Here is a 56,205-nt window from a genome sequence, read left to right as displayed (position 1 = left end):
ACTTTCATCAGCTTTGGCCTGATAGAAACCGATGCCACCCGCGCCCAGTGGCCCCACCCTTCGAGCGCGAAGCTACGGGTGACTGTTGGCGCCGAGCTGAAAGTCGAGCTGGCAACGCGCAACACCGGTAGCGCGCCATTCCAGATCGGCGAGGCGCTCCACACCTATTTTCACATCAGCGACGTGGCCGACATGAAAATCAAGGGGCTGGAAGGCTGCACCTACCTGGATAAAGTGGGCGGCACCACCAGCAAGACCCAGCAGGGGCCCATCGTGATCGAGAGCGAGGTTGACCGGGTCTATCTCAACACCGAATCCGATTGTCTGATCGAAGACCTCGGCCTCAAGCGGCAGATACGCATCGCCACGCGCAGCAGCCGTTCCACCGTAGTGTGGAATCCCTGGATCGAGAAGGCGGAAAAAATGGGCGATTTCGGCCCGGAAGGCTATCGCGGCATGGTCTGCGTGGAATCCGCCAATGCCGTTGACAACGTGGTGACGGTGCTGCCCGGCGCGGAGCATATTCTGCAGGCCATGATCAGCGTCGAAGCGCTGGCTTGATGAAAAAAGGCTGAACCAGGGGCGGCGACGATGATAACCAGACAGTTGAACTTGAACGCATGGGTAAGCTATCTCGACCAGGTACAGTTGCCGGTATTACGCCGCACGGTAACGGAGCTTGCGCGGCTCCAGGAAAAGGAGGACGACCTCAATGGCCGCGAATTAACGGCCGTGATCCTGCACGATCCGATCATGACGGTGAAAGTGCTGCGCTACCTGGAATCGCATCGCGGCAGAAGCCAGGTAACCGATATCACGACGATCGATCGGGCCATCATGATGATAGGCACGACGCCATTTTTCAAACAGTTCTCTGATCAGCCCATTATTGAGGAAAGCCTGGCCGACTATCCCCTGGCTCTCGAAGGCATGATGCAGGTGATGAGCCGGGCACGCCATGCCGCCATGTACGCGCTGGACTGGTCGGCGCTGCGCCATGACGTCGCCACCGACGAGGTGGTGGTTGCTGCGCTGCTGCGCGACCTGGCGGAAATGCTGCTGTGGTGCTTTGCACCCGGGCAAATGCTGGAAATCCGTGACAAGATGCGGCGCGACCCGACATTGCGCAGCATTGCGGCGCAACAGGAAATACTGAGTTTCCGCATCATTGAACTGCAGATTGCCCTGGCGTCGACCTGGCATTTGCCCAAGCTGCTGTTGTCGCTGATGGATGAATCTCATGCCGAGCTGCCACGAACAAAATGCGTCACGCTTGCGGTGGCGCTGGCCCGGCATTCCGCCAATGGCTGGAAGGATGCCGCCTTGCCGGATGATTTTGCAGCGATACGGGATTTCCTCAACATTTCTCCGGATGAAGTCTGGGAGCGAGTCCGCCATACGGCCTTGCAGGTGGCTCAGGGCTGGGACTGGTATGGCGTCCCCCCCGCAGCGGCCCTGCTGCCGATGCAATCCGCCGATCAAAACAAGCGCCCTTTACCATTGCCTCCTCTCCCGCTTGCGGGAGAGGATTGAGGTGAGGGAAACGCTCATGGTGATTCATCATGAGCGTTTTAGCTTGTAGTCAAAAAGCTTTATAATGGGCGGTTAATCAATCACCCGTTGCTATTCATGCATATTCACATTCTCGGCATCTGCGGTACTTTCATGGGGGGCATCGCGGTGCTGGCCAAGCAGGCCGGGCACAAGGTCACCGGCTGCGACGCCGGCGTCTATCCACCGATGAGCACGCAGCTCGAAGCCCAGGGTATCGCCCTGACCGAAGGTTTTGATCCGGCGCAAATCGGGTTGGAGCCGGACATGTTTGTGATCGGCAACGTGGTGACGCGCGGCAATCCGCTGATGGAGGAAATCCTCAACCGCGGCCTGCCCTACGTGTCCGGCCCGCAGTGGCTGGCCGAGCATGTACTGAAGGACAAGTGGACGCTGGCAGTGGCCGGCACCCACGGCAAGACCACCACCTCGGCGATGCTGGCATGGATACTCGAATATGCGGGCTTGCAGCCAGGCTTCCTGATCGGTGGTGTGCCGCAGAATTTCGGCGTCTCCGCCCGGCTCACCGACTCGCCGTTTTTCGTGGTTGAAGCGGACGAGTACGACACCGCCTTCTTCGACAAACGTTCCAAGTTTGTCCACTATCACCCGCGCACCGCCGTACTCAACAATCTCGAATTCGACCATGCCGACATCTTCCCCGACCTGGCCGCGATCGAAACCCAGTTTCACCATCTGGTTCGTACCGTGCCCGGCAATGGACTGGTCGTCGCCAACGGGCGCGAATCCAGCCTGGACCGGGTGCTGGCACGGGGCTGCTGGACCCCGGTGGAACGTTTCGGCACGGCGCAGGGCTGGACCATAGGTGCTGCCGGTGCGGTCGCCTTCAAGGAAGAGTTCCAGGGTATGCTGAACTGGCCGCTGCTCGGAGAACACAACCGCATGAACGCCCTGGCGGCAATTGCCGCCGCGCGCCACGCCGGTGTGCCCGCCGGTTTCGGTATCGAAGCGCTGGCCAGATTCGAAAACGTGAAGCGCCGCATGGAAGTACGCGGCGTAGTAAGCGGCATCACGGTTTACGATGACTTCGCCCACCATCCCACCGCAATTGCAACCACCGTCGCCGGCTTGCGCCACAAGGTCGGCAACGCGCGCATTCTGGCGGTGCTGGAGCCGCGCTCCAACACCATGAAGCTGGGCGTGATGAAGGATGCATTGCCCGGCAGCCTGGAAGAAGCCGATCAGGTGTTCTGTTACGGCGCCAATCTGGGCTGGGATGCCGCCGCCGCGTTGACCCCGCTGGGAGACAAGGCGCAGACTTTCGATGACCTCGATGGCCTGGTGGCCGCTGTGACTGCCGTCGCCCGTCCCGGCGACCATGTGCTGGTGATGAGCAATGGCGGCTTTGGAGGCGTGCACGAAAAGTTGCTGGCGGCGCTCGCCCGGTGATCCTCTACATCCACGGTTTCAACAGTTCTTCAACTTCCTTCAAGGCAGGCATCCTGCGGCAGAAGCTTGAGGGAATCAACCAGAAGTTTGCCGCGACCGACCTGCCGTACTCGCCGAAAGAAGCGGTTGGCAAGCTGGAAGCGCTGATCGAGACAGCGGGTGATGCTCCGGTTACCCTGGTGGGCAGTTCCCTTGGTGGCTACTATGCCACCTGGCTGGCTGAGAAGTATGGTCTCAAGGCGGTACTGGTCAACCCGGCGGTCCGGCCTTATGAACTTTTGCCGGCCTTTCTGGGACTAAACCGCAACCTGTATACAGGCGAGGAATATGAGCTGACGCAGACGCATATCGAGCAGCTGCGACAGCTGGAAGTGCCGGCGATCACTCGACCGGAGCGCTATCTTCTGATTGTGGGAACGCAGGACGAGGTGCTGGATTATCGCGATGCCCTGGCGAGATATGCCGGGGCGCAGAAAATCATCATCGAGGGTGGCGATCACGGTTTAACAAATTTTGCCGAACATGTCGGCAGCATTATGGATTTTGCATCTTTATGAATGTTTTGTACGAAGAAGACGGCGCCATCAAGGTAGCCAGCGTCATGGCCGACAACACCTCCTCCTTGCAGGTGGAAACACCGCATGGCAAACGCTCCAAGATCAAGGCCGGCAACGTGCTGTTGCGCTTTGAAACGCCTGGTATTGCCGGGTTCATGGAAGCGGCAGAAGCAGCGGCGGCGGAACTCGATCCGATTTTTCTGTGGGAGGTCAGCGGCACCGAGGAATTCGCTTTCGTTGACCTGGGCCGCGAATACTACGGCCATGCGCCTTCCCCGGTCGAGGCGGCGGCGACAGCGCTGAAACTGCATACCGCGCCGATGTATTTCTACAAGAAAGGCAAAGGTCGCTACAAGGCCGCGCCGGAGGAAAACCTCAAGGCAGCGCTGGCTTCCGAGGAGAAGAAACGCAAGCAGGCAGAAACCATCGCAGCGCATGTGGCTGAAATGGTAGCGGGACGCCTGCCAGAAATGTTCACGCCGCAAATCGTGGAAGCCTTGCTTTACTCGCCGGACAAGAACACGCTCGAATTCAAGGCGCTCGACAAGGCCTGCGCTGAAACCAATCTCAATCCGGTGAAGTTGCTGGACACGTGTGGCGCGATCCCTTCTGCTCATGCTTACCACCTGAACCGCTTTCTGCGCGAGCATTTTCCCGAAGGCACGGACTTCCCCGAAGTCGAAATTCTTCACCCTCAGGGCGACCCCGCGCATTCGGATGCGCAGGCCTTCAGCATCGACGATGCTGCCACTACCGAAATTGATGACGCCTTCTCGATCAAGCGCCTGGATAACGGCAACTGGCGTATCGGCGTCCATATCGCCGCGCCAGGCCTGGGCTTCGCGCCGGGCGACCGTCTCGATGAAATCGCCTCGCAGCGGTTGTCCACGGTGTACATGCCGGGTCAGAAGATCACCATGCTGCCGGAGAAACTGGTGGAGCGCTACACCCTGGCCGCAGGTCGTCGTTGCCCCGCGCTGTCGCTGTACCTCGAAGTAACACCAGAATATGCCGTGGTCGGCCAGGAAAGCGCGCTGGATCACGTCGAAATCGCCGCCAACCTGCGCCACGAGGCCCTGGAGCCGGTATTCAACGGCGCGTCCGTGCTCAGCCGGGAGGGCGATTACGCCTGGAAAGACGAGCTCCTGCTGTTATGGGATTTCACCACCAAGCTCAAGGAAGGCCGGGGCAAGGGGGAAAGCAGCCGGAATTTCCCGGATTACAATTTCGCGGTGGTGGACGATCGCGTTTCGATTACCGAGCGCCACCGCGATACCCCTATCGACCGGGTGGTGTCGGAGCTGATGATTCATACCAATGCCACCTGGGGCAAGGAGCTGGCGGAAGCCGACTATGCCGGCATCTACCGCAACCAAGAAGGCGGCAAGGTGCGCATGAGCGTGTCGCCGGGCGCGCACCAGGGCTTGGGCGTAACGCACTACATGTGGTCGAGTTCGCCGTTGCGCCGCTATGTCGATCTGGTCAACCAGCGCCAGCTGATCGCCCGACTGGAAGGCAAGCCGGCACCCTATGGCAACCGCGATGAGCGCCTGCTGATCGCGATGCGCGATTTCGATCTGGCCTACGAAGCTTACGGCAACATCCAGGACCAGATGGAGCGCTACTGGTGCCTGCGCTGGCTGCAGCAGGAACAGGTCAGCGAAACCGGCGCGGTGGTGGTAAAGGAAAACCTGGTCAAGCTCGACCACCTGCCGCTGTTCATCCGGGTGCCGCTACTGCCCGAAGTGCCGCCAGGCAGCCGGGTTTCGCTCGAGGTGTCGAAAGTGGACCTGCTCGAGGTGACATGCCAGTGCCGCTATGTAGGCCCCCTGGAGCAATGATCAGGCAGATTATTTCTGCTAAACTGGCTGCGCCTTGAACAATCATCGTGCTCCCATTTCTCTGGGCCGCTACGCGCGGCTGAACCAGTCCGATCGCCTCGGACTGGTGCTGCTGATCTCCATCACCCTGCATTTGCTGGTGTTGTTCGGCTTGAACTTCAAGGCGCCTGAGACGAAAAAATCGGGCATCGCCACCTCACTCGAGGTCGTGCTGGTCAACAGTAAATCCTCCTCCCGGCCGGTCAAGGCCGATGCCCTGGCGCAGGCCAATCTCGACGGCGGCGGCAACACCGATGCCGAACGCCGGGCCAAAAGCCCGCTGCCAGTGCTGGATCGGCCCCAGCAGGAGTCGGAAGCCGCGCAGAAGCAGCAGCAAGTCAGCCAATTGGAACAGCAGGCCCGACTCCTGATGACCCAGGTCAAATCGACGCAAACCGTCGAGCCGATTCCGGCCAAGAGCAAGCCATCCGAAGAGCCTACAGAAAAGCCGGGCTCCGATCTGATGATGCGCAGTCTTGAGGCCGCTCGCCTGGAAGCGCAGATTTCGCGGGATTGGGACGCCTACCAGAAAAAACCCAAGCGCAACTTCGTCGGTGCGCGCACCCAGGAATACCGCTTCGCACGCTACGCCGAAGATTGGCGGATCAAGGTGGAAAAAGTCGGCAACCTGAATTACCCTGAAGAAGCGAAGCGACAAAAAATTTATGGCAGCCTGCAACTCATCGTCAACATCAAGGCCGATGGCAGCGTCGAGCGCGTCGAGGTGAGGCGTTCCTCTGGCCATAAGGTGCTGGATGAGGCGGCTATCCGCATTGTCAAACTGGCGGCGCCCTATGCGGCCTTCCCCGAGGACATTCGCAAGGACACCGATATTCTCGGCATTGTACGTACCTGGACCTTTACCCGCGCCGACCAGCTGGATACTGCTGGAGCCTTTGCCGATTAGGGCCAATCGAAACAAGTGCCCTTTACGTTCGCTCCCTTTCCCGCTTGCGGGAGAGGGTTGGGGAGAGGGAGTTATTTCCGTGTGGCCTACCCGCCTACACGGCTTTTCTCTATAGTTCTCTGTGGCTAATGGTTTTTTGTAGGATAATTGCAGCATGAAAACCGTCAATCTGACCGACCATTTCCTGATCGCCATGCCCGCCATGACCGATCCCTATTTCGCCAAATCCCTGACCTATGTCTGTGAGCACACCGATCAGGGTGCGCTGGGTGTCGTGATCAACAAGCCTATCGAAATGACCATGAAGATGCTGCTTGACCAGATCGGCATCGAACTTGAATCGGAAGAGCATGCCGAGGAACTGGTGCATTTCGGCGGCCCGGTGCAGATGGACCGCGGCTTCGTCCTGCACCAGCCGGTCGGAGAGTGGCTGTCGACCATGGCGGTGAACGAGAATGTCGCCCTGACCACTTCGAAAGACATTCTGGAAGCGGTCGGTCGCGGACAAGGCCCGTACAAGCTGCTGACGTCATTGGGCTATGCCGGCTGGGCGGCGGGGCAACTGGAACAGGAGCTGGCGCAAAATGCCTGGCTCACCGTGCCGGCTTCGGCGGCGATCATTTTCGACCTACCCTGGGAGCAGCGCCTGCCTGCCGCAATGCAACTGCTCGGCGTCGATCTCGCCAGCCTGGCCGATGAGGCGGGGCATGCTTGAATTCCGTGAGGGGTGAAGGGTGAGGAGTGAGGAAAAGCGGTTATCGAGCGGCGAGGAGATTTTACCTCCTCACCCCTCACCCTTCACCCCTCACCCGCCGCAACGCGGCACGGTGTTGGGTTTCGATTTCGGCATCAAGCGCATCGGCGTAGCAGTGGGCGAGCTGGAGCTTGGGCTGGCGCATCCCTTGACGACGGTACTGGGGGAAAGCAACGACCAGCGCTTCGGTGCTATCGAGGCGTTGCTCAAGGAATGGCAGCCGGCGCTGGTGGTGGTTGGGTTACCCGCCCACGCGGACGGCGAAGAGCACGAAATGAGCGCGCGCTGCCGGCGCTTCGCACACCAGCTGGAAGGCCGTTTCGGTCTCAAAGTGGCACTGGTGGACGAGCGTCACAGCTCGACTGCGGCGAGCGAGGATCTGAACGAAGCCGGAGTGCGCGGGCGGAAGCAGAAAGCGGTGCTGGACCAAGTCGCAGCGCAGCGGATATTGCAGTCTTATCTGGATGGTCAATAACATGAAAAATAACCCCCAACTCAACAGGAACGGCGAGCTGCAGCACCTGCTCACCATCGAAGGCTTGCCTGCGGCGACCTTGCGCCACATTCTCGACACCGCTTCGTCTTTCCTCAACGTCGCCGAGCGCGAGGTGAAGAAGGTGCCGCTGCTGCAGGGCAAGGCGATCTTCAACCTGTTCTTCGAGCCCAGCACGCGCACCCGCACCACCTTCGAAATCGCCGCCAAAAAGCTGTCTGCCGACGTGATCAATTTGAACGTCGGCGCATCCAGCACCAGCAAGGGCGAAACTCTGCTCGACACGGTCGACAACCTGGCGGCGATGCAGGCCGACATGTTTATCGTGCGCCATTCCCAGTCCGGTGCACCGCACCTGATCGCGCGGCACGTCGCACCGCATATCCACGTCGTCAATGCCGGCGACGGGCGCCACGCCCACCCCACTCAGGGGCTGCTGGACATGTTCACCATCCGCCATTACAAGCAGGATCTGACCAGCCTGCGCGTGGCTATCGTCGGCGACATGCTGCACTCGCGCGTGGCGCGTTCGCAGATCCATGCGCTGACCACGCTGGGCGTGCCGGAAGTGCGCGTGATCGCGCCCAAGACCCTGATCCCAGCCTGTGCCGAGCGCATGGGGGTGCAGATCTATCACGACATGGCGAAAGGGCTGAAGGATGTCGACGTGATCATCATGCTGCGCCTGCAGAACGAGCGCATGCGCGGCGCATTGCTACCCTCCGCCCAGGAGTACTTCAAATATTACGGTCTGACCACCGAGAAGCTGGCGCTGGCGCGACCGGACGCGATCGTCATGCATCCCGGCCCGATGAATCGCGGCGTGGAAATCGAATCCTCCGTCGCCGACGGCGTGCAGTCGGTGATCCTGTCACAGGTGACGTTCGGCATCGCGGTGCGGATGGCGGTGATGAGCATACTGATGGGTAGCGGGGCGGGGAGCAAGCAATGAAAATTCACATCAAGAACGGCCGACTGATCGACCCGAATAACAATATCGACGCACAGCAGGACGTGTTCATCGCTGCCGGCAAGATAGTTGCTGTCGGCGCCATGCCCGAGCGCTTTAATGCCAACCGCACGATAGACGCTGCCGGCCTGGTGGTCTGTCCCGGCCTGGTCGACCTGTCTGCCCGGTTGCGCGAGCCGGGTCTGGAATACAAGGCCACGCTCGAATCCGAGATGCTGGCAGCAGTGGCGGGCGGCGTCACCAGCCTGGTCTGCCCGCCCGACACCGACCCGCCGCTGGACGAACCCGGCCTGGTGGAAATGCTCAAGCACCGCGCCAAGAGCCTGAACCAGGCGCGGGTTTATCCGCTCGGCGCACTCACCCAGAAGCTGGGCGGTGAGCGCCTGACCGAAATGGCTGAACTGCACGATGCCGGCTGCATTGCCTTCTCTCACGCCGACGTGCCGCTCGCTGACACCAACGTGTTGTTGCACGCCATGCAGTATGCGGCCACTTTCGGTTTCACCGTCTGGCTGCGCCCACAGGATGCTTTTCTCGCCCGCGACGGCGTCGCTCATGATGGTGAAGTGGCTACCCGACTCGGCCTGGCGTCGATTCCTTCCTGCGCCGAAACCATTGCTCTCGCCAGCATCCTCACTCTGGCCCGCGAAACCGGCGCTCGGATCCACATCTGCCGCCTCTCCAGCCGCGAAGGCGTAGCCCTGATCCGCGCGGCCAAAGCGGAAGGTTTGCCGGTGACCTGCGACGTTGCCATCCATCACGCCCATCTCAGTGAAATGGACATCGGCTTCTTCGACGCTAACTGCCACCTGATTCCCCCGCTCAGAAGCCAGCGCGACCGCGACGCCCTGCGCGAGGCGCTCGCCGACGGCACGGTCGATGCCCTGTGCTCCGACCACGCCCCGGTGGACGACGACGCCAAACTGCTGCCCTTCGCCGAAGCCGAACCCGGCGCCACCGGACTGGAACTGTTACTGCCGCTGACGCTGAAATGGGCGAATGAGATGGGGATATCCTTGTCCGCCGCGATCGCCAAAATCAGCGCCGAACCATCTCGGATACTGGCTTTGAACAATGGCCACCTGGGTGCCGGACAGTCTGCTGATGTGTGTATCTTCGATCCTGAAAAATACTGGCAAGTTGAGCCGCGTTCGCTCAAGAGCCAGGGCAGGAATACGCCGTTTTTGGGGATGGAGTTACAGGGGAAGGTTAGATATACGTTGGTGGAGGGGCATGTGGTTTATGAGGCTTCGGCATAACGCTAGCCTTCAGCGGAGCAGGCGCGGTAGCAACTGCGTCCTCTGGAAGACATTGTTAGAGCATTAATGGTTATCGAAGTCATTATGTGGGGTGCCCAAGCTGACTGATACATACATTTCCAGAAGCGCCTGACGCATTGGATCTGGCTCAAAAACATAACGAACATCCATATTTCGCACCCTTTCTTTTTGTTGAAGAAACACATGAGAAAAATCAGGATGCTTTTCCAGGAAAGAGCGTGACCCGTGCTCAGTGTACGTCGCGATTGTGTGGCCCGTAATTTGCCGTGCCAGCCTAAATGCAAAGGTTGCAGAGTTATGACCTGAGCTTGGGCGACAATGATTTTGGAGACGTTTTTTTATTGTGTTTGTGCGGCCGACATAGAGGTGCCGCTCATTTTCCGAGAACAGATAGATGCCGGATAATGGAGTTTCTCTTGGCAAAGTTGCCACAGTTACAGGATCCATTCTCATAAGCCGCTGGAACGAAGGCTCCAAAGATTCTATGAATTGTCTGAATACTGCATTCATTTTTATTGTGCGCTAACGTTTTTATGACAATTGGACCACTAAGTATTTATTCTGGTTGTTACAAACAGCAATGGGTTTTGTACCCGCTTCACGCGGATGTTAGATACCGGGGCTGCCCGGCGAACTAGTTACTCCGCTAAGCCGCCTTGGCAAACGAAACATTAATTTGGATTTCGTCCCAGGGCATAAATACACGGCCTTTTTCATCTTTTTCAAGTAGCCCGTGATCCACAAGTATTCTCACGTCACTGTGAACATTGCTATAGTTCCTGTGCAACCCTTTAGCCAAGGCATAAATCGATCTTGGCCCACTACGCTTCAACTCCTCCAATAACTCCATGCGGCGCGGGGTTAGCTCGGAAAAAAGCCGAGTTGCGCTCTCAAAATTCAGATGATAGTCGGCTTCTGGTAGCGGCTCACCGCCATCGATTTTGCGCGCCACTTCATGGGCACGCTTAAACATGGTTTGCAGGGATTCCGTTCCAATAATCGCTTTAGACATTTTTGCCTCCTAGCAGGCGCATGACATCGGCCTCAAAATCAGAAATTAGTTGATCCGCCGACACGAATCGATAGGTTCGCTCCACATTGCCATAATGAATGTGATCGCCCTTTCCCGTTTCGTTGTCGTAACGTACCAAGCATTCTTTGTCGCGACCACAGTAAAGGCGGTACTTGAAGCCGTGTGGTCGGTCTGGTGTTGCCGCGGGCAATTGCCATATCACCATTTCAACGGTGATCCCGCCTATCGTCTTCTTCTGCCGTAAATAAAGCTTGGCCTTCATATATTGCATAGTAAACAATACATCGCTTTTGCGCAATAATCAACCCGGTACTACCCCTCTCCCATAAGAGACGGGGAGCACAAGGCAGCTTAAGTAATCACGGTCGGCTTATCCCGCCCCGTTCTCTGCTTCAATTCCGACAACTCATTCGCAATTCCAATCAGCTCTGCCAGCGCCTGTTGCGCATCCTCCCCATGCCTTGCGGAATCGGGTTCGAACGCTTCCAGATAAATCCGCAGGGTGGCGCCTTCGGTGCCGGTACCGGACAAGCGATAGACAATGCGCGACCCGTCTTCAAAGCCGATGCGTAGCCCCTGGCCGGTGCTGAGGCTGCCGTCGATCGGGTCGGTGTAGCTGAAGTCGTCACAAAATTTCACCTGGTAGCTGCCGAAGCGCTGGCCCGGCAGTTTGGCGAACCGGTCCTTGAGGTGGTCCATCAGGGCGTTGGCGGCGGCGGACGGCAGACCTTCGTGGTCGTGGCGCGAATAGACGTTTCGGCCGTATTCCGCCCAATGGCGAAGGACGATATCTTCCACCGACTGGCGACGGCTGGCGAGGATGTTGAGCCAGAACAGTACCGCCCACAGGCCGTCTTTTTCGCGCACGTGGCTGGAACCGGTTCCAAAGCTTTCCTCGCCGCACAGGGTGACCTTGCCGGCGTCCATCAGGTTACCGAAAAATTTCCAGCCGGTGGGGGTTTCGTAGCAGGGGATGCCGAGCTTGGCGGCGACCAGGTCGGCGGCGGCGCTGGTCGGCATGGAGCGCGCCACGCCGGCCAGTCCTGCCGCATAGCCGGGCGCCAGTGCGGCGTTAGCGGCGATGATGGCGAGGCTGTCGGACGGGTTGACGAAAAAACGCCGCCCCAGAATCATGTTGCGGTCGCCGTCGCCGTCGGATGCTGCGCCAAAATCGGGCGCTTCGGCGCCGTACATGATTGCCACCAATTCAGGGGCGTAAGTCAGATTGGGATCGGGGTGACCGCCGCCAAAGTCGGTCAGTGGCACGCCGTTGATGACGCTGTCCGCTGGCGCACCCAGCCGTTTTTCGAGGATTTCCCGTGCATACGGGCCGGTGACCGCGTGCATGGCGTCGAAGCACAGGCGGAAGCCACCACTGAGCATAGTGCGGATGGCGGCGAAGTCGAACAGGGATTCCATCAGTTCGGCGTAGTCGGCCACTGGGTCGATTACTTCGACCTTCATTTCGCCCATGGTGAATACGCCGGGCTGGTCGAGCGCGACATCAGGAGCCTCGATCAATTTGTAGCTGGTCAGTTCCTTGCTGCGCGCATAGATCGCCTCGGTGATTTTCTCCGGCGCGGGGCCGCCGTTGGCGGTGTTGTACTTAATGCCGAAATCGCCGTCAGGCCCGCCCGGGTTGTGGCTGGCCGACAGAATGATGCCGCCGTAGGTCGCGTATTTGCGGATTACAGCGGAGGCCGCCGGGGTCGACAGGATGCCGCCCTGGCCCACCAGTACCTTGCCGAAACCGTTCGCCGCCGCCATCTTGAGGATGACCTGGATAGCTTCGCGGTTGTAGTAGCGACCGTCGCCGCCGAGCACCAGCGTGCTGCCGGCCGGCGCGTCTATGGTGTCGAAAATCGCCTGAACGAAGTTTTCCAGGTAGTGCGCCGCCTGGAAAGCGGTGACCTTCTTGCGCAGGCCCGAGGTGCCGGGTTTCTGGTCGGTAAATGGAGTGGTGGCGACGGTCTTGATACTCATGATTTTTCCTTATAGTTCGAGCTAAATTCAGGGGTCAGCCCTGGCGGTGATTGTTCGCCAACCTGACGTAGTGGGCGGCCGAATAAGCGAAGTGGGCCAGCTCTTCCTCGGTCAGCAGGCGCAGCTGCTTGGCTGGCCGGCCCAGATACAAATAACCGCTTTCCAGCACCTTGCCTTCCGGCACCAGGCTGCCCGCGCCAAGCAGCACCCGCGGCTGCAGGACGACTTTGTCCATCACAATCGAGCCCATGCCGATCAGGCATTCGTCGCCAATCTCGCAGCCATGCAGGATGACATTATGGCCTACGGTCACCCGCTCGCCGATGATCAGCGCTGCGCCGCTACCAGGGCTGTCCGCGCGAATGTGGCTGACGTGCAGGGTGCACAGATCCTGGATGTTGGTTTCGTTGCCGATGCGGATGAAATTCACGTCGCCGCGCACTACGGTATTGCACCACACCGAAGCGCGTTCGCCGATGTCCACGTCGCCGATAATTTGGGCGCTGGGGTGGACCCAGGCCGTGGCCGCGATGTTTGGGGCGCGGCCCTGATAGGGCGCAATGTTGGAACTGACTTGATTTTGCATGATCCCGGGCCAATATGGGGGTAGATGCCCATAGTATAATCCGTTCCCGTTTCGCCTAACCAGAGACCTTACCCATGAATCCTTTGCTCGACTTCTCCGGCCTGCCCCGTTTTCCTGAAATCAAACCCGAACACGTCACGCCTGCGGTGGACTCCCTGCTAGCGGAAAACCGCGCTTTGGTGGACAGGCTGGCGGCAGAAACCAGTGCGCCGGGCTGGAACAGTTTCATCCAACCGCTGGAGGACGCCAACGAGTGTCTGTCCCGCGCCTGGGGCCAGGTTTCCCACCTGAATGCGGTGGTGAACAGCCCGGAGCTGCGCGAGGTGTACAACGAGAATCTGCCCAAGATTACCGCCTACTACGCCGACCTGTCGCAGAACCTGGCACTGTTCGGAAAATTCAAGGCGTTGCGCAGTGCTCCGGAATTCGAGGCGCTGTCTGCCCCGCGCAAGAAGATTATCGACAACGAAGTACGCGATTTCCGCCTGGGTGGCGCGGAACTGGCCGAGGACAAGAAGCCGCGCTTCAAGGCGATTCAGGAGGAGCTGTCGGCGCTGTCGGCCCGGTTCGAGGAAAACCTGCTCGATGCGACCAATGATTTCGGCCTGTTCGTTGAAAACGAATCCGAGCTGGCGGGCATTCCCGAAGATGCCTTGCAGGCGGCTCGCGAAGCGGCGCAGAAGGACGGCAAACCAGGCTGGAAATTTACCCTGCATGCACCCTCCTATATGCCGGTGATGCAGTACGCGGAAAACCGTAGCCTGCGTGAGCAGATCTATCGCGCCTACGTGACGCGCGCTTCCGAGTTCGGCAAGGCCGACTGGGACAACACCGGACTGGTCGCAGATATCCTCAGGCTGCGCCGGGAGGCGGCGCAACTGCTCGGTTTCGATCATTACGCCGACGTTTCACTGTCTACCAAGATGGCGCAATCACCGCAACAGGTACTGGATTTTCTCGACGATCTGGCGAAACGGGCAAAACCTTATGCCGAGAAGGATTTCAGGGAACTGACGGAATTCGCCCGAGACGAACTGAGTCTGGCTGATCTGGCAGCGTGGGATGTGTCCTATGCGGCGGAAAAATTGCGCCTCAAGCGCTATGCCTTCTCCGATAACGAGGTGAAGCAGTATTTTCCGGAAACCGTCGTGCTGCCCGGCATGTTCAAGGTGGTGGAAACACTTTACGGCCTGAGCATCGAGCCAACTCCGGCGCCGGTGTGGCACGGCGATGTGCGCTTCTACACCCTGAGCGACAGCAAGGGCGAGCCGGTCGGCCAGTTCTACCTCGACCTTTACGCCCGCGACCACAAGCGCGGCGGTGCCTGGATGGACGATGCCATCACCCGCAGGATTCGTGACGGCGCGGTTCAGGTGCCGGTGGCCTACCTGAATTGCAATTTTTCCGCGCCGGTCGGCCGCAAGCCGGCACTGTTCACCCACGACGAAGTGATCACCCTGTTTCATGAGTTCGGTCACGGCCTGCACCACCTGCTCACCCGTATCGAGGATCTGGGCGTGTCCGGCATCAGCGGGGTGGAGTGGGATGCGGTGGAACTGCCCAGCCAGTTCATGGAAAACTTCTGCTGGGAATGGGAGGTGGTGCGCCACATGGCGAAGCATGTGGATACGGGTGAAGTTTTACCGCGTGCGCTGTTCGACAAGATGATAGACGCCAAGAATTTCCAGAGCGGCATGCAGACGGTACGCCAGATTGAGTTCTCTCTATTCGACATGCATCTGCACTACGATTTTGACCCGGATAGCGGCACGACGGCTTTGCAGTTACTGGACGAAATCCGCCGCCGCGTCGCGGTGATGTTCCCTCCCGACTACAATCGCTTTCCCAACAATTTCTCGCACATTTTCGCCGGCGGCTACGGGGCGGGGTATTACAGCTACAAGTGGGCTGAAGTGCTGTCGGCGGACGCTTACAGCCTGTTCGAGGAAAGCGGCGTGCTCAGTCCAGAGGCCGGCCACCGTTTCTGGAGCGAAATCCTCGGCGTCGGCGGTAGCCGCTCGGCACTGGAATCATTCACCGCATTCCGCGGCCGTGAGCCGAGTATCGATGCGCTGTTAAGGCATAACGGCATGAGCGGGATTTAAGCTTGCGGATAAATTGCTCAATAAAAAACTTGATTTTTGGGTTTTACTTGTGATATTACTTAAACATATTCATATAACAAGTTGAGCAGATGAAGATTTTTCTGTTTCTGACGATGCTGATGTGGGGCGGAGCGGCAACGGCGCAAACGGCGTTGGTGACCGACACTGCTCGCGTCAACATGCGTAGCGGCAAAGCAGAAAACTACCGCGTGGTTAAAGTATTGCCTCCCAGCACGGAAGTACAAGTGATTGAGATCGATCAGGATTACGCGAAAGTTAAAACCGTTGACGAAGAGACGGGCTGGGTGCAGCTCAAGCTCCTGACTATCCACAAGACCGATCCGGAAAAAACCAATCAAAACCAGGCGGCACTTGAGGTTGCACAAAAAGAACTGGTAGCTGCACGGGTGGAGTTGGCGAACCTGCAGCGCGAAGTGGAGCAGAAACAAAACAAGCCGGAGGCTATCGCACCGACTTCCTATCTGCTGCTGCTGGCATTCAGTGCGTTTGCCGGCGGAGTGGTGATCGGTGTCCTGGCTCTCAGGGCTTACTACCATAAACGTTTGCATGGGCTTCGGATATGAAACTCGCTGTCTTTTTTTGTATTCTCTGCATGTTCGCGGTGTATTCGGCACAATCCGCCTCCCTTTACCGATGGGTGGACACCGATGGCAAGGTGCATTACAGCGAACAGCCCCCGCCGCCTTCTGCGGCCAGGATGATCGAGGAAAAGGAGATCGGCACCCAGCCGGCGGATGACGGCCAGCTCCCCTACGCTTCCCGCCGGGCGGCAAAGAATTTTCCGGTCACCTTGTATAATTCCGGGTGTGGTGATGCCTGCGCCAAGGCACGTGAGCATTTGACCAAGCGCGGCGTTCCGTTCAATGAAAAAAATGCCAGCACACCGGAGGTTCAGGCTGAGCTGAAGAAGCTGATTGGCGCACTGGAAGTACCGGTTCTGGTAGTTGGCACGGCGACTCGCCTTAAGGGGTACGATTCAGAAGCCTGGAATGCGGCGCTGGACGAGGCTGGCTACCCCGAGAGTGTCCCATTCCTGAGGCCCAAATCGAAAGCGCCGGTAAAAACTGACGCCAACGGCGAGCAGAAACCTGCAACGAGTGGTGGCGAGAAAAAACCGTAACTCTTCATGAAGCTGGTTACCTGGAACGTCAATTCCCTTAAAGTTCGTCTTCCCCAAGTCCTGGACTGGCTCGCGGCACATCAGCCAGATGTGCTGTGCCTGCAGGAAACCAAGCTGGAGGACGTGAATTTTCCGGCGGCAGCAATTTCCGCCGCCGGCTACCAGACCGTTTTCAGCGGCCAGAAAACCTATAACGGCGTGGCGATACTGAGCAAAACCTCAGCCTCGGAAATAATAACCGCCATTCCCGGCTACGCGGACGTACAAAAGCGCGTACTGGCGGCAACCATCGCTGGCGTGCGGGTCATCAACCTCTACATCCCCAACGGCCAGAGCGTGGATTCAGACAAGTACCAGTACAAGCTGGGCTGGCTGGAAGCCCTGACGGCCTGGCTGACCGATGAACTGGCGTGCCACCCCAGGCTGGCAGTGCTGGGTGATTTCAATATCGCGCCGGATGACCGTGATGTCCATGACCCCAAAGCCTGGGAGGGTCAGGTGTTGTTCAGCCTGCCTGAGCGCGAGGCTTTCCAGCGTCTGGTGGATTCAGGGCTGACCGACAGTTTCCGTTTGTTCGAGCAGCCGGAAAAGATCTATTCCTGGTGGGATTACCGTATGAATGCCTTCCGCCGCAACATGGGCCTGCGCATCGACCATATCCTGCTAAGCGGCGAACTGGCGCGCACCTGCAAATCCTGCATCATCGACAAGGAAGCGCGCAAAGCAGAGCGGCCTTCGGATCATGCGCCGGTGATGGTCGAATTCTAGGCTTTTTCTGGCCACAGCACCGGCCAGACCCTGAAAGCGAATATCGCCAGCGACAGCCACGTTAGCACTGCCCCCACGACAATCAGAGTGTGCCGACCGGCAAGATAGCCTGCGGCATAGCCGATTACCCCACAATGAGCCAGACCCATTTGCAGCCAGGGCCAGACGCCCTCGCGGATCGGGTTGCCGGTGAAGCGCGGCAACATGTGGCTGGCAAGACCGTAAATCATGAACAGCATAAAACCGAGGGTGAACAGGTGCATGAATGCCGGGCGGGCGGCATTGTCGCTTAGGAAGCTGCCGTTCATCAGCAGTCCCAGACCGGCAAGCATCAGGTAAGCTTGAGCTGCCAGAATAAACCAGCGGTTGTCCGGAGAAAAGGCGACCCCCATCTGCTGCATCCGGTCGTGCGCTTCCTGACGGGCGGGCAGAAGCAGAGTGAGCGCTTCCTCTGGGCTTTGCACGCCGACTGCCCGCAGTTTGCCGCCGATCAATAGCGCCGGGACGGTTTGCAGATTGAGGCGCTGCGTCAGCGCTGCGCCTTCCGGTTGAATAATATCTACTACAGAAAATTCGAAACCGTGATCGGCAGCCGCGGCACGCCAGACTTTTTCCGCTTCCAGGCAGAATGGACAAGAGCCGGAAACGATCAATTCGATTTTCATTGCACGGAAATGGTTCTGCCCTGCCCTCTGGCGCGAACGGTGAGGATCATGTTCAGGCCGAACAGCACGATTGCGCCGTAGGTAAGCACTCCCCCGACCATCACCAGCATGTCGCGCCAGCCCAGCCATCCGGCGATCATCAATGGCAAACCGGCATTGGCCAAATATAGCTGCCAGTCGGCCATCTGTTCGGAATACAGGGGGAAGCCGCCGAAGCGCGGCAATACGTGCAGGGCAATACCATAAATCATCATCAGGATGAAGCCGAGCAGCATGATGTGGCCATGGGCGCGGGGCACGTTGCCGGGGATCAGACTCGGGTCTATCAGTCGAACGATCGCAATCAGGCCGCCGAGCAGTCCGTAGACCAGGGCGATGGAGACAAACAATCGGTTGCGTTTGTGCATGTAACCCTCCTCAGGAACCCAAAATTATCAGGCTGGTTAAATTGACGCGCATTGATGTATGTCAAATTTCACATATAATTCGCTCATGCCTTTAATCCAACAACTCATCGAACAAATCAGGCAATGCACACTTTTTGCGTCACTCTCTGACGATGAGTTGAAGCAGCTCGTCAATTATGGGCAGGTGGTGGAACTGAATACGGGCCAAACCATTTTTTCTCAAGGCGAACCCTGCCACCATTTCTACCTGGTACAGCGCGGCATGATCAAGCTCTACCGGCTCTCGGTGGATGGCACGGAAAAGGTCATGGACCTGGCCGCTCCGAAGCAGTTGTTTGCCGAAGCGGTAATGTTCGCCGGCACGTACCCGCTCCATGCCGCTGCAATCGAGCCTTCGACGGTATTTGCTTTCGATTGCAAGAATTTCATGACCCTGCTGAAGGACAACAACGCGTTGTGCTTCAGCCTGATGACGAGCATGAGCCATTGCCTGAATGGCATGATCAACGAGATCGACCGGCTTACCCTGCACAGCGGCACGCAGCGCCTTGCCGAATACCTGCTTGAACAGGTGCCCGAAGGCGTGATGCAATCTTCTCGCATACGCCTGTTGGTGCCCAAGCTGGTGATTGCCTCCCGCCTCGGCATTCAGCCCGAGACTTTTTCGCGCATAATGGCGCGCCTGCGCAGCGACGGTATGATCGAAACGCATAACGACACCATACTGCTGAAAGATCTTTGCGCATTGCGCTGTCTCGCTGCTTGTCCCGGATAACTGCAGTATTGCTTCACCCCTCCGCTCCACCTCGTTCCAGCCCCAGCTCCTGGATCTTGCGTGTCAGCGTGTTGCGCCCCAGGCCCAGTAGAGTGGCGGCTTCGATGCGCCTGCCCGCAGTGTGCTTCAGCGCGCAGGTAATCAATATTTTCTCGAAATCCCGGGAAAACTTGTCCATCACACCCTGTTCGCCACGGTTGAATTCCTTGTCCGCTTCGCGGCCTAATACTTCCTGCCAGCTTCTCTCGACAGCTGCTGCCTGATCTTCACGCAGGTCCGGCGGCAGGTCGGCAATTTCAATGTTCTGACCTGGCGCCATCACCGTCAGCCAGTGGCAGACGTTCTCCAGTTGGCGCACGTTGCCGCTCCAGCTGAGGGTGCTGAGATAGCGCATGGCGACCGGCGACAGCATTTTCGGTTCAACCCCCAGTTCGCGCGCACTTTTTTGCAGAAAATATTTAGCCAGGAGTGGAATGTCCTCACCACGTTCGCGCAAGGGAGGCAGGCGCAGACGAATGACATTCAGACGGTGGAACAGATCTTCGCGGAACAGCCCCTGCCTGACGTGCTGCTCCAGGTTCTGGTGGGTGGCGGCGATGACGCGCACGTTAACCTTGACCGGCTGATGTCCGCCGACGCGGTAGAACTGGCCATCGGAGAGCACGCGCAGCAGACGGGTCTGCAAATCGGGCGGCATGTCGCCGATTTCGTCCAGGAACAAGGTGCCACCGTCAGCCTGTTCGAAGCGCCCGCGGCGCAGGGCCTGCGCACCGGTAAAGGCGCCACGTTCATGACCGAAAAGCTCGGATTCGAGCAAATCCTTCGGAATGGCCGCGGTATTGAGGGCAATGAACGGCATTTCGGCACGCGGACTATGGCGATGCAGGGCGTGTGCCACCAGTTCCTTGCCGGTGCCCGATTCACCATTGATCAGCACGGTGACATGCGATTGGGACAAACGTCCGATGGCGCGAAAAATTTCCTGCATTGCCGGTGCCTGGCCGAGAATTTCGGTGACGGATTCTGCCGATTCCGGCTTGGCCGATTGGCGCACGCTCTCGCTCAGGGCGCGACGAACCAGCGCCACGGCCTGATCGACATCGAAGGGTTTGGGCAAATAGTCGAAGGCCCCGCCCTGGAAAGCCGAAACGGCACTGTCCAGATCGGAGTAGGCTGTCATAATAATGACCGGCACATCCGGCAGGTGTTCCTTGATCTGATCCAGCAGTTCCAGCCCGGAGGTACCGGGCATGCGAATGTCGCTTACCACCACTTGAGGGGTATCGGTTTCCAGCGCAGACAGGGCATCCTGGGCAGTGGAGAAGGAGCGGAACTCGATTTGTTCCCGCGCTAGTGCCTTTTCGAACACCCAGCGGATGGAGCGGTCATCATCGATGACCCAGACGGCTTTCATTTGCATACTCCTTCAATGTCGGTAAGTGGCAGCAGCAGCGTAAAGCAGGTGTAGCCAGGGCGGCTGTCGCATTCGATCGTACCCTGGTGCTGGTTGATCAGGGTTTGTGCCAGGGTCAGTCCCATGCCGCTACCCCCCTCCCTCCCGGAAACCAGGGGATAAAAGATTTTTTCGCGGATTGCATCGGGAATGCCAGGGCCATTGTCGATGATTTGTACCTGGATCGCCTGACGGTAGCGCTTTTTCACCAGCGTGACCTGGCGTGCAATGCGCGTACGCAGGATGATTTCTCCTTTTCCCTGCATGGATTGCACCGCGTTGCGCACAATATTGAGCACCGCCTGGATCAGTTGCTCCGGATCTGCCACCAGATCCGGCAGGCTGGTGTCGTAGTCGCGCCGGATGGTGATACCTTTGGGCGTTTCTGCCAGAGTCAGGCTGCGCACCCGCTCCAGCACCTCGTGAATGTTGGTGGCACGCAGGTGCGGCAGATGGCTGGGGGTGAGCAACCGATCCATCAGCTTCTGCAGACGGTCGGCCTCCTGGATGATCACCTGGGTATATTCGCGCAGGCCGGCACGGGGGAGTTCGTACTCCAGAAGCTGCGCCGCACCGCGCAGACCACCCAGAGGGTTCTTGATTTCGTGAGCGAGATTGCGCAGCAGTTCCCGGTTGGCTTGTTGCTGTACCTGCATGCGCTCTTCGCGGGCGATTTTCAGCTGCTTGTCGATCTGGTGAAATTCCAGTATTAGGCTAATGCTGCCGACATCCACCGGAGTGACGGTGCAGCTGACAGACAGGCTGTGGTTACCGTGTGTATTCAGGAGAATTTCATGCTCGGTAAAACTGGCCTGGGTGAGCAGCGCCGACTCGACGGCCATGGGCAGTGTCTCGGTATCGCCAAATACCTGCTGCAGAGGTATGCCGACCACATGCTTGCGGCTGAGCTTGAACAGATTTTCCGCGGACGGATTGAGATAAGCCACATGCAGATCCTGATCGAGCAGGATCACGGCGGTGGTCAGGTGTTCAAGTCCGGCAAAGAGTTGGGTTATCACGAGTGCTTCATCCCTGGGTAATTGGCTATGAGTTAAGCAAGAGTCACGCCAGGGATGACGGGGGAGTTACTTTACGCCGGCCAGTTCCTTGTTCAGCGCCTCGACATTCTTTTCGTGCAAAGCGACATTGTCTTTCAGGCCCTGTACCCGATCCAGGTATTTCTGGTAGTTTCGCTCGCCGCCCAAGCGCGTTGCCTCGCCTTCGGTCAGTGCTTTTTTGGCCTCATCCAGCAAGTTCTGCTCGGTAGCCAGTTCCTGCTCCAGAATGCTGCGGCGCGTTCCATCACGCTGCTTCTGGGTTTCGCCATCAACGCGAGGAAAACCGGGCGGTGTCGCCGTTGGGGCGCGGGGCTTGGGAGCTGCCATCGTGGAAGGCGGATCAAGATTGAGTTTCTTGGCACCCTTTTTGGGGAAGTTGGTATAGGTTTTTCGGCCATTTTCATCCACCGACATATAGATATCGGCATGGGCGGCCTGCCCCAGGAAGAGCAAAGTAAAAATCAGTAGCGCGGTTCTCATAGGCAATTTATCCATGAAGAGCCCTCTCCCCAACCCTCTCCCGCAAACGGGCGAGGGGGCAAACGTGAAGGGCGCTTGTTTTGATCTGATTCAGATTAAGGGATTAACCAAACTTTATCAACGTTTCGGAGATGAATAGGCTGACAGGCAAATAAAAAAGGGCGGGGTAACCCGCCCTTTTGAACTGCTGCGCCGAGGATTACAGGCTGTAATACATGGAGAACTCGACCGGATGGGTGGTCATGCGGAAGCGGGTAACCTCCTCCATTTTCAGTTCGATAAAGGCATCGACCCAGTCGTTGGAGAACACGCCGCCACGGGTCAGGAACTCGCGATCCTTGTCCAGGTATTCCAGCGCCTGATCCAGCGACGAGCACACGGTCGGGATCAGTTTCCCCTCTTCCGGCGGCAGGTCGTACAGGTTCTTGTCCATTGCGTCGCCTGGGTGAATCTTGTTCTGGATGCCGTCAAGACCGGCCATCATCAGAGCGGAGAAGCACAGGTACGGGTTGGCAGAAGGATCCGGGAAGCGGGTTTCAATGCGGCGGCCCTTGGGGTTGGCTACGTGCGGAATACGAATCGAAGCGGAGCGGTTCTTGGCGGAGTAGGCCAACATAACCGGCGCTTCGAAGCCTGGGACCAGACGCTTGTAGGAGTTGGTGCCGGGGTTGGTGATCGCATTCAGAGCGCGGGCATGCTTGATGATGCCGCCGATATAAAACAGGGCCATTTCGGACAGACCGCCGTAACCGTTACCGGCGAACAGGTTCTGGCCGTCTTTCCAGATCGACTGGTGCACGTGCATGCCGGAACCGTTGTCGCCAACGATAGGCTTGGGCATGAAGGTCGCGGTCTTGCCATAGGCATGGGCAACGTTGAATACCACGTATTTCAGGATCTGGGTCCAGTCGGCGCGTTTTACCAGAGTGCTGAACCGGGTACCGATTTCGCACTGGCCGGCGGTCGCCACTTCATGGTGATGCACTTCGACCGGCACGCCCATTTCTTCCAGCGCCAGACACATGGCGGAGCGGATGTCCTGGAAAGAATCGACTGGAGGAACGGGGAAGTAACCGCCCTTGATACCGGGACGGTGGCCGACGTTGCCGCCTTCGAATTTTTCGCTGGAGGACCAGGCAGCTTCTTCGGACTCGATTTTTACTGAAGCGCCAGACATGTCGGCGTGCCAGGTAACGGAATCAAAAATGAAGAATTCGGGTTCTGGGCCGAAGTAGGCGGTGTCGCCGATGCCGGTGGATTTCAGGTAGGCTTCAGCACGCTTGGCGATGGAGCGTGGGCAACGGTCGTAGCCCTTGCCATCGGAAGGCTCCACCACGTCGCAGGACAGGATCAGGGTGGATTCGTCGAAGAACGGGTCCATGTTGGCGGTATCCGGGTCAGCCATCAGCTGCATGTCGGAAGCCTGAATACCTTTCCAGCCGGCGATGGATGAACCGTCGAAAGCGTGACCGCCTTCGAACCAGGCTTCGTCCACTACGTGGGAGGGAATGGTAACGTGCTGTTCCTTGCCGCGGGTATCGGTAAAGCGCAGGTCAACGAATTTAACGTCGTTGTCCTTGATCATTTTCAAAACGTCGGCGACCGCCATGTTTATCTCCTAAAGGTATCTAAAAAGTTAGCACTAAAATGATTTCGAATTCTGGATTTTTGCTACTGGGAGGCAAATTAGCATGAAGCATGCCAGGCAAAAACGTAAAAAAAGCAATTGTGCCATAACTGCCAATCAAAACAAATGGCCTTTAATCATTGCCACCTCTCCCCCCACAAGAAGGATGAGATGAGGGTAGCCAACCACCGATCGGACGCACCGGAATTGTGCAAATAGCCTGCAGAATGCACCATTATGGTGCATGACGTTGGTGCAGATGAATGGCGACAAAATATGGGTCGCCCCGGAGGCGGTCGGCGATTACGGTTTTGAGTGCGGCGAGCTGTTCGCGGCTGACATCGCCGGCAAGGAAAATCTCGGTTTCCGCTTTTCCATCCAGATAATGCAATACCACTTTTTCATGGCTAGGCAGCGCCTGCCCCAGAAGTTGCTCCAGATGGGCAATCAAGGTTTCGCGATTGGGCAGGTGCTGGTTGAGCTTGGCGGAAGAATCATCCTCCGGGTCGATATGCACCATCACATCGAGCGCATGGTGTTGTTTGAGTACGCGCGCACGCGCGCTTTCGGCAATATAGTGCCCTTCCGAGACGCTGATACGCGGGTTTACCAGTACATGTGCGTCCACCAGTGCGCGGTCGCCCATGCGGCGGGTACGCAATTCATGCACGCCCTGAACGCCAGGGGTGGCGACCAGGGTTGCCCGTATTGCTTCCACTTCGTTCTTGTCCAGACTGGTGTCGATCAACTCGGAAATTGCCTGGGATGCCTGTTTCCAACCCATGCGCATGATCATGACCGCAACCAGCACCGCAGCCAGGATGTCCATCGAGGTGAAGCCAAGCAGGTTTCCGCCGATACCGGCCACCACCACCAGCGACGAGGCGGCGTCGGAGCGGGCGTGCCAGGCATTGGCTTCGAGCATCTGCGAGCGCAGCTTGCGCGCGACATGCAACATGTAGCGGAACAGCGATTCCTTGCCGATCAGGGTCAGTATGGCGATCCATAGCGTGGCTACGTGGACTTTCTGCAGCGCGGAAGGGTCTTGCAGTCGTACTACTGCGCCCCAGAACAGGGCGCCGCCGACGCCGAGCAAAATCAGCCCTAGCGCCAGTGTGGTAGCGGTTTCGATGCGGGCATGACCGTAGGGATGCTCCTCATCCGCGTCGCGCGCGCCATGGCGGTTGGCGAACAGCACCAGGAAATCACACAGCAGGTCGGACAGGGAATGCAAACCGTCGGCGACCAGGGCCTGGGACTTTCCGAACAGGCCGACCACGATCTGCAGTACGGTCAGCACCACGTTGACCGCGACGCTGATCCAGGTCACTTTTTGCGCGGCTTTTAAGCGCCCGACCCGGTCAGGGTGGATTTCAGCGTGTGGTTTGGTATCGGGGTGAGGCATCGGGTATATTCAGAATAAGAAGCAATGGGTTCGGGACGTTATGATACGCAAATCAGAGGGCTTTTGCCTTATAATTCGACGTCCTTAAAATGTGAAGCATTCATGACCGATCGTTACGCCGTTGTCGGCAACCCCATCGCCCACAGCAAGTCCCCGCTGATTCACGCCGAGTTTGCACGCCAGACCAATCAGGATATGGCGTACGCCGCCATGCTTGCGCCGCTGGAAGACTTTGCCGGCACGGTAAAAAAGTTTCAGGCGGAAGGCGGCAAGGGGCTGAATGTGACGGTGCCGTTCAAGCAGGAAGCCTGGAAGCTGGCAACCCTCCTGACCGATCGCGCGCGTCTGGCGGAAGCGGTCAATACCCTGAAGTTCGAGCCTGACGGCACGATACTCGGTGACAACACCGATGGCGCCGGACTGACGCGGGATATTCGGGAAAACCTGGCCATTTCCTTAGCGGGCAAGCGCGTGCTGCTGATGGGCGCCGGTGGCGCGGCCCGCGGCGTGCTGCTTCCCTTGCTGCTGCAGAAGCCGGAGCGGCTGATCATCGCCAACCGCACACCGAAAAAGGCCATCGAGCTCGAGCGACACTTCGCCGCTTATGGCCGGGTCGAGGGTGGCGATTATGCACGGCTGGCGGGGAGCCTGTTCGATATCGTGATCAATGCGACTTCCAGCAGTCTGAGCAATGCCCTGCCTCCCTTGCCGCAGGGTGTGTTCGCGCCGGGGGCGCTGGCCTACGACATGATGTACGGCAAGGGGCTGACTCCCTTTCTGCAGTTCGCGCGGGATAACGGCGCGGCACAGATGGCCGACGGCCTGGGCATGCTGGTCGAGCAGGCGGCAGAATCGTTTTTCCTGTGGCGCGGCGTGCGGCCACAAACCCTATCCGTCATGAGCCTTTTGAAATCATGCTGAAAACCCTGTGGCGCTGGCTGTGGCGCAGCATCGCCCTGTTCGTTGCCGTGGTGCTGATCTACCAGCTGTGGATATTCGCCCACATCTGGTGGTGGGTGGATCACAACCCCTCCACCAGCGCCTTCATGGAACAACGGCTGGAAGTCCTGCAAAGCAAGCAACCGGACGCCGAACTGCGCCACCAGTGGGTGCCGTACAACCGCATCTCCAACAATCTCAAGCGCGCTCTGATCGCCGCTGAAGACTCCAAATTTCTCGATCACGAAGGCTTTGACTGGGAGAGCATCCAGAAAGCCTACGAAAAAAACCAGAAAAAAGGCAAGCTCGTCGCCGGTGGTTCCACCATCAGCCAGCAGCTGGCCAAAAATCTGTTCCTCTCTTCCCGGAAGGTATTCTGGCGCAAGGCCGAGGAGGCAGTCATCACCGTGATGCTGGAAAAAATGATGAGCAAGCGCCGCATTTTAGAGGTCTACCTCAATGTCATCGAATGGGGCAACGGCGTGTTCGGCGCCGAAGCGGCGGCGCGCCATTACTACAAGACCAGCGCATCCAGCCTGTCCGCGGAGCAAGCCGCCCGACTCGCTTCGATGGTACCGAATCCGCGCTATTTTGACACTCACCGGAATTCACGCGGCCTGGAAAGAAAAACCGGCATTATCCTGGCGCGGATGAATCAGGTACAGGCACCATAGGGTTAACTTATCAGGGCCATGCACAGCGTTTATGTTTCCTGGCTCGTTGAGGGATAAACCTGGAAAAGCGTTTGCCCCCGGATTACAAAAGCGGTTTCCAAGATAAAATGTGCTTGGCCTTAAACTGTTTGCAGCCCGCAATGAGATAGAAAGGGCGCCATGGAAAACGAACATAGTTTTATCGCTGCAGTACTGGATACGATTGGTGCCCTGGTGGTGGTGCTCGACCGCAATGGCCGTGTGATACGCTTTAACCGCCAGTGTGAAAAATTGACCGGTTACTCCGCCGCCGAGATGATCGGCAGGCCGATCTGGGAGCGGCTGTTGATACCGGAGGAGCTTCAGCCGGTCAGGTCAACGTTCGACCGGCTGGTGGCGGGAAATTTTCCCAGCGAATTCGAGAACTGGTGGCTGACTAAAAACGGCGCACGCCGGATGATTGCCTGGTCGAATACGGCATTGCTGGACGCCGACGGCGAGGTGGAGTTTGTCATCGCAACCGGCATAGATGTGACCGAGCGCCGGCAGATCGAGGCGGCGCTGCGCGATAGCGAGGAGCGTTTCCGCATGCTGTTCAACAACGGCAACGACGCGATCCTGGTCCATCCGATATCGCCGGGCGAAATGCCGGGTAAATTCATCGAAGCCAACGACCTCGCTTGCCGGCGCCTCGACTATAGTCGGGAGGAACTGCAGCAATTGTCGCCGCTCGATATCGACGACGCGGTATCCGCCGTCGATATTCCAAAGATTTCCCGTCAGATCGAGGTCGAGGGCCATGCGCTGTTCGAGAGCGTGCATGTCGCCCGCGACGGGCGAAAAATCCCGGTCGAGATCAACGCGCACCGGTTTGAATTGAAGGGCCGACCGGTCGTGCTGTCGATCGCCCGCGATATTACCGAGCGCAAACTGGCCGAAGCCGCGCTGCGCGAGAGCGAGGCCAAGCTGCGCGAGATCACCTCGGAACTTGGCGACGGCATCTACGTGCTCGACCGCAACGGCCAGCTAACCTTCATGAACAAGGCGGCGGAGCACCTGCTCGGCTGGACCGAGGCCGAACTGCTCGGCCAGAACGCCCACGAGGCGTTCCATTACCAGAAGCCGGACGGCAGCCATGTTCCAGTGTGTGATTGTCCGGTGTACCAGTCCATACACTCGGGCGAAACCTACCGTATCCTGGAGGATTATTTTACCTGCAAGGATGGCACGCTGTTCCCGGTTTCCTTCGTTGCGGCGCCTCTGCACCGCGGCGGCGAAATCACCGGTTCGGTGGCGGCGTTTCAGGACATCACCGAGCGCAAGCAGGCCGAGGCGCGCATCCATCACATGGCGCACCACGACATGCTGACCGGTCTGCCGAACCGAGTTTTGCTGGCCGACCGACTAGTACTTGCGCTGGCCCAGGCGAGGCGCTACGGCCGGTTGCTAACGCTGATCTTTCTCGACCTGGACCATTTCAAGCAGATCAACGACACGCTTGGGCACGATGTCGGGGATGAACTGCTCAAGGCCGTCGCCGCCCGACTGGTGGAATGCGTACGCGAGGCAGACACCGTGGCACGCATGGGCGGCGACGAGTTCGTGATCCTGTTGCCGGAAACGGCGAAAGCAGGCGATGCTGAGATCGTGGCGCGCAAGGTGATCGAGGCGGTGAACCTTCCACTCATGATCGGCTCCCATGAGTTGCACATCACCACCAGCGTCGGGATCGCGCTGTACCCGAGAGATGGCGAGGAAACCCAGACGCTGATGAAAAATGCGGATACGGCAATGTATCGTGCCAAAGAGTCCGGGCGCAACGGCTACCAGCTTTACAGCCAAATTTAATGATTTCCCGGCGAACCGAAATTGACAGTGGTTGCCGATGGCGATTAAAATTCACATGTTTTCTTACTTAAAGGTCCATCATCTTGGACAGTCATAGTTGTAGCAGTTTCGCACCAAACTTTTTGTTCTAGCGGTTACCCCTTCAACGCTGTTTCGGCCTTGACGGTTTTTCCGCTGGAGAACAGCGGAAAAACGGGCTAAATCGCGATCCTACCGGCCTCGGCCGACGTTATCGCCCCCCTTTTTTTCTTGCCCTACTAATAAATAGCTGCCAGCAATCAGCGGTCAGATTCTGGCTTGTGCGCGCAACGCGCACGGTTTTGCCGAAGGTGAAAGTTGATGGCTGGAAACCAAAGGGACAGGCGGCATGTCGGAAATTGAAAAAATCCGGATCCAGGAAAGTCTGCAGGAGATACTGCAACAGGTAGTCGAGCTGCTGAGCAAGCATCAGCTGGTAGAAGGACTCGTCCATAAACAGGACATGCCGCGCCATGACCTGGTCGAGACGCTGGTGCACAAGCAGCATCTGGCCGAATTGCAGAAAAAACTCGACGAGCTTCATTCTGCCGATATTGCTTACATCCTCGAAGCCTTGCCGCTGGAACAACGCCTGCAGGTCTGGGACCTGGTCAAGGTCGAACGAGACGGCGACATTTTGCTGGAAGTATCCGATGCAGTGCGGGAATCGCTGATCGCCAGCATGGACAGTGAGGAACTCCTCGCCGCCGCCGAACAGCTCGATACCGACGAGATCGCCGACCTGGCCCCCGACCTGCCGCACGATGTGCTGCAGGAACTGATGGTGTCGATGGATGCACAGAACCGCGCCCACCTGCAGTCGGCTATGTCCTACCCGGAAGACACGGTCGGTGCGTTGATGGATTTCGACATGGTTTCCATCCGCGACGATATCACCCTGGAAGTGGTGCTGCGCTACCTGCGCCGGCTGGGCGAGCTGCCAGGGCATACCGACAAACTGTTCGTGGTGGATCGCAACGACAATTTCAAGGGAGTGCTGTCCCTCGAGCGGCTGCTGGTTCATGATCCCGAGGCAAGTGTGGCGGCGGTGATGGCCGAGGATGCGGTGACCTTCCATCCGGACGACGAGGCGGATGAGGCGGCCTCGGCTTTCGAACGCTATGACCTGGTTTCTGCGCCGGTGGTGGATCGGAGCAACAGACTGGTAGGGCGGCTGACGGTGGACGTGGTGATGGACTTTATCCGCGAAGAGAGCGACAGCGAAATGCTTTCCATGGCCGGTTTGCGCGAAGAGGAAGATTTGTTCGCCACGGTGTGGAAAAGTATCCAGAACCGCTGGACTTGGTTGGCCCTCAACCTGGTGACGGCGTTTATCGCCTCACGCGTGATCGGTGTATTCGAAGGATCGATCGAGAAGATCGTGGCACTGGCGGCACTGATGCCGATCGTTGCCGGGATCGGTGGCAATTCCGGCAACCAGACCACGACCATGATCGTCCGCGCCTTGGCGCTGGGGCAGATTCGCGGCAGCAGCATCCGCAAGCTGTTCCTCAAGGAACTCGGAGTCAGCCTGGTCAACGGACTGATCTGGGGAGGGATCATCGGCCTGGTCGCCTGGCTCCTCTACCGCAATGCAGCACTGGGCGTGGTGATGACTGGAGCGATGATCCTCAACCTCCTGCTGGCGGCGCTGATGGGCGTGCTGATTCCGATGCTGATGCACAAGCTTGGACGTGATCCGGCGGTGGGCTCCAGCGTGATGATCACCGCCGTGACCGACAGCGGCGGGTTTTTCATTTTTCTCGGCCTGGCCACGCTTTTCCTGATTTAATAAAAGGCCGTTTTCGAGTTTGACCGGTATATGGAACCATGCCGTTTTCGCCTTTATATTTCGTGCTGCTTCTGGTCGCGCTTGGCCTGCTGGCGGTTTTTGTCCAGATCGGCGCCCTGACCCTGGCTTTCGACAAGCTCGGTCTGTCGCCTCATTCCGCCACGTTGTTGCTATTCACCTCGCTGCTCGGCAGCCTGATCAACCTGCCGCTATTCAGCGTCAAGGCAGAGGGGCCGTCGCCTTCTATGCCGCAACCATTTCGCAGCCTGCTCAGGCTGCCGCCGAGGGAGTTTACCGGCAAAACCGTGGTTGCGATCAACGTCGGCGGCTGTCTGGTTCCGCTGGCTTTTTCGGTTTTCCTGTTACGGCATAATCCTCTCAACCCGTTGATGGTGATTAGTGCCGTCGCTCTGGTGGCCATGGTGTGCCGGCTGGCAAGCCGCCCGGTGCCAGGCGTGGGTATCGGCATTCCCATTTTTGTCGCACCGCTGGTTGCAGCGATGGCCTCTATCATCATTGACCCGGAAAACAGCGCACCGCTCGCCTACATCAGTGGCACCTTGGGGGTGCTGATTGGTGCCGATCTGTCGCGCCTTGGTGACATCCGAAAAATGGGAGCGCCGTTTGCCTCGATCGGCGGGGCAGGCACTTTTGATGGGATTTTCCTGAGTGGCATCGTGGCCGTGCTGCTGACCTGAAAAATATTTGTTCCATGCCTGGAATAAATTGTTGAGCCCGGGTGTTTACCCAAGCGTAATCCCCCTAAATTTATTCAACAGGAGCAGACCATGAACAAGAAAATCCATTCATTCGCCGCCGCCATACTGTTTTCCCTTTCCACTGCGGCTTTCGCCGGCCCGGCAGACGACGCCAGCGCGCACTTCAAGGCAATCGCCGCCGGCAATGTCGAGCAAATCATGCAGGGTTATTCCGGCAACGCCACCCTGCAATGGGTGGGCGGACCGCTCGATGGCGCCTATACCGGCAGCGACAAGATCCGTGAAACCTGGGAAAAATTCGCCAAGGCCAATGCGCCGCTCGAAGTGTCCATGGCAAAGCTGGAAGAAAGCGCCAATCCCAAGGGCAGCACCGTCACTGCCAATGTCGAATTCAAGGGCAAGGCCGCAATCAAGGTACGCTACGTGCTGGTTTACCGCGAAGGCAAACTGGTGAATGAAGTGTGGCAGATTGACCCGAAACTTGCGCTGGGCTACTAAGTCTTTGTGGAAAAATTTGACCGCCTGATCGAGGAGCACATCCCCCGCCTGCGCCGCTATGCCCGGGCGCTGGCAGGAGATCGTACGCGTGCCGACGACTTGGTGCAGGACACGCTCGAACGCGCCTGGGGCAAATTCCATCTGTGGCGGCGCGACAGCGACCTGCGTGCCTGGCTGTTCTCCATCATGCACAATGTATATGTGAACGGCGTCAGGAAAAACAGTGCTTCGCCCATGCTGTTACCGCTGGAAGAGGATACGCTGGATGTACCGGTACGTGCCACCCAGGACGACGGGCTCCAGGTCAGGGATGTGCATGCGGCGCTCGGCTGCCTGTCTCAAGAGCAGCGCGAAGTCTTGCTGCTGGTCGGGCTGGAGGAAATGCGTTACGAAGAAGTGGCGAAAATACTGGATGTGCCGCTGGGAACGGTGATGTCGCGCCTGTCGCGCGGACGCGAGCGCCTGCGCCAGATTATGGCGGGCGGGGCCGTTCCGGCATTGAGGGTGGTGAAATGAGCGAGCAGATGCAGACTGTGAACGAGGATGAATTGCAGGCCTATGCCGATGGCCAGCTGGATGAAAAACGCTGCGCAGAGGTGGCTGCGTGGCTGGCCAGCCACCCTGTCGAGGCCGGGCGGGTGGAGGATTGCCGGCGCCAGAACGAGGCCTTGCATGCCTTGTTCGATCCGGTGCTGGACGAGCCGGTGCCGCCACGCCTGCAAAGACCGGCACCGGCTTCCTGGCATGGCATGTCCTTGCTGCGCCATGCTGCGGTAGTGGCGTGGCTGACTATCGGCGGTACGATCGGCTGGTTCCTGCATGGCACGCAGGATGTGCATTCCGGCACCACCATGGCCTTTGTCCGCCAGGCAGCTGTGGCCCATGTGGTATACACCCCTGAAGTGCGCCACCCGGTCGAAGTGGGCGCAGAGCAGGAAGCCCACCTGGTGGCCTGGCTGTCGAAACGGCTGGGCGTTTCAGTCAAGGCACCGCACTTGAGCGAGGCCGGCTATGAACTGGTCGGCGGCCGGCTATTGCCCGGCAGCAGCGGCCCGGCGGCGCAGTTCATGTATCAGGATGGGCGCGGCCAGCGCCTCACCCTGTACGTGCGGACGGATGGCGGCGACAGCCGGGAAACCGCATTTCGTTATGCGCGTGAAAACAACATCGGGGTGTTTTACTGGATCGATGGGCCGCTTGGCTATGCGCTATCCGGCGATCTGGAAAAAACCGAGTTACTTAAGGTGGCGCAGGCGGTTTACCACCAGCTTAATCCCTAACAAATCTTCACCACGATATCGTGCAACGTATTGGCGCAATGCGCCATGTTGTGAGCGGCATTGGAGAGGTGGCGATAGATTTCGCGGCGCTTGAACATGTTGATGTAGTCGTCGCCCTTGAACAACTCGGCCAAGGCGATGCGATACAGTCTTTCAACCCGCCGCTGCGCCTTGCGTGCTATATCAGCATCGTCCGCTGCCGTCAGGGGGGTGCTGCCCAGCTTGCCGAACCCCGCAACCAGGGCGTCTACGCCTTCCTGCAGCAGCTTGGACTTCTCGACGATAAAGGTGTCCGGCGTCACCCCAAGTACGTCCATTTCACTGACCGTGGTTTTGCAGTAGGTCACGATCCGGTCGAGATCGGCGATCGCCCGGTAAATGTCCTCCCGGTCTATCGGGGTGGAGAAGGCCTCGTTCAGGGCATGGAGGTTGCGCATTTTGATGAGGTCGGCCTCATGCTCATCCTGCTTGATTTTTTTCCCCAGGGTTTCGTCACCGGTTTTCATGAATTCAACCAGATCATCCACCGAAAGGCTGACCATCTCGCATTGTTCAGTCAGCAACTTGAAGAAGTTGGGCGTTTTCGGAAACACGCGATTGTAGAGCGCTGAGAGGAGGGATTTGGATGGTTCGCTCATGGCTTATCCTATCGAGTTCATTGTCAGCTGCACGATGAAATAACATGCGATCGCCACTATTGCCGCACCGGGGATGGTGATCAGCCAAGTTATGGAAATCTCTTTCGCTTTCGCCCAACGCACCGCCTTGGGGCGCTCCGAGGCGCCGATCCCCATAATCGAGGTGGCGACGACATGGGTAGTGGAAACAGGTGCCCCGACCAGCGAGGCGGCGAAAATCAATCCCGCTGAGGTGAGCTGGGAATCCAGCGCATGCAGCGGTCGCACTTTGTAGATGGCAAAGCCCAGGGTGCGCACGATGCGCCAGCCGCCGGACATGATGCCCAGTGTAATCGCCGTGGCGCAGGCCAGCATCACCCAGAATGGCACGACGAATTCATGGATGAAGCCGCCCAGCAGCAACACCAGAGTGAGGATGCCCATGCTTTTCTGCGCGTCGTTGGCGCCGTGGGAAAAAGCCAGGCCGGCGGCAGTGAGGAACTGGACGCGGCGCAAGCTGCGATTGATCGTGTGACTCGCGCCACGCAGCAGAAACAGCATCAGGCGGTGCAGAAAGAAACCCACCCAGAAGCCGATTAGCGGCGACAGCACCAAGGCCAGCAGCACCTTGGTAACACCGGTGAAATGACCATGCAACAGCAACTCCTCGAAACCCCATGCGACATGATCGGCGCCGACGGCCACCGCCACCACGCCGGCGAGGCCACCCACCAAGGCATGCGAGGAAGAAGAAGGAATGCCTCGCCACCAGGTCAGCAGATTCCAGACGATGGCGCCCACCAGTCCGCACAGGATGATGGTGAGCGATACCGTGGCTTTCAAGTCGCCCAAGGTGATGAAGTTGCCGATGGTATTGGCGACCGCCGTGCCGCCCAGCAGCGGGCCGAGGAATTCGAAAAAACCGACGATCACCACCGCTTGCACCGGAGTCATGGCGCGCGAAGCGATCACCGTGGCGACGATATTGGCGGCGTCGTGAAACCCATTGGTGTAATCGAACAAGAGCACTATCAGCACCGCGGCGATAGCCAGAATCAGCACGACATCCATGGTTGGCGCGAGAAGAAATTGGTGAGTCTTCAGGCTAGCATCGTTTGGCGTTATCGTGTGCGCTTTTTCGGGCAAGAAAACTTTCCGTCTTCAGGGTGTCTGATTAACCGAGCCACATCCCATGAGGGCAGGAAAAGAGGCTCCTGGGCTAATGGCGCCACGGTCCTAAGCATGGGCGCGATTCAGCGCAGACAGCAGCGCTTTCAGCGATGCACTTACCGTGTCGTGATCCAGCGCGGTGCCCGAAATGCGCAGGCCATCGATGTTGATTTGCACGTAGGCTATCGCTTCGGCATCGGTGCCTGAACCAATGGCGTGCTCGGAGTAATCCACCACGGTTAACTGCTGTCCGCTGTGGCGCATCCAGCTATCGACGAAAGCGGAAAGCGCACCTTCCCCTTCGCCGTGCAGCGCGTGTTCCACGCCATTTTCGACGATGTGCGCGGCGATAACGTCCTGGCTGCTGCTACGCTCCAGCCGGTAGCCTTTCAGCGCCACCGGTTCCTGGTCGGCGACGAAATGTTGCATGAATAGCGCATGGATGGTGGCGCTGTCGATCTCGCCGCTACGCGCCTCGCTCACCCGTTGCACCACCTGGGCCAATTCCACCTGCATCCAGCGCGGCAGGTTCAGGCCGTAATCTCGCGCCAGCACGAACGCCACGCCGCCCTTGCCGGACTGGCTGTTGATGCGGATAACAGCCTGGTAATCGCGCCCCAGGTCCTTGGGGTCGATGGGCAGGTAGGCCACCTGCCATGGTTCGTCCGGCTGCTGCCGGTGCAGGCACTTGTTGATTGCGTCCTGATGGCTGCCGGAGAAGGCGGTATACACCAGTTCGCCGAGCCATGGGTGGCGCGGATGCAAGGATATGCCGGTGCATTCGCTCGCCACCTGGATGATCTCGTCCGGGTTGGAAAGATCGAGTTGCGGATCGACACCCTGGCTGTAGAGGTTCATCGCCATGGTAACGATGTCCACGTTGCCGGTGCGTTCGCCGTTGCCGAGCAGGGTGCCCTCCACACGTTCTGCGCCCGCCAGCAGCGCCAGTTCCGCCGCCGCCACGGCGCAGCCCCGGTCGTTGTGGGTATGTACCGAGAGCACGATACTGTCGCGGCGGCTGATGTGGGTGGCGAAATATTCCACCTGGTCGGCGAAGAAATTCGGCGAGGCGACTTCCACGGTGGTCGGCAAGTTGATGATGCAGGGGTGCTGCGGCGTCGGCTGCCAGACATCCAGCACCGCTTCGCACACCGTCACGGCGTAGTCGGATTCGGTGCTGGTGAAGCTCTCGGGGGTGTATTCGAACACCCACGCTGTCTCCGGGTGTTTCGCGGCCTCGCGCTTTACCCACTCGGCGCCTTGCCGGGCGATGGCGGTAATGCCGTCGCGATCCAGGCCGAACACCCGTTCGCGCTGCACCGTGGAGGTCGAATTGTAGACATGCATGACGGCGCGCCGCGCCCCGCGCAACGCCTCGAATGAACGCACGATCAGCTCCTCGCGCGCCTGCACCAGCACCTGCACGGTCACGTCGCCGGGGATCTGGTCGTTCTCTATCAGCCAGCGCACGAAATCGTAATCCGGCTTGCTGGCCGAGGGGAAGCCCACCTCGATTTCCTTGAAACCGAGCTTGACCAGCAGCGCCCACAGCCGCCGCTTTTGTCCGACGCTCATGGGCTCGAGCAGCGCCTGGTTGCCGTCGCGCAAATCGACGCTGACCCAGCGCGGGGCCTGCGTGATGGTGCGGCTCGGCCACTGGCGATGGCGCATGGGCGCCGCCGGGGTGGGGCGATACTTGCTGTGGTCAAAGGTTTTCATGATTCATCTCCTGGGTTGCCGTGGCGACGGCTTGTGTCGCGCTTCGGGTAGGAGAAAGATTACGGCAAATGCCGAAGCAGGTGCTTGCTAAATGCGCCATGCATTGAATAATTACGGCAATAATATTACTGTTAAACATGAAATCGCGGCATAATATGCCTTTGGATCTGATTTTTGAGCAAGCCTATGGAACTCGATCGTTACGACCGGCGTATTCTCGAAGTGTTGCAGAAAGAGGGGCGCATCAGCAATCAGGAGCTGGCCGACCGCATCGGCTTGTCGCCTTCACCTTGTTTGCGCCGGGTGCGCGCCCTGGAAGATTCAGGTTTGATTCTTGGCTACCGTGCATTGCTGGATGCGAAGAAACTGGGCTACTCGCTGATGACGCTGATCCACATTTCCATGGACCGCCATACCCCAGAGCGATTCGCGAATTTCGAGGCCAGTGTCGGCGAATTGCCGGAAGTATTGGAGTGCCTGTTGATTACCGGGCAGGATGCCGACTATCAGCTCAAAGTCATCGCGCATGACATGGAAGCTTACCAAGAACTGCTGCTCAACCGGATCACCCGCATCGAAGGCGTATCCGGCGTGCACTCCAGCTTCGTTTTGCGCCGCGTGGTAGACAAGTCGGCACTGCCGGTGGGCCGAGCTTGAAGACTTGGCGCATTCCTGGCCGGCAAACTCCCTAATCCAGCGTCTTACGATAGCGTTTCAGGCCGATCGCCACCACCGTCAGCAGGAACAGGCCGATCGGCCACAGGTGCGGCAGGGTTTCCAGCAGGCCGTTGCCCTTCAGCAGGATGCCGCGCACCATGCGCAAAAAATGGGTCAAAGGCAGCAGGCTGCCGACGTTCTGCGCCCACTCCGGCATGCCGCGGAACGGGAACATGAAGCCGGACAGCAGCAGCGATGGCAGGAAGAAAAAGAAGGTCATCTGCATCGCCTGCATCTGGTTCTTTGCCACGGTGGAAAACATCAGTCCGACCGCCAGGTTGGCGGCGATGAAGGCGAGTACCACGGTGTAAAGCAGCACGACGCTGCCGAGTATCGGCACGCCGAAGATCAGGCGCGCCGCCAGCAAGATCAGTGTCACCTGGACGTAGCCGACCATGATGTAGGGCACGATTTTTCCGGCCATCACCTCGAACGGCCGCACCGGCGTGGCAAGCAGGTTTTCCATGGTGCCGCGCTCGCGCTCGCGGGTCATGGCGAGGCCGGTCTGCATGATCATGGTCATGGTCAGGATCACGCCCATCAGGCCCGGCACGATGTTGTACTGGGTGATACCTTCCGGATTATAGCGGCGGTGAAGTTGAACCTCGAACGGGCCGGGCGCGCCTTGCAGCGGTTGCAGCGCGCCTTGCAGGTCGCGATTGAGGGCGGTCTGGGCCAACTGGCTCAGTGCACCGACCGCGTTGCCGACGGCAGTGGGGTCGGTGGCATCGGCCTCGACCAGAATCGCCGGGTGTTCTCCGCGTACCAGCTTGCGCGCGAAATTCTCCGGGATGCTGACCACGAACTGGACATCGCCCTCGGCGATCAGCCGCTCGGCCTCGGCCTCGCTGTGCGGCTGCGCGGTCACCTTGAAATAGCCGCTGTTTTCCAGGGAACGCACAAAGCTGCGCGAGAACTCGCTGTGGTCGGACACCAGCACCGCCGTGGGCAGGTTCTTGGGGTCGGAATTGATGGCAAAGCCGAACAGCACCAGCTGAATCATCGGAATGCCAACCATCATGGCGAAGGTCAGGCGATCGCGCCGCATCTGGATAAATTCCTTGGTGACCACGGCAAGAAAGCGGTGCCAGGCGAAACGTTCAGACATTGTCTTTGGCCTTTTCCATCATCTGGATGAAGATATCCTCCAACCCCGGCGATGCTTGCGTCCAGCGGCACCCGGACTGCTCCCTGAACGGTTCGATGGACTGCTCCAGCAACGCCGCATCCGTGCCGCTGACATGCAGAACGTTGCCGAACGGAACCACCTGGCTCACCCCCGGCAACCCGCGCAGTTTCGCGGCGAGCGCATAAAGATCGGCACACTCTACCGTCCAGGTGACGATGCCGGAGTTTTCCACCACTTCAGCTACCGTGCCCTCGGCCAGCAAATGGCCGTAGGCGATGTAGGCGAGGCGATGGCAACGTTCCGCTTCATCCATGTAGTGGGTGCTGACCAGCACCGTAATGCCGGTGGCGGCGAGCTGGTGAATCTCGTCCCAGAAATCGCGCCGCGCCTTGGGGTCTACCCCGGCGGTAGGTTCATCCAGAAGCAACAATTTTGGATCGTGCAGCATGCAGGCGGCCAGCGCCAGGCGCTGCTTCCAGCCGCCCGACAGGGTACCTGCCAGCTGCTTCTGGCGGTCGGCCAGGCCGAGCCGTTCCAGCGAACGTTCCACCGCCTCGTTGCGGTTGGCCATACCGTAGATGCGGGCGGTGAAATCCAGGTTCTCACGAATAGTGAGATCTTCGTACAGGCTAAAACGTTGCGTCATGTAACCGACCTGGCGCTTGATCTGGCGCGTTTCGCGGATGACATCGTAGCCCAGGCAGGTGCCGCTCCCGCTGTCGGGCGTCAGCAGGCCGCACAACATGCGGATAGTGGTGGTCTTGCCGCTACCGTTGGGGCCAAGGAAGCCGTAGATTTCGCCGCGCCGCACCTGCAGGGCGAGGTCGTTCACCGCCACCAGATCGCCGAAACGCTTGACCAACCCGGTGACGTCGATGGCCAGCGTGTCGTTATTCATGGTGTTAAAGCCTGACATCCATCGGCTGGCCGGGGCGAAGCTTTGCGGCATCAGTCGGAGCAGGCCGCGCTTCGACTAAGAACACCAGCTTGCCGCGATTTTCCTTGCTGTAGATCACTGGTGGGGTGTATTCGGCTTGCGGCGAGATGTAGCTGATCGCGGCGGAAATCGGTGCGGCGCAGCCGTCGCAGGAGAGCGTGACGGCCTGCCCGGTTTTCAGTGAGCCGACCCGGGTTTCCGGCACGAAGAAGCGCACCTTGATGTTTTGCGGTGGCAGCAGCGACACCACCGGGCTGCCGGCGGGCACCCACTCTCCCTGGACGTAAAGCGTGTCCTGCACCAGTCCGGCAACCGGCGCCTTCACACTCTTCTGGCCGAGCGACCAGTCGGCGCGGGCGAGGGTAGCGCGCGCTGCGGCCACTGCCGCTTCCGCGGCTCGAATTTCATCGACCCGTGCCGCCAGCTTGGCGGTGGCGAGTTGGGCTTCCAGTTCTTTCAAACGTTCACGGTCGCGCTTAAGAACACTGCGACCGGCGTCCAGTTTCTGGCTGGAAATAAATCCCGCTTTCGCGAGTTTCTCGTCGCGCGAAAAATCAGCCTCGGACAGTTTCAGGGCGGCCCGCGCCTGCTCGCGCTGGGCGACGATGGCGTCCAGTTCGGCGGGACGCTTGCCCTTCTTCAGGTTTTCCAGTTGCGCATCAGTGCGTTTCAGTCCTTGTGATGCCTCGTCGCGCGCCGCTTTCTCATTGTCCTGTTCCAGTGCGAACAAGGGTGCGCCGGCGTCGATCTGTGCGCCGCGCTGCACTGCCAAAACACTGAGCGATCCGGCATAAGGAGCGGCAATACGCACGAATTCGCCTTCGGCATAGCCTTGGTAAACCTGTGCAGATTCGTGCGAACAGGCGGCCAGGCCGGCCACCGTAATCAGCAGCCCTGCTTGCCACTTGCGCGCTGGTTTGCATTTCATCACTCTTCCTTCATTTGCAGATGACGTGTGCGCCAGCGCTCAAGCGCACTTTCCACCAGTGAATACACCGCCGGCACCACCACCAGGGTGAGCAGAGTAGAGGTAATCATACCGCCAATCACCGCTACCGCCAGCGGACCGTTGGTTTCCGCGCCGGCCCCCAAGCCCAGTGCTGCCGGCAACAGGGCCAGGATCACTGTCATCGAGGTCATCAGCACTGGCCGCATCCGGATCGGACAGGCATCGGAAAGTGCTTCGTCGATGCCCTTTCCTTCTTTGCGCCGCTGATTGGTGAGATCCACCAGAAGGATCGAGTTCTTCGCCACCAGGCCGATCAACAGCACCAGGCCGATCATCGAGTAGATGTTGAGGGTGTGGTTGAACAGCCACAAGGCCATCACCCCGCCGATGATGGCCAGCGGCTGCGCCACCATGATGATGAAGGGCTGGATGAAGGAGTTGAACTGGCTTGCCAGCACCATGTACAGCAGGACCATCGCCAGGGAAAAGGCGAAAATCATGTTCTGCATGGTCTTGCCAAACTCCTCCGCCTGACCGATCATTTTTACGGTATAGCCCATCGGCAGCATTTCCGCAGTGGCGGCTTTCACTTTGCTCACAGCATCGCCGAGCGGGATTGTGGGTGAGCCGTAGAAGGTGGCGGCATATTGCAAGTCGAAGCGGCCGATTACTGCGGGTCCCAGCGTCTGCTTCACGTTCGCCACAGTGTCGAGACGCACCAGCGACCCATCGCGGGAACGCAGGTAAACCTTGTTCAGATCGGAAGGCTGCCTGAATTCGCCGTCCTTGGCCTTGACCCGGATATCGTAGCGCTGACCATCTCCCGGCACGTCATTGAATTTGGCAATGTCTACGCCGCCGGAGAGCAGGTTGAGTGCAAGCGCCACGTCCTGGGTCGTCAGCCCCGCAGAAGCAATCCGGGTGCGGTCGGGATCGAGGACGAGTTGCGGCAGGTCGAGCTGCAAATCGAGGTCCATGCGTCCCAGGCCAGGGTCCGCCGAAAGGGTTTGCTGCAGCGACTTGGCCAAGCGCCCTACTTCGTCGAGATTGGGCCCATTAATCACGAACTGCAAGGGCTCGCCTCGCTGGCCACCGACCATCGGATAGGGTGCGGCGAAAGCGCGCGCACCGGGGATTTGCGCCAGCTCCTTGCGAATCACGGGGATGACGTCCTGCTGCTTGATTTTCCGCTCTCCGCGCGGCGCCATGCGCACCACCACCATCCCCTGATTGACCTGTCCCGCATTGCCGAGGCCGATCAGGGCAAACTCAGTGACGATCTCCTTGTGGCTGAACAGCAGCTTCTCGACCATGCGTAAACGGCTGTCAGTGTATTCGATGCTGGAGCCGAGCGGGGTACGCAGGTTTATCAGGAAGCGGCCTTCATCCTCTTCAGGGACGAAAGTTTTGCCCACGTTGATGAAAAAATAGCTGCTCGCAACGACGGTCACCAGGGTCAACGCAACCACCTTCCAGCGGTGGCGTAGCGCCTTGTCGAGCAAATAACGGTACAGGCTGTCCATGCCGTGAAAGAAACGATCCAGGATGTAATACACGCGTCCGTGCTGCTTTCCCACCTTGAGGTAACGCGAGCACAACATCGGCGTCAGGGTGAGCGATACGAACAGGGACACCAGCACGCCGAAGGTCACCACTACCGCGAAGGATTTGAAGAACTGGCCGATGATGCCACCCATAAAGATCACCGGTGCGAAAATCGACACCAGCGACAGCGTCGCCGCGATCACCGCGAACATCACTTCGTGGCTGCCGTTGACCGCAGCGGTGACCGGGTCGGCGTCGATTTCCTCGCGGTGGCGAAAGATGTTTTCCAGCACCACGATGGCATCATCGACCACCACGCCGATCAGCAGCAGCAGGGCGAGCATGGTGAGCGAATTGAGGGTGTAGCCGAAGAAGTAGATCACCGCCACCGCGCCCATCAGCGATACCGGAATGGCTGTGGCGATGATCAGTGTGGAGCGCATGCTGCGCAGGAACAGCCAGACGATCAGCGAGGCCAGCAGCGTGCCTTCGAGCAGATGTTCCTTCAGGGAATTGACGATCTCGTTGATGAAGATCGCGTCGTTGGAGACGACGTTTAGCGTCATGCCCGGCGGCAGTTGCGGGATGATCTCGGTTTCCAGGCGCTTCTTGATCGCGTCGACAATTGCCACGGTGTTGGTATTGGTGACCTTGACGATGCCCAGGCCAACGGTGGTCTTGCCCATGAAGCGCGCGAGCTGCCGGTAATCGGCCAGGCCATCCTCAACTTCGGCAATGTCGCGGAGACGCACCGGTGAGCCATCGCGGTAGGCGACGATCATTTTTTCCAGGTCGTCGAGACGGTGGAATTCCAGGTCGAGTTTGATCAGATTTTCGGTTTTCTGGCCCACCAGAAAACCGCCGGCGAGCTGGACATGCTCGTTGGCAAAGGCGGTGTTGATATCCTGAGCGGTGACCTTGAACGCGGTCATCTTAGCCGGCAACAGATTAACCCGGATGGTGCGGTCGCGCCGACCGCCCAAACGCACCTCACCGACGCCGTCGATGGTTTCCAGGCGCTTCTTGATGATATTGACGGCATACTGGTTGAGTTGCTGCTGGGTGCGATCGCCGCGCAGCGCCAGCCACATGATAGGCATGGCATTGGTCTCGACCTTGGCGACGACGGGGGGGTCAGCATCCTTGGGCAAACGGCGCAAGACCTGGTTGACCTTGGCCTGCACCTCGTTGAAGGCGACATCGACTCTCTTGTCCAGGCCGAAGGTGATGTTGATCACCGATACACCAGGCGAAGAAGTGGACTGGATGTGTTCGATGCCGGGAACGCTGTTGATCGACGTCTCGATCACGTTGGTGATGCTGGCGTCGACGATATCGGGATTGGCACCCTTCAGCGTGGTGGAAATTGAGACGACAGGAAACTCGATTTGGGGAAAGCGATCCATGCCGATGCGCTGGTAGCTGATGTAGCCGAACAGCACCAGCACCGCGGACAGCATGAACGCCAGCACGTGGCGCTTGACGGAAAGTTCGGGCAAGGTCATTTCTGTTCGCCTTTTTTGCCGCTCACTTCTTTCACACTGACCGCAGCTTTGTCCGTAAGGAAACCCGCGCCATCAACGGCTACCGTTTCCCCTGATCTTATGCCCTGTAAAATTTCCACCTGACCGTTCTGGGTGACGCCGGTAATGACAACGTACTGAACAGCCTTGCCATTATCGATCACGTAGACCACCTTCCCGGCAGGTCGCAGCACCACGCTCACCTCCGGTACGGTGACCGCCTCTGCATGCTCCTCGACGACGACTGCGCCGTTGACCGAAGCGCCCGGCTTCCAGCCACCCGGGTTCTTGACTTCCACCACCGCATCGAAGGCGCGGTTGGTGCTGCCCACCATCGGCCGCACCTGTTCGATCTTGCCTATTACAGTGGCATCCGGTGCGGTCGGCGTAGAAAGCTTGACTACCTGGCCCACCTTGATGCGCTGTGCGGCGGTTTCAGGGAAAGGCAGGCGAACGCGCAAATTTTCGCTGGTGGAAAGCTGGAACACCGGCTTACCGAGATCGATCCAGTCGCCCACCGAAACCATGCGATTGTCGACCCGCCCATCCACCGGCGACAAAATCCGGGTGCGGGAAAGATTCTTGGCGGCACGAGTGTACTGCTCACGCGCGGAAACATTCTGGGCTTCGTATCCTTCCAGCAGGGAGGGCGAAACAAAACCCTTCCCGGCCAATTCGCGATAGCGTTCGGTCAGCTTGCGCTGGCTGGTTGCCTGGGCGGCCAGACGTTTCTCATCGGAGGAAAAATCAGTGGCATCGATTTCAGCCAGCAGTTGCCCCTTTTTTACCGGTGCACCTATTTCAACATGAACCTTGATAATGCGTCCCGCCACTTCGGCCCCCACCTTGGGTGAGGTGGAACTATCCGCCTCGCCGACCGACTGCTCCAGCACTTGCATGGTGCGCGATTGCGCCTGGATGACGGTGATGATCGCTGCCGACGGACCTTTCTTCTGCTCTTCGGGCTTTTTCGCGCACCCTGGCAGCAGCAGCACCGCACCGAGTAGGCAGGGGATCAGGATAAAATGGGTCGTTCGCATGATATTAGTCCAGGGGCTCATCAGGGTTTGGGCAGAATGCCGCACAACAGAATATCCATCAGCATCGTACTGTAACTTTCCGGCTTATCGGTAAAGTGGACGTCGGGAAAATGCCGCAGCACCTCGCGCGACTGGAAAAAGAAGACATCGGCGCCAATCAGCAACGTGGCCAGCATGGCGGGGTCGATGCCTTTGCGCAGCTCGCCTTTTTTCTGGCCGGTGCGCAGGATCGCCACCAGGCTCGCGAAATTCTGACCGAATACCTGCTCGGCGAATTCCTTGCCGCGTTGCGGCCCGTTTTCCAGCAAGTCGCGCTGGATCAGCCGGGAGATTTTTTCATCCTGCAGGATGTTGGTCAGATGCAATTGCGAGAAGGCGCGCAAACGTTCGACCAGGGTACCGGAACCGCTGCCGAGTTGATCGATCTGACTGCCGGATTCATGGCAGGCGGTTTTCAATACTTCGAGATAAAGCGCGTTCTTCGATTTGAAGTGATGAAAGACATTGGCCTTGCTGACACCGGCACGCTCCGCGATGGCATTCATCGATACCGCATTGAAGCCGGATTCGGCAAACAGATCCTTGGCCGCAGCGAGAATACGCTCGACCGCATCCGGGGCAGATGCAGACAAGTTAAGGGTGGGTTCTACCAGAGGCACAGCCAGTCTCGCCAAGTCAGGAAAAAAGAAAACAAATTAGCACCGGCTGACCGGTCGGTCAATATTGCGAGGAGTGTTTTTTGAGCGCAGGGAAAATCCTGCCAGGGGGAAATAAAATATAACGGCGGAGTTGATACTCCGCCGTTATATTTGGACTAGCGTTGACTACTTTTTCGCTGCAGCGACAGCGACAGGTGCTGCCGCAGGTTTGGCTGCAACCGCTTTTTTAGCCGGGGCTTTCTTGGCGACGGTTTTTTTCGCTGCAGGTTTGGCGGCGGGTTTTGCAGCAACCGCTTTTTTAGCCGGTGCTTTTTTAGCTGCAGTCGCTTTAGCTGGAGCTGCCTTTTTGACTGCCGCAGCAGGTTTCTTGGCGGCGGCAACGGGTTTTTTCGCTGCGGGTTTTTTCGCTGCTGCTTTGGCTACGGTCTTGGTGGCAGCTGCCTTGCTTACTGTTTTCTTGGCGGCTGGTTTAGCAGCGACCGCTTTTTTAGCCGGCGCTTTCTTGGCTGCGGTCGCCTTGGTTGCGGTGGTTTTTTTGACTGCTGGTTTTGCAGCGACTTTTTTCGCTGCGGGTTTGGCTACCGTTTTCTTGGCGGCGGGTTTTGCAGCAACCGCTTTTTTAGCCGGTGCTTTTTTAGCTGGTGCTGCCTTGGCTGCTGTTACAGGCTTGGCGGCAGTTTTTGCTGCGGCCACTGGTGCTGCCTTGGCTGCAGGTTTGGTTGCGGTCGCTTTGGCAGGTGCCTTCGCGGGAGACTTGGTCGCTTTCTTTATTGCCATTTGCTGACTCCTTATTGTAGAAAGTTATCTCGAGTACATTTTTATTTTGGCGCTGTCGGCAAATCCAAAATAAAGCGGCAGCACTGAACAACTGATTGCATCACCTTGTTGTTCCTCCCGTTAGGACTGCATGACCGAGAGCATGTTTCCGCCTTGCGCTCAAATTCTATTCCAATTATTTGGAAATACACAACATATAAAACGGCATCACAAAAAGAAAAACATTGGAAATAGACGGGCTTACGAGAGGTTATCCGAAATTATTTTTGTGCGCTACGGAGTAGAATAAAAAATGACAAAGGCCTATACCGGCCATGAGCAACGTTTTCGTGGCATATTTCTTATGGCGAATAGATTTTTTAAACCGGGAAAATAATCAGGGAAGCAGCCGTTCCAGCGCAAATAATTGCGAAATTTTTTCTCGCTCGCGAATCAAATGCGTGTTGTTTTTCTGCACAATAATTTCTGCAACGCGCGGTCGAGTATTGTAATTTGAACTCATGCTCATACCATATGCCCCTGCCGACATCACCGCCAGCAGGTCGCCTTCGGCGAGATGCAGGTGACGGTCATGGCCAAGAAAATCTCCACTCTCGCATACTGGACCGACGATTTCATAGCGTTGCGCAACGCCCGTATTTTCCATGACGGGAAGAATCGCATGATAGGCATCGTAAAGTGCAGGGCGCATCAAGTCGTTCATCGCAGCATCTACGAGGGCGAAATTTTTTGTATCGCCATGCTTGAGATATTCCACTTTGGTGAGCAGCAAACCCGCGTTGCCAACCAATGCGCGGCCCGGTTCTAGCAGAATCTTGAAGTTGCGATCGGCGAGCTTTTCCAGCAGCGTATCTGCGTAGTCGGTCACTGGCGGCGGCGTTTCGTCGCTGTAGCAAATGCCCAGACCGCCACCGAGATCGAGATGATGAATTTCGATGTTTTCATTTTTCAATGCATCGATCAGCAGCAAAATTTTATCCAGCGCATCGGCGAAGGGCGTCACCTCGGTAATTTGCGAGCCGATATGGCAATCGATGCCAGCCACATCCAGGTGCGGGAGATCGCGCGCCTTGCAATAAAGCCTGACGGCATCGGTATACGCGATACCAAATTTATTGCCCTTGAGACCGGTGGAAATATAGGGATGAGTTTTCGGGTCGACATCGGGGTTCACGCGCAAACTCACCGGTGCTCGCTTACCCATTTCACCGGCAATTTTATTCAGGCGTTCCAGCTCGCTTTCCGATTCGACATTGAAGCACAGAATGCCCGCTTCCAGCGCCTGGCGCATTTCATCCGCAGTTTTTCCGACGCCGGAGAAAACCACTTTTTTTGCATCTCCGCCAGCCGCCAGAACACGCGCCAACTCACCGCCGGAAACAATGTCGAAGCCTGCGCCGAGGCGCGCAAAAAGATTGAGAATTGCCAGACTGGAGTTGGCCTTCACCGCATAACATATCAGATGCTCGCGCTGAGAAAAAGCCGAGTCGAAACTTTGATAAGCTGCGGTTAATGCGGCATGAGAATAGACATAACAGGGCGTGCCGAATTCTTCGGCAATGCGGGAAAGAGGAACCGATTCGACGCACAATTCGGCATCATGGCGAGAGAAGAATTTCATGGTTTTTTCTCCTCGGCAGCAGCTTGCGGTGCTGCCGGAGTCGTGGCGGCAGAAGTCTGTTCAGGCGTGGGCAAATAGAGCGCGCCTTTGTGGCCACAACCCTGGAGCAAAATCAAAAGCAGAACTGGTAAAAAAACGAAGCGCATATTATTCTCGGAAGTCTGTAATGTTGCGCATCATCTTATCACAAGGAAAACTCGAAATGACCGAGAGCGAATTCAACAAACTGGCCGACGAAACCCTGGCCAGAATCGAACACTCAATTGACAATGGCGATACGGATATCGACTGCGAAATGAATGGCGGAGTGATGGAGCTGAGCTTCGAGAATGGCAGCAAGATCATCGTCAACCGACAGACTGCGACACGGGAAATTTGGGTTGCGGCGAAATCGGGGGGGTATCATTTTTTGTGGCGGGATGGGGCGTGGCATGACACGAAGGATGGGCTGGAATTGTTTGAGGCGTTGGGGAGGTATGCTAGTGAACAGGCGGGGGAGCAGATCAGTTTCTGATCTGTGGGCAAGAGATCTTACTCTTCGTCAAAATAATCTGAGTCTATTTTCTTAACTTCATACTGCCCAACTATTGATACACCGACATTATGTTCTGCCATCAGGGCGGCCAATCTTTCGCCGCCAATCAAAATTATTTTTGACTCGATCATTGATGCATATTCAAGAGCTTCTTTAGAAAAATTAGAAGTGGTTATAAACACCCCTTTTCTAGCTCGTTGCCCCTGCAATGCTCCGGCAAATTTCTGAATTTCTGGCCGCCCTACAGTGCCTTCCCATCGTTTTGCTTGGATATAGATGACGTCTAAACCCAGTCGATCTTCATTTATGATTCCATCAATACCACCATCACCACTCTTGCCGAGTGCGCGGCCAGCATCCTGTCTATTGCCGCCATAGCCCATTTTTACAAGAAGATCTATGACAAGTCTTTCGAAAAATGATGGGGAAGAATCTTTAACAGAAATAAGAATTTCATCTTCTAAGTTTTTGCTTAATGTCCGGTAGGCTGAAGCCAAGGAATCCTCAGGCGTTTCACTGGCAATAATTTCGATGGCGGAATTTTCGTAATTGCTTTTTGATGGATCTTTTTTACGGCTTCTAAACTCCTGGAATTCGGGATATCGCTCCAATAGGGAAACATTAATCTTTGCATGGCTCTCCGATAATAATTTTAGCCCTTGCTCAGTGATTTTAAAGTGACCACGCTTTGGTGATATCAGAAGCCCCGCTTGCTTTAAATAGGAACGCGCCCAGCCGACACGATTATTAAATACCGCCTGATTTCCGCTAGGCAATAATTCATTTTTTTCTTCATCAGACAGAGAAAACATGACCGCCAGCGACTCTACGGAGTCGCGGAATCTATGTTCCTCTTTGTCTGATGCCAGTTGAAGAACAGGGAGCATTAATGTCTGGTAGTCAGGGATTGCCATAGTTTTTGCAGGCTCCTTTATTTATGCGTCACGTTATATTCGATTTTAATTTTGAAACGTAGCTTGGTGTCTTGCGCAGCATAATTCCTGGGTAATAACCAAGGGCTTTTTTTATGACAATGGCCACTATAAGTATTTGCTCTGGTAGTTACAAGCGGTGCAGGATTTCGGGTGCGCTATGCGCAAATGTTCAGGTGCCGGGGCTGCCCGGCGGGCAGGTTACTTTTCTTGCTTCGCCAAGAAAAGTTAACCAAAAGAAGGCGACCCACCCGCACCGGCCCTTCGGGCTAAACCTCGGTTTTCCGAAAAGATCGGGCGGCTGCGGAACTCGCGCTTTGCGCTCAAACAGTCCTCGCCGATGGCCCCCGATATTTTCGGAAAACCGAGGCGGCACAGAAGGGGATTTGGGTTTTGTGGGCGAAGCCCGTATTTTGGGTGCCCTCCCCGTCGGGGAGGGCGGTTTTGTGTTGTTTTGTTTTTTGGTCCCCTTGGGCCGCCGCCGAGTAGCGCAGGCGAGCCGGGGGATTTTTGCGAGGACTGTCTGAGCGCAAAGCGCGAGTTCCGCAGCAACCCGGCTTGGTGAGCAACGCAGGGAACCCCGCAGGGGCGGTGGAGAGGGGCGGCTTTCTTTGGTTCCTTACTTTGGCCGTTTAAAGAAAGGAACTAGCCCGCCGGGCTACCCCCGGCACCCAAATAAAAAGGTGCGCACAGCGCACCCTACAAAACCAAAAAACTGCGCGAAGCGCAACCAAACCCCTAAACCGAACACCATGCCGCCCGAAACTCCTCCACAAACTCCACCACCTTCGTCTCGGGCAGACAATTGATCCCTGCGGCTGCCTTGCGCCCGCCGCCGCTGTCGAAACGCCGGCACAGGTCATCCGCTCCCGTCGGCGCGGTGAGAGGTGCGCGCACGCTGACGGTGTAACCATTTGAACGCCGCGTCAGAATCGCATGGGCGCGATTTGGCCAGGACTGCGCCAGACGATTGCCGAATGAACCGCTGACCCGACGGCTCCAGGCTTCGTCGGGCAGGATGTATAGCGCGCAGGCTTCTGTCACCATTTCTGGCTGGAGCGCCCCGGCTTTGGCCATATCTTCGGCATAACCTTGTTGCAGTTGTTGAAGCGCGGGCGCCTCGGTGATGAAAGCGAAAGGATCGGTATAGCTATGCAACAACCGGTATAACTCATCGGGTGGAAAATGGAGGTCAGCCAGCGTTTCCCCGTAGCTGTTGTAATTGAGACATTCACCCAGGCTCTGCAATGCATCGAGCTGGTCGGCGTTTAACTGCAAGGGTTCGGCCGCGCGACGCGCGGCCTTGTGGAGGTTGTCACCGAATGCACCGACTACCGCCCAGATGCGATACTGGGCCTGCAGGAAACGGTCGACCAGCAAGCTGGTGCAGATGTCGGGAGCGCGGTCGATATGGGCATCGAAGCCCAGATGAGCGGGAATGTCGCCGGGGAAATGATGGTCGAAATAAACCACACGAGCCCCCCCCTCCAACAAGGCAAGCAGCGCCTCCCGGTTCTTGTCCAGAGAGATGTCCAACACGGTGACCCTGTCACCCGGCTTCGCCACGACCCGCTCAAGTAGGGTAATATCCCTCTTCACCCCGGTTATGAGCTGGCTGTCCCTGGGATAAGCCAGTCGCAACTGGTGCAGGGCGCAAATTCCATCGGCGTCACCATTGAATACGTCGTAATGAGTCATATTTTTTGATCGCAATCCCGTCGGCGACTATGCTAGCACAGAAAGACAAAGTCCCTAGTGCCAGTCCCATTCTGGCAGCAGCCTACGCCTTGCTGGTCGTTTACGGCAGCCTGTACCCGTTTAGCGACTGGCTTCCGGTTCCCGCCGAGGACATGTGGGCCTTTCTGACGGCACCCTGGCCGCGCTACATCATCCGCTCTGACATTATCATCAACATTTTGATCTACCTGCCAATGGGCTTGCTTCTTGCTCGTGCGTTGCGTTATCGGCTACATTCGGGCGCGGCGGTGATCGCCGCCACCGCGCTGTGCCTGCTGTTAAGCCTTGGCATGGAAAGTTTGCAGTCCCTGCTGCCGGATCGGGTTTCCTCTCGCCTCGATCTGCTGCTTAACGGTTTAGGCGGGCTGGGTGGAGCACTTCTTGCGCGGTTGACGGTCAATCCGCCGGGACCGTTGCGCAGGCTGGCCGCGCTGCGCCGCGAATGGTTCCTGCCCGGACGCGCCATGGATCTGGGTCTGGTCGCTATCGGCTTATGGGCGCTTTCACAGCTCACCCCATTGCTGCTTTCGCTGGATACCAACAGCCTGCGCAGAGGACTGCTGCCGCTGTGGACGCCAGGATTCCCTTCGCTCTTCAACTGGCCGCAGCTGTCCGCCTACGCCTGCACCATTACCGGCCTGGGATTGTTTGGCTCGATACTCGCCCGCCCCGAAAAGAATATGGCACTTCCATTCATCGGCTTTGTCAGCGCCGTACTGCTGGTTAAAATTCTGGTGATGGGCCGCTATCTTGCGCTGGAAACGGCGATTGGCGCCGCCATGGGAATGGTCCTGATGGTTGTTCTGCGCCCATCCCCCAAGCCATTCCGGTTCACCGCAGGTGGCCTGGCCTTGCTGGCCGGATTCACTCTCGCCGAACTGGAACCGGCGACCAGCGTGATCTTCAAGCCCCTCCAGCCGTTCAACTGGATTCCCTTCCATGGTCAGATGCACAACCTCTCCGGTTTCAGCGAGATCCTTTCGCTATTCTGGCCGTTCCTTGCCCTGGGATGCCTTGGCGCTTTCGCCACCCGACCCAATCGGCGCAGGTGGATGGCTTTTATCGGCGGCTTGCTGGTACTGGCTCTGATGTTCGTGCTGGAGTGGCAGCAGCAGACCATCCCGGGGCGGCACGCCGACATCACGGATATTTTGCTGGCACTGGCCGGCTGGTCGCTGCCCTGGTGGTGGCGCATCCACACCCCACGAGGAGAATCGCATGGACAGCCTGGCCGAGCTTAAAAACAAGCTTCGCAACTTCGCCCGGGAACGCGACTGGGAGAAGTTTCACTCGCCGAAAAATCTGGCGATGGCGATGATCGTGGAAGCCGCGGAACTGGTGGAGCACTTCCAGTGGCTCACCGCCGAGCAAAGCCAAACGCTCGATACTTCCAAGCTGGAGGAAGTGCGCCAGGAAATCGGCGACGTGCTGATCTACCTGACGCGCATCGCCGATCAGCTGGGCATCGACCCGGTTGCCGCAGCGCACGACAAGATGGTGATCAATGCCGCAAAATATCCAGCTGAACTTGCCCGTGGCAGTGCTGCCAAATCAGGTGATTTCAGCAAGAGGTAATGCCTTTCACCGCAGAGGACGCGGAGGACACAGAGGAGTTCTTTCTATTTGCCTTTCCTCCGCGAACTCCGCGTCCTCTGCGGTTCAAAACGTTTTTACCCAAAAGGTGTATCAATATGAGCTACTACGAAAAACATGTTTTCTTCTGCACCAACATACGCGAGGACGGCGGCCAGTGTTGCAGCCAGCATGGCGCGCAGGAAATGCGCGATTACGCCAAGAGCCGGATCAAGAAACTCGACCTTAACGGCGCGGGCAAGATCCGCATCAACAGCGCCGGCTGCCTCGACCGTTGCGACGAAGGCCCGGTGCTGGTGGTCTATCCTGATGCGGTCTGGTACACCTACGTGGACAAGGAAGATATCGACGAGATCGTTGACCAGCACCTGGTCAACGGCAAGGTTGTCGAGCGCCTGAAAATCTGAGCGCCTGGATGCACAACATCTTTGCGATAGACTCAATAGAGTCCAATGCGTAATCCATCAGGAGTGCAGCAATGCTGAAACGTGTCATTCTCGCCACTACGCTGGCGCTGTCGCTAAACGGAGCTCAAGCTGTTGAAGCCGGAGGGATGCCAGCCATCGAAGTATATGGGCCGGTGGGGTGTCTGTCCTGCATGGAATATATTTACCATCTCGGCCAGAACGGATTTTTCGCAACCTTCAAGGGAACGGCTGACATGGCGGCAGTCAAGCGTCGCTTCAGGGTTCCCGCCGCCGTGGAGTCGACGCTTACTGCGAGGGTTGGCAACTACTTTATCGAGGGGCATGTCCCGGCCGACGATATCAAACTGCTGCTCAACGAAAAACCGAAGGCCCGCGGGCTGGCTGTGCCGGGCTTGCCGCTCGGCGCGCCGGGGTTCGAGGAGACAGACCCATCGTGCGAGGCCGGCTGCACGGTACTGGCCGGAGACTCCGAACGCGAACCCCTGCGGGAACTGTTTTTCACACTGCTGGTGGCGCCGGACGGCAAAACCAGTGTCTACGCACGCCACTGATGACTCAAATCTGGCAAGATCGCCACGACCCCTCTTCCGCGAACAGCTAGCAAGACAAGTCGTTCCGGCGCGGCGCAGATGTAGTCTGGGGCATCCAGACACGCAGATTCAAGGCTGTTCTCCGGCCTCTGCGCGCGCTGCAGACCGGCGAATCAATCCTCCAGCGCACGCACTTTCACCGTCTTGCCCTTCACCTTGCCTGCCGACAATTTGCGAACGGCATCGCGGGCGATGTTGCGCGCGACGGCCACATAGGTGGATAGATCGGTCACCGTGATCTTGCCGACTTGCTCGCGCGTGAATCCCGCTTCGCCGGTGAGTGCGCCCAGCACGTCGCCAGGGCGGATCTTCTCCTTGCGCCCGCCGAGTATCTGGAGCGTCACCATCGGCGGCACCAGCGGCGAATCATTACCGCTTTGCAGTTCGCCAATCTCATGCCACTCCGGTTCGCTGCCCATCATCTGTGCGATGGCGGCAACGCGGCGCTGGTCGGCGGGGCTGCACAGGCTCAGCGCCCAACCGTCCTGATCGGCGCGGCCGGTCCGGCCGATGCGATGGATATGTATTTCCGGGTCAGGCGTGACGTCGACGTTGATCACCGCTTCGAGTTGCGCGATATCCAGGCCGCGCGCCGCCAGATCGGTGGCCACCAGCACCGAGCAGCTGCGATTGGCGAACTGGATCAGCACCTGATCGCGCTCGCGTTGTTCCAGATCGCCATTCAATGTCAGCGCATGGATGCCCTGTGCATGCAGCACTTCCAGCAAGTCGCGGCATTGCTGCTTGGTGTTGCAGAAGGCCAGCGTACTGACCGGACGATAGTGTTTGAGCAGGGCGCCGACAACCTGCAAACGCTCCTCGTTTTTCACCTCGTAGAAGCGCTGGCGGATCTTGCTGTCTTCGTGCTGCTCCAGCAATTTCACTTCCTGCGGTTTGCGCAGGAACTGGCGCGCCAGCCGTGCGATACCATCGGGATAGGTCGCCGAGAACAGCAGGGTCTGGCGCTCTGCCGGGCATCGCGTCGCTACGTAGGCGATATCGTCGTAAAAGCCCATGTCCAGCATGCGATCGGCTTCGTCAAGCACCAGGGTGTTGAGCGCATCCAGATCCAGGCTGCCACGCGTCAGATGATCGATGATGCGGCCCGGCGTGCCGACGACGATGTGCGCGCCGTGCTCCAGGCTGTTTATCTGCGGGCGCATGGGCGTGCCGCCGCACAGGGCAACGATCTTGATGTTGTCTGCGAATCGCGCCAGGCGGCGGATCTCCTGCGTGACCTGATCGGCCAGTTCGCGCGTCGGGCACAGCACCATGGCTTGCACCGCAAAGCGACGCGGATTCAGTCGGGTGAGCAGGGCCAGCGCAAAGGCGGCGGTCTTGCCGCTACCGGTCTTCGCTTGCGCAATCAGGTCGTGCCCGGCGAGCGCAATCGGCAGGCTGGCCGCCTGGATGGGCGTCATCGTCAGGTATTCGAGCTGCTGCAATGTCGCCTGTACGCCGGGCGGCAGCGGCAGTTCGTTGAAAGAGCGACCGACAGCGCTTGCTGCAGGCGGGGAGGAGGGCGGGATAAGTTCGGTCATGCGCAATTATCCCCGTCTGCGGCGTGGTGTGCTTGTAAAAATTTGAAGGCTGCTTTTCAGGCCTTGAATGCCAGGAATTCCGCGAACATCGACTGCGCCCACTGAAGATCCTCTCCCCTTGGGTTCGGATCATGGAATTGTTTGACGGTCTGCGCGATGAGCCCGTCCCCGCGAAATTTGTAGCGGGAATCGATGCGGATCACTTCCATCGGATCGATGCTGGAATACACGTAACAGACCCCTTCCGGCAGCAGCTTTTCCGGCAAAGCTCCCTTGGCGCGGGAGGCAATCTCACGAGCGGCGATGCGGCCCAGATGATTGGCCATGTGACCGCTCTTCGGATAATGGCCGAAAAGCGGCGAGACCTTGTCAATCAGGTCACCGATCAAAAACACCCGCTCGTCTTCCCTGGCATGCAGATGCACCGGATCCTGGTCGGCCCAGCCGGTAGGCTTGCCTTCGCCGCCCTTGGCGATGAGGCCGGCTTTCCACACCAGATCGCCGGCCTGCTGCGGCGCCATCAGAATGGCGTCGTCGAAGCGGATATCGTCAAAGTCGGTGGAAATGGTCTTGTTGAAAGGATCGACGGATTTCACCCTGGCATTGGGTACATAGACGATCTGATCCGGGTATTGTTCGGCGAAAATCTTGCTGAAGCCCAAAAAGCTGGGGTTGGGGTCGAGGATGATGAGCTTGCCCTTGATCTTGCGCGACTTGAGCAACCAGCCAATCATGCACGCCCGTTCGTAGGGCGACGGCGGGCAGCGGTAAGGCATGGGCGGGATGGTCATGACGAGATCGCCGCCCTTGAAGTTGTTCAACTTCTCCTTGAGCACCGCAGGCTCCTTGCCCGGGATGTAAGCACAAGGGAAATTCCGCAGGGTGTGATCGATGGCGCGGCGATCGTTGCCATACCAGGCTTCATAATCGTAGCGTATACCCACGGCGAGGATCAGCCAGTCGTAGTCCAGCGTGCCCTGCGTAGTAACGACCCGGCGCTGGTCGCGGTCGATAGCGGAAACTTCAGTCTGAATGAACGTATAGCCGTAAGCGCTGGCGGCGGTGGCGTAATCATGAACGAGGTGTTTGGTGTCGATGAGGTTCACCAGCCACTTGTTGCTCAGGGGGCAGGACCAGAACACCGGGTTCTTTTCCAGCAGGACGACTTCCAGGTCGGGCGCGAGGTCGCGCAGGTGGCGAGCAGCACTCAGCCCGCCCCAGCCGCCGCCGACGATGACCACACGCCGGCCCTTGCCACGCGGCAGCAGTTCAGCCGTCTGCCCGATGAAGGGTGCCGCACACAGGGCGGCGGAAGCGGCAAGAAAAGTGCGGCGGCTAAAGGTCATTTATTCAGTTCACCAGTCTCTTGAGATCATAGGTACTCGCCTGCTCGCACTTCCCGCCGGATTTA

At 58.2% G+C, this 56,205-nt stretch carries 58 protein-coding genes (2 of these 58 cut by a window edge); 30 read left to right on the top strand and 28 right to left on the bottom strand.

Annotated features, from left to right (window positions below):
- The 10 genes from SCD_RS01080 to SCD_RS01035 form a co-directional block, all read left to right on the top strand.
- A protein-coding gene (locus SCD_RS01080) for a D-hexose-6-phosphate mutarotase (protein ID WP_009206987.1) crosses the window boundary here: on the top strand, positions 1 to 561 show its 3' portion. The gene continues 354 nt to the left of window position 1, outside the view; the window shows 561 of its 915 coding nt (coding positions 355–915); the start codon falls outside the window, past its left edge; it ends in the stop codon at positions 559 to 561.
- Positions 562 to 591: 30 nt separating this feature from the next.
- Entirely contained in the window at positions 592 to 1,533 is a 942-nt protein-coding gene (locus SCD_RS01075) for an HDOD domain-containing protein (protein ID WP_009206988.1), read from the top strand.
- Between the two features lie 96 nt (positions 1,534 to 1,629).
- Positions 1,630 to 2,961, top strand: coding sequence for a UDP-N-acetylmuramate:L-alanyl-gamma-D-glutamyl-meso-diaminopimelate ligase (gene mpl / locus SCD_RS01070; RefSeq protein ID WP_041673275.1), 1,332 nt, complete (start codon positions 1,630 to 1,632; stop codon positions 2,959 to 2,961).
- On the top strand, positions 2,958 to 3,518 hold the full coding sequence (locus tag SCD_RS01065) for a YqiA/YcfP family alpha/beta fold hydrolase (protein ID WP_009206990.1): 561 nt from the start codon (positions 2,958 to 2,960) through the stop codon (positions 3,516 to 3,518). Before mpl ends, SCD_RS01065 begins: the two co-directional genes overlap by 4 nt.
- Positions 3,515 to 5,359 carry a ribonuclease catalytic domain-containing protein gene (locus SCD_RS01060; protein WP_009206991.1) on the top strand — a complete coding sequence of 615 codons (1,845 nt, stop codon included), beginning with the start codon at positions 3,515 to 3,517 and terminating at the stop codon, positions 5,357 to 5,359. The genes SCD_RS01065 and SCD_RS01060 overlap by 4 nt, the downstream gene beginning before the upstream one ends.
- Positions 5,360 to 5,393: 34 nt before the next feature.
- Positions 5,394 to 6,305 (top strand): energy transducer TonB, encoded by a 912-nt coding sequence (locus tag SCD_RS01055; protein ID WP_009206992.1) that lies wholly within the window; start codon positions 5,394 to 5,396, stop codon positions 6,303 to 6,305.
- Between the two features lie 154 nt (positions 6,306 to 6,459).
- The gene (locus SCD_RS01050) at positions 6,460 to 7,020 is read left to right on the top strand and encodes a YqgE/AlgH family protein (protein WP_009206993.1); all 561 of its coding nucleotides are present in this window, start codon (positions 6,460 to 6,462) and stop codon (positions 7,018 to 7,020) included.
- A 58-nt stretch (positions 7,021 to 7,078) separates the two neighbouring features.
- On the top strand, positions 7,079 to 7,534 hold the full coding sequence (ruvX, locus tag SCD_RS01045; RefSeq protein WP_051338826.1) for a Holliday junction resolvase RuvX: 456 nt from the start codon (positions 7,079 to 7,081) through the stop codon (positions 7,532 to 7,534).
- 1 nt (position 7,535) lies between these two features.
- Positions 7,536 to 8,504 (top strand): aspartate carbamoyltransferase catalytic subunit, encoded by a 969-nt coding sequence (locus tag SCD_RS01040; protein WP_041673273.1) that lies wholly within the window; start codon positions 7,536 to 7,538, stop codon positions 8,502 to 8,504.
- Positions 8,501 to 9,781, top strand: coding sequence for a dihydroorotase (locus tag SCD_RS01035; protein ID WP_009206996.1), 1,281 nt, complete (start codon positions 8,501 to 8,503; stop codon positions 9,779 to 9,781). The genes SCD_RS01040 and SCD_RS01035 overlap by 4 nt, the downstream gene beginning before the upstream one ends.
- 63 nt (positions 9,782 to 9,844) lie before the next feature.
- Here SCD_RS01035 and SCD_RS16010 read toward each other — a convergent pair whose 3' ends face one another.
- The 5 genes from SCD_RS16010 to SCD_RS01015 form a co-directional block, all read right to left on the bottom strand.
- On the bottom strand, positions 9,845 to 10,312 hold the full coding sequence (locus SCD_RS16010; RefSeq protein WP_084607396.1) for a GIY-YIG nuclease family protein: 468 nt from the start codon (positions 10,310 to 10,312) through the stop codon (positions 9,845 to 9,847).
- Between the two features lie 136 nt (positions 10,313 to 10,448).
- On the bottom strand, positions 10,449 to 10,814 hold the full coding sequence (locus tag SCD_RS01030) for an HVO_A0114 family putative DNA-binding protein (RefSeq protein WP_009206997.1): 366 nt from the start codon (positions 10,812 to 10,814) through the stop codon (positions 10,449 to 10,451).
- Positions 10,807 to 11,133 (bottom strand): toxin-antitoxin system TumE family protein, encoded by a 327-nt coding sequence (locus tag SCD_RS01025; RefSeq protein ID WP_009206998.1) that lies wholly within the window; start codon positions 11,131 to 11,133, stop codon positions 10,807 to 10,809. The genes SCD_RS01030 and SCD_RS01025 overlap by 8 nt, the downstream gene beginning before the upstream one ends.
- A gap of 53 nt (positions 11,134 to 11,186) precedes the next feature.
- Positions 11,187 to 12,818, bottom strand: coding sequence for an alpha-D-glucose phosphate-specific phosphoglucomutase (locus tag SCD_RS01020; RefSeq protein WP_009206999.1), 1,632 nt, complete (start codon positions 12,816 to 12,818; stop codon positions 11,187 to 11,189).
- A gap of 34 nt (positions 12,819 to 12,852) precedes the next feature.
- Complete coding sequence (locus SCD_RS01015; RefSeq protein ID WP_009207000.1) at positions 12,853 to 13,404, bottom strand: gamma carbonic anhydrase family protein; 552 nt, start codon at positions 13,402 to 13,404, stop codon at positions 12,853 to 12,855.
- Between the two features lie 74 nt (positions 13,405 to 13,478).
- Between SCD_RS01015 and SCD_RS01010 the strand changes: the two genes are divergently transcribed.
- From SCD_RS01010 to xth, 4 genes are all read left to right on the top strand, one after another.
- A complete protein-coding gene (locus tag SCD_RS01010) occupies positions 13,479 to 15,509 on the top strand; it encodes a M3 family metallopeptidase (RefSeq protein WP_009207001.1) in 2,031 nt (676 codons plus the stop codon).
- Between the two features lie 89 nt (positions 15,510 to 15,598).
- Positions 15,599 to 16,093 (top strand): TIGR04211 family SH3 domain-containing protein, encoded by a 495-nt coding sequence (locus SCD_RS01005; protein WP_009207002.1) that lies wholly within the window; start codon positions 15,599 to 15,601, stop codon positions 16,091 to 16,093.
- Positions 16,090 to 16,650 (top strand): glutaredoxin family protein, encoded by a 561-nt coding sequence (locus SCD_RS01000; RefSeq protein ID WP_070099565.1) that lies wholly within the window; start codon positions 16,090 to 16,092, stop codon positions 16,648 to 16,650. The genes SCD_RS01005 and SCD_RS01000 overlap by 4 nt, the downstream gene beginning before the upstream one ends.
- Before the next feature lie 6 nt (positions 16,651 to 16,656).
- A complete protein-coding gene (gene xth, locus SCD_RS00995; protein WP_009207004.1) occupies positions 16,657 to 17,418 on the top strand; it encodes an exodeoxyribonuclease III in 762 nt (253 codons plus the stop codon).
- Here xth and SCD_RS00990 read toward each other — a convergent pair.
- Both SCD_RS00990 and SCD_RS00985 read right to left on the bottom strand, forming a co-directional pair.
- A complete protein-coding gene (locus tag SCD_RS00990; protein ID WP_009207005.1) occupies positions 17,415 to 18,083 on the bottom strand; it encodes a glutaredoxin family protein in 669 nt (222 codons plus the stop codon). The genes xth and SCD_RS00990 overlap by 4 nt on opposite strands.
- Positions 18,080 to 18,490 (bottom strand): hypothetical protein, encoded by a 411-nt coding sequence (locus tag SCD_RS00985; protein ID WP_009207006.1) that lies wholly within the window; start codon positions 18,488 to 18,490, stop codon positions 18,080 to 18,082. Before SCD_RS00985 ends, SCD_RS00990 begins: the two co-directional genes overlap by 4 nt.
- Before the next feature lie 85 nt (positions 18,491 to 18,575).
- On the opposite strand from SCD_RS00985, the gene SCD_RS00980 reads away from it, so the two are divergent.
- Positions 18,576 to 19,265 (top strand): Crp/Fnr family transcriptional regulator, encoded by a 690-nt coding sequence (locus SCD_RS00980; RefSeq protein ID WP_041673272.1) that lies wholly within the window; start codon positions 18,576 to 18,578, stop codon positions 19,263 to 19,265.
- 13 nt (positions 19,266 to 19,278) lie between these two features.
- On the opposite strand, the gene ntrC is transcribed toward SCD_RS00980, so the two are convergent.
- From ntrC to SCD_RS00955, 5 genes are all read right to left on the bottom strand, one after another.
- Positions 19,279 to 20,679, bottom strand: a complete 1,401-nt coding sequence (gene ntrC, locus SCD_RS00975; RefSeq protein WP_009207008.1) for a nitrogen regulation protein NR(I) — start codon at positions 20,677 to 20,679, stop codon at positions 19,279 to 19,281.
- On the bottom strand, positions 20,676 to 21,737 hold the full coding sequence (gene glnL / locus SCD_RS00970) for a nitrogen regulation protein NR(II) (protein WP_009207009.1): 1,062 nt from the start codon (positions 21,735 to 21,737) through the stop codon (positions 20,676 to 20,678). The genes ntrC and glnL overlap by 4 nt, the downstream gene beginning before the upstream one ends.
- Positions 21,738 to 21,803: 66 nt before the next feature.
- Entirely contained in the window at positions 21,804 to 22,256 is a 453-nt protein-coding gene (locus SCD_RS00965) for a DUF4124 domain-containing protein (RefSeq protein WP_009207010.1), read from the bottom strand.
- 199 nt (positions 22,257 to 22,455) lie between these two features.
- Positions 22,456 to 23,865: a glutamate--ammonia ligase gene (gene glnA / locus SCD_RS00960; protein WP_009207011.1), complete on the bottom strand. Its 1,410-nt coding sequence runs from the start codon at positions 23,863 to 23,865 to the stop codon at positions 22,456 to 22,458.
- A gap of 253 nt (positions 23,866 to 24,118) precedes the next feature.
- Entirely contained in the window at positions 24,119 to 25,288 is a 1,170-nt protein-coding gene (locus SCD_RS00955) for a cation diffusion facilitator family transporter (RefSeq protein WP_009207012.1), read from the bottom strand.
- A 102-nt stretch (positions 25,289 to 25,390) separates the two neighbouring features.
- Between SCD_RS00955 and aroE the strand changes: the two genes are divergently transcribed.
- The 8 genes from aroE (at position 25,391) to SCD_RS00915 (ending at position 33,035) form a co-directional block, all read left to right on the top strand.
- On the top strand, positions 25,391 to 26,209 hold the full coding sequence (gene aroE / locus SCD_RS00950; protein WP_041673270.1) for a shikimate dehydrogenase: 819 nt from the start codon (positions 25,391 to 25,393) through the stop codon (positions 26,207 to 26,209).
- Complete coding sequence (gene mtgA / locus SCD_RS00945; RefSeq protein WP_009207014.1) at positions 26,203 to 26,901, top strand: monofunctional biosynthetic peptidoglycan transglycosylase; 699 nt, start codon at positions 26,203 to 26,205, stop codon at positions 26,899 to 26,901. Before aroE ends, mtgA begins: the two co-directional genes overlap by 7 nt.
- Positions 26,902 to 27,060: 159 nt before the next feature.
- On the top strand, positions 27,061 to 28,728 hold the full coding sequence (locus SCD_RS00940) for a sensor domain-containing protein (protein WP_009207015.1): 1,668 nt from the start codon (positions 27,061 to 27,063) through the stop codon (positions 28,726 to 28,728).
- A 367-nt stretch (positions 28,729 to 29,095) separates the two neighbouring features.
- Positions 29,096 to 30,538: a magnesium transporter gene (mgtE, locus tag SCD_RS00935; RefSeq protein WP_009207016.1), complete on the top strand. Its 1,443-nt coding sequence runs from the start codon at positions 29,096 to 29,098 to the stop codon at positions 30,536 to 30,538.
- Positions 30,539 to 30,576: 38 nt separating this feature from the next.
- On the top strand, positions 30,577 to 31,236 hold the full coding sequence (locus SCD_RS00930) for a DUF1614 domain-containing protein (protein ID WP_009207017.1): 660 nt from the start codon (positions 30,577 to 30,579) through the stop codon (positions 31,234 to 31,236).
- Positions 31,237 to 31,326: 90 nt separating this feature from the next.
- Positions 31,327 to 31,755, top strand: a complete 429-nt coding sequence (locus SCD_RS00925; protein ID WP_009207018.1) for a nuclear transport factor 2 family protein — start codon at positions 31,327 to 31,329, stop codon at positions 31,753 to 31,755.
- 6 nt (positions 31,756 to 31,761) lie between these two features.
- On the top strand, positions 31,762 to 32,271 hold the full coding sequence (locus tag SCD_RS00920) for an RNA polymerase sigma factor (RefSeq protein ID WP_009207019.1): 510 nt from the start codon (positions 31,762 to 31,764) through the stop codon (positions 32,269 to 32,271).
- A complete protein-coding gene (locus SCD_RS00915; RefSeq protein ID WP_009207020.1) occupies positions 32,268 to 33,035 on the top strand; it encodes an anti-sigma factor family protein in 768 nt (255 codons plus the stop codon). Before SCD_RS00920 ends, SCD_RS00915 begins: the two co-directional genes overlap by 4 nt.
- Here the strand turns inward: SCD_RS00915 and SCD_RS00910 are convergent.
- The 3 genes from SCD_RS00910 to leuA all read right to left on the bottom strand — a co-directional run bounded on the left by SCD_RS00910 (position 33,032) and on the right by leuA (position 36,541).
- Positions 33,032 to 33,673 carry a DUF47 domain-containing protein gene (locus SCD_RS00910; protein WP_009207021.1) on the bottom strand — a complete coding sequence of 214 codons (642 nt, stop codon included), beginning with the start codon at positions 33,671 to 33,673 and terminating at the stop codon, positions 33,032 to 33,034. The two genes, SCD_RS00915 and SCD_RS00910, sit on opposite strands and share 4 nt — an antisense overlap.
- Positions 33,674 to 33,676: 3 nt before the next feature.
- A complete protein-coding gene (locus SCD_RS00905; RefSeq protein WP_021035734.1) occupies positions 33,677 to 34,798 on the bottom strand; it encodes an inorganic phosphate transporter in 1,122 nt (373 codons plus the stop codon).
- A gap of 90 nt (positions 34,799 to 34,888) precedes the next feature.
- Positions 34,889 to 36,541, bottom strand: a complete 1,653-nt coding sequence (gene leuA / locus SCD_RS00900; RefSeq protein WP_009207023.1) for a 2-isopropylmalate synthase — start codon at positions 36,539 to 36,541, stop codon at positions 34,889 to 34,891.
- A gap of 174 nt (positions 36,542 to 36,715) precedes the next feature.
- Between leuA and SCD_RS00895 the strand changes: the two genes are divergently transcribed.
- Positions 36,716 to 37,198 (top strand): Lrp/AsnC family transcriptional regulator, encoded by a 483-nt coding sequence (locus tag SCD_RS00895; RefSeq protein ID WP_009207024.1) that lies wholly within the window; start codon positions 36,716 to 36,718, stop codon positions 37,196 to 37,198.
- Between the two features lie 31 nt (positions 37,199 to 37,229).
- On the opposite strand, the gene SCD_RS00890 is transcribed toward SCD_RS00895, so the two are convergent.
- The 6 genes from SCD_RS00890 to SCD_RS16950 are packed head-to-tail and all read right to left on the bottom strand — an operon-like array spanning position 37,230 to position 45,040.
- On the bottom strand, positions 37,230 to 38,366 hold the full coding sequence (locus SCD_RS00890) for an ABC transporter permease (RefSeq protein WP_009207025.1): 1,137 nt from the start codon (positions 38,364 to 38,366) through the stop codon (positions 37,230 to 37,232).
- Positions 38,359 to 39,285 carry an ABC transporter ATP-binding protein gene (locus SCD_RS00885; RefSeq protein WP_009207026.1) on the bottom strand — a complete coding sequence of 309 codons (927 nt, stop codon included), beginning with the start codon at positions 39,283 to 39,285 and terminating at the stop codon, positions 38,359 to 38,361. Before SCD_RS00885 ends, SCD_RS00890 begins: the two co-directional genes overlap by 8 nt.
- Before the next feature lie 4 nt (positions 39,286 to 39,289).
- Positions 39,290 to 40,252, bottom strand: coding sequence for an HlyD family secretion protein (locus SCD_RS00880; protein ID WP_009207027.1), 963 nt, complete (start codon positions 40,250 to 40,252; stop codon positions 39,290 to 39,292).
- On the bottom strand, positions 40,252 to 43,323 hold the full coding sequence (locus SCD_RS00875; protein ID WP_009207028.1) for an efflux RND transporter permease subunit: 3,072 nt from the start codon (positions 43,321 to 43,323) through the stop codon (positions 40,252 to 40,254). Before SCD_RS00875 ends, SCD_RS00880 begins: the two co-directional genes overlap by 1 nt.
- Entirely contained in the window at positions 43,320 to 44,381 is a 1,062-nt protein-coding gene (locus SCD_RS00870) for an efflux RND transporter periplasmic adaptor subunit (protein ID WP_070099577.1), read from the bottom strand. The genes SCD_RS00875 and SCD_RS00870 overlap by 4 nt, the downstream gene beginning before the upstream one ends.
- 20 nt (positions 44,382 to 44,401) lie before the next feature.
- On the bottom strand, positions 44,402 to 45,040 hold the full coding sequence (locus SCD_RS16950; RefSeq protein WP_009207030.1) for a TetR/AcrR family transcriptional regulator: 639 nt from the start codon (positions 45,038 to 45,040) through the stop codon (positions 44,402 to 44,404).
- Positions 45,041 to 45,248: 208 nt separating this feature from the next.
- On the opposite strand from SCD_RS16950, the gene SCD_RS16775 reads away from it, so the two are divergent.
- Complete coding sequence (locus SCD_RS16775) at positions 45,249 to 45,824, top strand: hypothetical protein (protein WP_232504421.1); 576 nt, start codon at positions 45,249 to 45,251, stop codon at positions 45,822 to 45,824.
- A 369-nt stretch (positions 45,825 to 46,193) separates the two neighbouring features.
- On the opposite strand, the gene lysA is transcribed toward SCD_RS16775, so the two are convergent.
- Positions 46,194 to 47,438: a diaminopimelate decarboxylase gene (lysA, locus tag SCD_RS00855; protein ID WP_009207032.1), complete on the bottom strand. Its 1,245-nt coding sequence runs from the start codon at positions 47,436 to 47,438 to the stop codon at positions 46,194 to 46,196.
- Positions 47,435 to 47,584 carry an LPS translocon maturation chaperone LptM gene (gene lptM, locus SCD_RS16770; protein WP_148290717.1) on the bottom strand — a complete coding sequence of 50 codons (150 nt, stop codon included), beginning with the start codon at positions 47,582 to 47,584 and terminating at the stop codon, positions 47,435 to 47,437. Before lptM ends, lysA begins: the two co-directional genes overlap by 4 nt.
- Before the next feature lie 20 nt (positions 47,585 to 47,604).
- Between lptM and cyaY the strand changes: the two genes are divergently transcribed.
- Positions 47,605 to 47,952, top strand: coding sequence for an iron donor protein CyaY (gene cyaY / locus SCD_RS00850; protein WP_332370308.1), 348 nt, complete (start codon positions 47,605 to 47,607; stop codon positions 47,950 to 47,952).
- A gap of 17 nt (positions 47,953 to 47,969) precedes the next feature.
- Here cyaY and SCD_RS00845 read toward each other — a convergent pair whose 3' ends face one another.
- On the bottom strand, positions 47,970 to 48,887 hold the full coding sequence (locus tag SCD_RS00845) for a restriction endonuclease (RefSeq protein ID WP_009207034.1): 918 nt from the start codon (positions 48,885 to 48,887) through the stop codon (positions 47,970 to 47,972).
- A 756-nt stretch (positions 48,888 to 49,643) separates the two neighbouring features.
- Positions 49,644 to 50,603 carry a DHH family phosphoesterase gene (locus SCD_RS00840; RefSeq protein WP_009207035.1) on the bottom strand — a complete coding sequence of 320 codons (960 nt, stop codon included), beginning with the start codon at positions 50,601 to 50,603 and terminating at the stop codon, positions 49,644 to 49,646.
- Positions 50,604 to 50,632: 29 nt separating this feature from the next.
- On the opposite strand from SCD_RS00840, the gene SCD_RS00835 reads away from it, so the two are divergent.
- From SCD_RS00835 to SCD_RS00820, 4 genes are all read left to right on the top strand, one after another.
- Positions 50,633 to 51,883 carry a VanZ family protein gene (locus tag SCD_RS00835; protein WP_009207036.1) on the top strand — a complete coding sequence of 417 codons (1,251 nt, stop codon included), beginning with the start codon at positions 50,633 to 50,635 and terminating at the stop codon, positions 51,881 to 51,883.
- A complete protein-coding gene (locus tag SCD_RS00830; protein WP_009207037.1) occupies positions 51,861 to 52,217 on the top strand; it encodes a nucleotide pyrophosphohydrolase in 357 nt (118 codons plus the stop codon). The genes SCD_RS00835 and SCD_RS00830 overlap by 23 nt, the downstream gene beginning before the upstream one ends.
- A 116-nt stretch (positions 52,218 to 52,333) precedes the next feature.
- Positions 52,334 to 52,642, top strand: coding sequence for a (2Fe-2S) ferredoxin domain-containing protein (locus tag SCD_RS00825; RefSeq protein WP_021035731.1), 309 nt, complete (start codon positions 52,334 to 52,336; stop codon positions 52,640 to 52,642).
- 71 nt (positions 52,643 to 52,713) lie between these two features.
- Positions 52,714 to 53,214, top strand: a complete 501-nt coding sequence (locus SCD_RS00820; RefSeq protein WP_009207039.1) for a DUF411 domain-containing protein — start codon at positions 52,714 to 52,716, stop codon at positions 53,212 to 53,214.
- A 152-nt stretch (positions 53,215 to 53,366) separates the two neighbouring features.
- Here the strand turns inward: SCD_RS00820 and dbpA are convergent, their stop codons facing one another.
- The 3 genes in view from dbpA to SCD_RS00805 are tightly spaced (at most 56 nt apart) and all read right to left on the bottom strand, a layout consistent with a single transcriptional unit that may run on beyond the window.
- Complete coding sequence (gene dbpA / locus SCD_RS00815) at positions 53,367 to 54,794, bottom strand: ATP-dependent RNA helicase DbpA (protein WP_009207040.1); 1,428 nt, start codon at positions 54,792 to 54,794, stop codon at positions 53,367 to 53,369.
- A gap of 56 nt (positions 54,795 to 54,850) precedes the next feature.
- On the bottom strand, positions 54,851 to 56,140 hold the full coding sequence (locus tag SCD_RS00810) for an NAD(P)/FAD-dependent oxidoreductase (protein WP_009207041.1): 1,290 nt from the start codon (positions 56,138 to 56,140) through the stop codon (positions 54,851 to 54,853).
- Between the two features lie 4 nt (positions 56,141 to 56,144).
- Positions 56,145 to 56,205: the 3' end of an ankyrin repeat domain-containing protein gene (locus tag SCD_RS00805; protein ID WP_148290806.1), read on the bottom strand. The gene runs 473 nt beyond the window's last position; the window shows 61 of its 534 coding nt (coding positions 474–534); the start codon falls outside the window, past its right edge; it ends in the stop codon at positions 56,145 to 56,147.

Origin of the sequence: Sulfuricella denitrificans skB26 (assembly GCF_000297055.2) — a bacterium.
Lineage (GTDB): Bacteria > Pseudomonadota > Gammaproteobacteria > Burkholderiales > Sulfuricellaceae > Sulfuricella > Sulfuricella denitrificans.
Note: the sequence above shows the minus strand (reverse complement) of the source record. Positions and strands in the feature narration are given on the sequence as shown.

Bases quoted from the DNA above. Each gene is read 5' to 3' on its own strand.
- dbpA (WP_009207040.1), bottom strand. From the start codon at position 54,794: ATGACCGAACTTATCCCGCCCTCCTCCCCGCCTGCAGCAAGCGCTGTC.
- SCD_RS00835 (WP_009207036.1), top strand. From the start codon at position 50,633: ATGCTAGCACAGAAAGACAAAGTCCCTAGTGCCAGTCCCATTCTGGCA.
- SCD_RS01075 (WP_009206988.1), top strand. From the start codon at position 592: ATGATAACCAGACAGTTGAACTTGAACGCATGGGTAAGCTATCTCGAC.
- SCD_RS01050 (WP_009206993.1), top strand. From the start codon at position 6,460: ATGAAAACCGTCAATCTGACCGACCATTTCCTGATCGCCATGCCCGCC.
- leuA (WP_009207023.1), bottom strand. From the start codon at position 36,541: ATGAAAACCTTTGACCACAGCAAGTATCGCCCCACCCCGGCGGCGCCC.
- SCD_RS00915 (WP_009207020.1), top strand. From the start codon at position 32,268: ATGAGCGAGCAGATGCAGACTGTGAACGAGGATGAATTGCAGGCCTAT.
- aroE (WP_041673270.1), top strand. From the start codon at position 25,391: ATGACCGATCGTTACGCCGTTGTCGGCAACCCCATCGCCCACAGCAAG.
- SCD_RS01015 (WP_009207000.1), bottom strand. From the start codon at position 13,404: ATGCAAAATCAAGTCAGTTCCAACATTGCGCCCTATCAGGGCCGCGCC.
- SCD_RS00955 (WP_009207012.1), bottom strand. From the start codon at position 25,288: ATGCCTCACCCCGATACCAAACCACACGCTGAAATCCACCCTGACCGG.
- SCD_RS00885 (WP_009207026.1), bottom strand. From the start codon at position 39,285: ATGAATAACGACACGCTGGCCATCGACGTCACCGGGTTGGTCAAGCGT.
- SCD_RS00930 (WP_009207017.1), top strand. From the start codon at position 30,577: ATGCCGTTTTCGCCTTTATATTTCGTGCTGCTTCTGGTCGCGCTTGGC.
- lptM (WP_148290717.1), bottom strand. From the start codon at position 47,584: ATGCGCTTCGTTTTTTTACCAGTTCTGCTTTTGATTTTGCTCCAGGGT.
- SCD_RS00830 (WP_009207037.1), top strand. From the start codon at position 51,861: ATGGACAGCCTGGCCGAGCTTAAAAACAAGCTTCGCAACTTCGCCCGG.
- SCD_RS00910 (WP_009207021.1), bottom strand. From the start codon at position 33,673: ATGAGCGAACCATCCAAATCCCTCCTCTCAGCGCTCTACAATCGCGTG.
- SCD_RS00845 (WP_009207034.1), bottom strand. From the start codon at position 48,887: ATGGCAATCCCTGACTACCAGACATTAATGCTCCCTGTTCTTCAACTG.
- mtgA (WP_009207014.1), top strand. From the start codon at position 26,203: ATGCTGAAAACCCTGTGGCGCTGGCTGTGGCGCAGCATCGCCCTGTTC.
- SCD_RS00875 (WP_009207028.1), bottom strand. From the start codon at position 43,323: ATGACCTTGCCCGAACTTTCCGTCAAGCGCCACGTGCTGGCGTTCATG.
- SCD_RS01035 (WP_009206996.1), top strand. From the start codon at position 8,501: ATGAAAATTCACATCAAGAACGGCCGACTGATCGACCCGAATAACAAT.
- glnA (WP_009207011.1), bottom strand. From the start codon at position 23,865: ATGGCGGTCGCCGACGTTTTGAAAATGATCAAGGACAACGACGTTAAA.
- SCD_RS01030 (WP_009206997.1), bottom strand. From the start codon at position 10,814: ATGTCTAAAGCGATTATTGGAACGGAATCCCTGCAAACCATGTTTAAG.
- SCD_RS01010 (WP_009207001.1), top strand. From the start codon at position 13,479: ATGAATCCTTTGCTCGACTTCTCCGGCCTGCCCCGTTTTCCTGAAATC.
- SCD_RS00940 (WP_009207015.1), top strand. From the start codon at position 27,061: ATGGAAAACGAACATAGTTTTATCGCTGCAGTACTGGATACGATTGGT.
- SCD_RS00810 (WP_009207041.1), bottom strand. From the start codon at position 56,140: ATGACCTTTAGCCGCCGCACTTTTCTTGCCGCTTCCGCCGCCCTGTGT.
- SCD_RS00880 (WP_009207027.1), bottom strand. From the start codon at position 40,252: ATGAAATGCAAACCAGCGCGCAAGTGGCAAGCAGGGCTGCTGATTACG.
- SCD_RS01040 (WP_041673273.1), top strand. From the start codon at position 7,536: ATGAAAAATAACCCCCAACTCAACAGGAACGGCGAGCTGCAGCACCTG.
- mgtE (WP_009207016.1), top strand. From the start codon at position 29,096: ATGTCGGAAATTGAAAAAATCCGGATCCAGGAAAGTCTGCAGGAGATA.
- SCD_RS00925 (WP_009207018.1), top strand. From the start codon at position 31,327: ATGAACAAGAAAATCCATTCATTCGCCGCCGCCATACTGTTTTCCCTT.
- SCD_RS00840 (WP_009207035.1), bottom strand. From the start codon at position 50,603: ATGACTCATTACGACGTATTCAATGGTGACGCCGATGGAATTTGCGCC.
- SCD_RS00825 (WP_021035731.1), top strand. From the start codon at position 52,334: ATGAGCTACTACGAAAAACATGTTTTCTTCTGCACCAACATACGCGAG.
- xth (WP_009207004.1), top strand. From the start codon at position 16,657: ATGAAGCTGGTTACCTGGAACGTCAATTCCCTTAAAGTTCGTCTTCCC.
- SCD_RS00980 (WP_041673272.1), top strand. From the start codon at position 18,576: ATGCCTTTAATCCAACAACTCATCGAACAAATCAGGCAATGCACACTT.
- mpl (WP_041673275.1), top strand. From the start codon at position 1,630: ATGCATATTCACATTCTCGGCATCTGCGGTACTTTCATGGGGGGCATC.
- ntrC (WP_009207008.1), bottom strand. From the start codon at position 20,679: ATGAAAGCCGTCTGGGTCATCGATGATGACCGCTCCATCCGCTGGGTG.
- SCD_RS01020 (WP_009206999.1), bottom strand. From the start codon at position 12,818: ATGAGTATCAAGACCGTCGCCACCACTCCATTTACCGACCAGAAACCC.
- SCD_RS00870 (WP_070099577.1), bottom strand. From the start codon at position 44,381: ATGCGAACGACCCATTTTATCCTGATCCCCTGCCTACTCGGTGCGGTG.
- SCD_RS01060 (WP_009206991.1), top strand. From the start codon at position 3,515: ATGAATGTTTTGTACGAAGAAGACGGCGCCATCAAGGTAGCCAGCGTC.
- SCD_RS01005 (WP_009207002.1), top strand. From the start codon at position 15,599: ATGAAGATTTTTCTGTTTCTGACGATGCTGATGTGGGGCGGAGCGGCA.
- lysA (WP_009207032.1), bottom strand. From the start codon at position 47,438: ATGAAATTCTTCTCTCGCCATGATGCCGAATTGTGCGTCGAATCGGTT.
- SCD_RS16010 (WP_084607396.1), bottom strand. From the start codon at position 10,312: ATGAATGCAGTATTCAGACAATTCATAGAATCTTTGGAGCCTTCGTTC.
- SCD_RS00965 (WP_009207010.1), bottom strand. From the start codon at position 22,256: ATGAGAACCGCGCTACTGATTTTTACTTTGCTCTTCCTGGGGCAGGCC.
- SCD_RS00820 (WP_009207039.1), top strand. From the start codon at position 52,714: ATGCTGAAACGTGTCATTCTCGCCACTACGCTGGCGCTGTCGCTAAAC.
- SCD_RS00890 (WP_009207025.1), bottom strand. From the start codon at position 38,366: ATGTCTGAACGTTTCGCCTGGCACCGCTTTCTTGCCGTGGTCACCAAG.
- cyaY (WP_332370308.1), top strand. From the start codon at position 47,605: ATGTTGCGCATCATCTTATCACAAGGAAAACTCGAAATGACCGAGAGC.
- SCD_RS01000 (WP_070099565.1), top strand. From the start codon at position 16,090: ATGAAACTCGCTGTCTTTTTTTGTATTCTCTGCATGTTCGCGGTGTAT.
- SCD_RS00985 (WP_009207006.1), bottom strand. From the start codon at position 18,490: ATGCACAAACGCAACCGATTGTTTGTCTCCATCGCCCTGGTCTACGGA.
- SCD_RS00990 (WP_009207005.1), bottom strand. From the start codon at position 18,083: ATGAAAATCGAATTGATCGTTTCCGGCTCTTGTCCATTCTGCCTGGAA.